General features: G+C 53.0%; 35 protein-coding genes, 1 tRNA gene and 1 pseudogene (1 of these 37 running past the window's edge). 10 read left to right on the top strand and 27 right to left on the bottom strand.

Annotated features, from left to right (window positions below; all coding sequences use genetic code 11):
• Nucleotides 1-80 precede the first annotated feature (80 nt).
• Complete coding sequence (locus MKJ04_RS16980; protein WP_317246726.1) at nt 81-341, top strand: type II toxin-antitoxin system RelE/ParE family toxin; 261 nt, start codon at nt 81-83, stop codon at nt 339-341.
• 94 nt (nt 342-435) lie between these two features.
• Nucleotides 436-633, top strand: a complete 198-nt coding sequence (locus MKJ04_RS16985) for a helix-turn-helix domain-containing protein (RefSeq protein WP_241642857.1) — start codon at nt 436-438, stop codon at nt 631-633.
• 174 nt (nt 634-807) lie between these two features.
• Here MKJ04_RS16985 and MKJ04_RS16990 read toward each other — a convergent pair whose 3' ends face one another.
• The 4 genes from MKJ04_RS16990 to MKJ04_RS17005 form a co-directional block, all read right to left on the bottom strand.
• Nucleotides 808-3,282, bottom strand: a complete 2,475-nt coding sequence (locus MKJ04_RS16990; protein ID WP_241642858.1) for a glycoside hydrolase family 31 protein — start codon at nt 3,280-3,282, stop codon at nt 808-810.
• A gap of 11 nt (nt 3,283-3,293) precedes the next feature.
• Nucleotides 3,294-3,473, bottom strand: a complete 180-nt coding sequence (locus MKJ04_RS16995) for a hypothetical protein (RefSeq protein ID WP_241642859.1) — start codon at nt 3,471-3,473, stop codon at nt 3,294-3,296.
• A gap of 112 nt (nt 3,474-3,585) precedes the next feature.
• The gene (locus MKJ04_RS17000) at nt 3,586-5,085 is read right to left on the bottom strand and encodes a RagB/SusD family nutrient uptake outer membrane protein (protein ID WP_241642860.1); all 1,500 of its coding nucleotides are present in this window, start codon (nt 5,083-5,085) and stop codon (nt 3,586-3,588) included.
• A 21-nt stretch (nt 5,086-5,106) separates the two neighbouring features.
• Nucleotides 5,107-8,298, bottom strand: coding sequence for a SusC/RagA family TonB-linked outer membrane protein (locus MKJ04_RS17005; RefSeq protein ID WP_241642861.1), 3,192 nt, complete (start codon nt 8,296-8,298; stop codon nt 5,107-5,109).
• A 748-nt stretch (nt 8,299-9,046) separates the two neighbouring features.
• Here MKJ04_RS17005 and MKJ04_RS17010 point away from each other — a divergent pair.
• The 3 genes from MKJ04_RS17010 (at nt 9,047) to MKJ04_RS17020 (ending at nt 12,168) form a co-directional block, all read left to right on the top strand.
• The gene (locus tag MKJ04_RS17010) at nt 9,047-10,456 is read left to right on the top strand and encodes a purine-cytosine permease family protein (RefSeq protein ID WP_241642862.1); all 1,410 of its coding nucleotides are present in this window, start codon (nt 9,047-9,049) and stop codon (nt 10,454-10,456) included.
• A 30-nt stretch (nt 10,457-10,486) separates the two neighbouring features.
• Nucleotides 10,487-10,672, top strand: a complete 186-nt coding sequence (locus MKJ04_RS17015) for a hypothetical protein (RefSeq protein ID WP_241642863.1) — start codon at nt 10,487-10,489, stop codon at nt 10,670-10,672.
• A 161-nt stretch (nt 10,673-10,833) separates the two neighbouring features.
• Complete coding sequence (locus MKJ04_RS17020) at nt 10,834-12,168, top strand: FGGY family carbohydrate kinase (RefSeq protein WP_241642864.1); 1,335 nt, start codon at nt 10,834-10,836, stop codon at nt 12,166-12,168.
• Nucleotides 12,169-12,313: 145 nt separating this feature from the next.
• On the opposite strand, the gene MKJ04_RS17025 is transcribed toward MKJ04_RS17020, so the two are convergent.
• Nucleotides 12,314-13,330, bottom strand: coding sequence for a GntR family transcriptional regulator (locus MKJ04_RS17025; RefSeq protein WP_241642865.1), 1,017 nt, complete (start codon nt 13,328-13,330; stop codon nt 12,314-12,316).
• A 1,030-nt stretch (nt 13,331-14,360) separates the two neighbouring features.
• On the opposite strand from MKJ04_RS17025, the gene MKJ04_RS17030 reads away from it, so the two are divergent.
• A complete protein-coding gene (locus tag MKJ04_RS17030; protein WP_241642866.1) occupies nt 14,361-17,081 on the top strand; it encodes a c-type cytochrome in 2,721 nt (906 codons plus the stop codon).
• A 1,360-nt stretch (nt 17,082-18,441) separates the two neighbouring features.
• Here MKJ04_RS17030 and MKJ04_RS17035 read toward each other — a convergent pair.
• The 8 genes and pseudogenes from MKJ04_RS17035 to MKJ04_RS17070 form a co-directional block, all read right to left on the bottom strand.
• Complete coding sequence (locus MKJ04_RS17035; protein ID WP_241642867.1) at nt 18,442-19,704, bottom strand: MFS transporter; 1,263 nt, start codon at nt 19,702-19,704, stop codon at nt 18,442-18,444.
• 478 nt (nt 19,705-20,182) lie between these two features.
• Nucleotides 20,183-20,986 carry an alpha/beta fold hydrolase gene (locus MKJ04_RS17040; RefSeq protein ID WP_241642868.1) on the bottom strand — a complete coding sequence of 268 codons (804 nt, stop codon included), beginning with the start codon at nt 20,984-20,986 and terminating at the stop codon, nt 20,183-20,185.
• A gap of 9 nt (nt 20,987-20,995) precedes the next feature.
• Nucleotides 20,996-21,823: a sugar phosphate isomerase/epimerase family protein gene (locus tag MKJ04_RS17045; protein WP_241642869.1), complete on the bottom strand. Its 828-nt coding sequence runs from the start codon at nt 21,821-21,823 to the stop codon at nt 20,996-20,998.
• A 36-nt stretch (nt 21,824-21,859) separates the two neighbouring features.
• Complete coding sequence (locus MKJ04_RS17050; RefSeq protein ID WP_241642870.1) at nt 21,860-22,741, bottom strand: sugar phosphate isomerase/epimerase family protein; 882 nt, start codon at nt 22,739-22,741, stop codon at nt 21,860-21,862.
• 124 nt (nt 22,742-22,865) lie between these two features.
• Nucleotides 22,866-23,735: a ThuA domain-containing protein gene (locus tag MKJ04_RS17055; protein WP_410896832.1), complete on the bottom strand. Its 870-nt coding sequence runs from the start codon at nt 23,733-23,735 to the stop codon at nt 22,866-22,868.
• A gap of 62 nt (nt 23,736-23,797) precedes the next feature.
• A pseudogene (locus MKJ04_RS17060) lies at nt 23,798-26,869 on the bottom strand (PVC-type heme-binding CxxCH protein); the annotation flags it as partial.
• 386 nt (nt 26,870-27,255) lie between these two features.
• Nucleotides 27,256-28,764 carry a RagB/SusD family nutrient uptake outer membrane protein gene (locus tag MKJ04_RS17065; protein ID WP_241642872.1) on the bottom strand — a complete coding sequence of 503 codons (1,509 nt, stop codon included), beginning with the start codon at nt 28,762-28,764 and terminating at the stop codon, nt 27,256-27,258.
• 25 nt (nt 28,765-28,789) lie between these two features.
• A complete protein-coding gene (locus MKJ04_RS17070; RefSeq protein ID WP_241642873.1) occupies nt 28,790-31,879 on the bottom strand; it encodes a SusC/RagA family TonB-linked outer membrane protein in 3,090 nt (1,029 codons plus the stop codon).
• A 188-nt stretch (nt 31,880-32,067) separates the two neighbouring features.
• Between MKJ04_RS17070 and MKJ04_RS17075 the strand changes: the two genes are divergently transcribed.
• Entirely contained in the window at nt 32,068-32,211 is a 144-nt protein-coding gene (locus MKJ04_RS17075; protein WP_241642874.1) for a hypothetical protein, read from the top strand.
• A 337-nt stretch (nt 32,212-32,548) separates the two neighbouring features.
• Here MKJ04_RS17075 and MKJ04_RS17080 read toward each other — a convergent pair whose 3' ends face one another.
• The 14 genes from MKJ04_RS17080 to MKJ04_RS17145 all read right to left on the bottom strand — a co-directional run bounded on the left by MKJ04_RS17080 (nt 32,549) and on the right by MKJ04_RS17145 (nt 53,767).
• The gene (locus MKJ04_RS17080; RefSeq protein WP_241642875.1) at nt 32,549-33,748 is read right to left on the bottom strand and encodes a Gfo/Idh/MocA family protein; all 1,200 of its coding nucleotides are present in this window, start codon (nt 33,746-33,748) and stop codon (nt 32,549-32,551) included.
• Between the two features lie 20 nt (nt 33,749-33,768).
• Complete coding sequence (locus MKJ04_RS17085) at nt 33,769-34,833, bottom strand: sugar phosphate isomerase/epimerase family protein (protein WP_241642876.1); 1,065 nt, start codon at nt 34,831-34,833, stop codon at nt 33,769-33,771.
• Nucleotides 34,834-34,947: 114 nt separating this feature from the next.
• Nucleotides 34,948-36,174 carry a class I mannose-6-phosphate isomerase gene (locus tag MKJ04_RS17090; protein WP_241642877.1) on the bottom strand — a complete coding sequence of 409 codons (1,227 nt, stop codon included), beginning with the start codon at nt 36,172-36,174 and terminating at the stop codon, nt 34,948-34,950.
• Nucleotides 36,175-36,197: 23 nt separating this feature from the next.
• Nucleotides 36,198-37,256 carry an aldose 1-epimerase family protein gene (locus MKJ04_RS17095; RefSeq protein WP_241642878.1) on the bottom strand — a complete coding sequence of 353 codons (1,059 nt, stop codon included), beginning with the start codon at nt 37,254-37,256 and terminating at the stop codon, nt 36,198-36,200.
• 150 nt (nt 37,257-37,406) lie between these two features.
• On the bottom strand, nt 37,407-38,909 hold the full coding sequence (locus tag MKJ04_RS17100; RefSeq protein WP_241642879.1) for a RagB/SusD family nutrient uptake outer membrane protein: 1,503 nt from the start codon (nt 38,907-38,909) through the stop codon (nt 37,407-37,409).
• A 49-nt stretch (nt 38,910-38,958) separates the two neighbouring features.
• Nucleotides 38,959-41,985 carry a SusC/RagA family TonB-linked outer membrane protein gene (locus tag MKJ04_RS17105; RefSeq protein WP_241642880.1) on the bottom strand — a complete coding sequence of 1,009 codons (3,027 nt, stop codon included), beginning with the start codon at nt 41,983-41,985 and terminating at the stop codon, nt 38,959-38,961.
• A gap of 590 nt (nt 41,986-42,575) precedes the next feature.
• Nucleotides 42,576-43,304, bottom strand: coding sequence for a DUF1080 domain-containing protein (locus MKJ04_RS17110; RefSeq protein ID WP_241642881.1), 729 nt, complete (start codon nt 43,302-43,304; stop codon nt 42,576-42,578).
• A gap of 472 nt (nt 43,305-43,776) precedes the next feature.
• On the bottom strand, nt 43,777-44,799 hold the full coding sequence (locus MKJ04_RS17115; protein ID WP_241642882.1) for a GntR family transcriptional regulator: 1,023 nt from the start codon (nt 44,797-44,799) through the stop codon (nt 43,777-43,779).
• Nucleotides 44,800-45,984: 1,185 nt separating this feature from the next.
• Nucleotides 45,985-46,578: a lactate utilization protein C gene (locus MKJ04_RS17120; protein WP_241642883.1), complete on the bottom strand. Its 594-nt coding sequence runs from the start codon at nt 46,576-46,578 to the stop codon at nt 45,985-45,987.
• Nucleotides 46,571-47,950, bottom strand: coding sequence for a lactate utilization protein B (locus MKJ04_RS17125; protein WP_241642884.1), 1,380 nt, complete (start codon nt 47,948-47,950; stop codon nt 46,571-46,573). The genes MKJ04_RS17120 and MKJ04_RS17125 overlap by 8 nt, the downstream gene beginning before the upstream one ends.
• Nucleotides 47,947-48,687 (bottom strand): (Fe-S)-binding protein, encoded by a 741-nt coding sequence (locus MKJ04_RS17130; RefSeq protein WP_241642885.1) that lies wholly within the window; start codon nt 48,685-48,687, stop codon nt 47,947-47,949. Before MKJ04_RS17130 ends, MKJ04_RS17125 begins: the two co-directional genes overlap by 4 nt.
• Entirely contained in the window at nt 48,684-50,078 is a 1,395-nt protein-coding gene (locus MKJ04_RS17135) for an FGGY-family carbohydrate kinase (protein ID WP_241642886.1), read from the bottom strand. The genes MKJ04_RS17130 and MKJ04_RS17135 overlap by 4 nt, the downstream gene beginning before the upstream one ends.
• 2 nt (nt 50,079-50,080) lie before the next feature.
• Nucleotides 50,081-51,355: a TIM barrel protein gene (locus MKJ04_RS17140; protein ID WP_241642887.1), complete on the bottom strand. Its 1,275-nt coding sequence runs from the start codon at nt 51,353-51,355 to the stop codon at nt 50,081-50,083.
• Nucleotides 51,356-51,640: 285 nt separating this feature from the next.
• Entirely contained in the window at nt 51,641-53,767 is a 2,127-nt protein-coding gene (locus MKJ04_RS17145; RefSeq protein ID WP_241642888.1) for a bifunctional aldolase/short-chain dehydrogenase, read from the bottom strand.
• Nucleotides 53,768-54,312: 545 nt separating this feature from the next.
• Between MKJ04_RS17145 and MKJ04_RS17150 the strand changes: the two genes are divergently transcribed.
• The 3 genes from MKJ04_RS17150 to MKJ04_RS17160 form a co-directional block, all read left to right on the top strand.
• A tRNA-Pro gene (locus MKJ04_RS17150) sits at nt 54,313-54,386 on the top strand.
• A 607-nt stretch (nt 54,387-54,993) separates the two neighbouring features.
• A complete protein-coding gene (locus MKJ04_RS17155) occupies nt 54,994-55,533 on the top strand; it encodes a hypothetical protein (RefSeq protein ID WP_241642889.1) in 540 nt (179 codons plus the stop codon).
• Between the two features lie 386 nt (nt 55,534-55,919).
• Nucleotides 55,920-57,671, top strand: the 5' portion of a protein-coding gene (locus MKJ04_RS17160; protein ID WP_241642890.1) for an FAD-binding and (Fe-S)-binding domain-containing protein. 1,194 nt of this gene lie beyond the right edge of the window; only the first 1,752 of its 2,946 coding nucleotides appear in the window; its start codon is at nt 55,920-55,922; the stop codon falls past the right edge of the window.

Consider the following 57,671-nt stretch of genomic DNA (forward strand, 5'->3'; position numbering starts at 1 on the left):
CTTAAGATAGCCTTTTTCTAATGCTTAAAAAAATAAGAAAAGCACCAATCTTCGAATAGCACCGTGCAACGGTCTCGAATGTGTTGGAATTGATCAAGCAGGTTGAAAGGGTACCAGTAAAGTTCCTTGCCCCGATGAGCGGGTACGAAGGACTTTACGAAGTTAAGGTGGAGTATCAGTCGAACATTTATAGAATTTTCTGCTGCTTCGACGAAGGAAGGCTGGTAGTGCTTTTCAACGGCTTCCAAAAGAAGACACAGAAAACGCCCAAGGAACAAGTAGAGAAGGCAATGCGACTAAAGATTGAGTATTTTAGACTTAAAAAGAACAGCCATGACTGATTATAAAGGAATCAAAACATTTGACGAGCTGATTGAAAGGGAGCATGGTAAAATTGGGACAGAAACCCGCAATAAATATGAATGAAGTGCCCATATGTTTATCGTGAGCGAGATGTTGAAAGATGCCAGGAAAGAGGCAAAAATGACCCAAGAGCAACTGGCTGAAAAAGCAGGCACCAAGAAGAGCTATATCTCGAGGATCGAAAACGCGAGAGGCGACATCCAACTATCCACGTTGATCAGAATATTTGAAAAGGGGCTGAATAAGAAAATCGGCCTGACCTTCCTTTAAAATTACATTTACCAACGCGGCAATGAGGACAAAGCCTGAGCAAATGAAAAAACAGGTCCGCCAACAAGGCGCTTAAGTCATACGCAGCCGACGACCTTTTTACTCCATAAAATAGACCACGGCATAGTTTTCCCCCAATTTTTACCCGACGCTATCCCCTAGCTTCGGCCATAGCTACAGCGTTACCGCCAAGTTTATATCGTCTTTATTCGAGCGTTTGGTCTTGATCCAGAGCAGCTTGCTCGGCGCATCGAAATACCAGCCCGCCCCGTTTTCTAAATCTGCCGCGTTGGCCGCCGCTTTCACTTTCTTGCCGTTTTCGGTGATGGTGGCCGGCGCTGCGGCATCGCCCCAATGCACTTTAGCGAGGTAGTCGTGTGGGGGCACGCGATACTTGCCCTCCGGCTTCCGGATCTTTAGGTCGAAACCTTTCCCGGACAGGCTTGACTGGATTTCGGTGATGGCAAATTGCCCCTCCTGGTACTGCAGGCTTTTCCCATCATCCTCATACAGCTTAAACGTGGAGGTGCCCTCCGGAAAAACGTCCAGCGTGATCGTGCTCACCGGTTTCTCGCCGTAATACTTCATTTCCGGCTGCATCGGTATAATCGCTCCGCCCTTGGCAAAGATGGGGATGGTATCGAGCGGGGTGAGCACGTGCACATACTGCTTTCCGTCATACTTCCTGCCCGTCCAGTAATCGAACCAGGTGCCCTCCGGCAGATAGACAGTGCGGGTCTTCGCTCCCTTCGTCGTGACGGGGTTGATGAGCAGGTTGTTGCCGAACAGGTACTGATCGGTAATGTCGTACACGTTCGGGTCGTTCTGGTATTCCAGCACCAGCGCGCGCATCAGCGGCACCCCGGTGGTATGGTTGGTATAGGCGTTGCTGTACATATAAGGGATCAGGCGGTAGCGCAGCAAGTCGTAGTTTTTGAAGTTGCGGAGCGCATCCTCTCCGTAGTTCCAGGGCTCTTTGTAGCTTGGGTGCTCCATCCCCAGGAAGTGCGCAATGGGGCTGAACATACCGAACTGCACCCACCGGATGTATAGCTCCGGGTCTGCTACGTGCTCGAAGCCGCCCATGTTGTGCGACCAGTAGCTGACGCCCGACAGCCCGATGTTCAGCCCGGCCTTGATAACCGGGGCAAAGTACTGCCACTCGCTCGGCCAGTCGCCAGCCCAGATAAAGGGGTAGCGCTGGATGCCGGCATACCCTTCGCGGGTATGGGCCATACCGCGCATGCCGTTGTGCTCCTGAAACTTCTCAAAGGAAGCCTTTGTGTAGATGAGCGGGAAAATGTTGTGTTTCCATTTGATGTCCGCGCCAGTGGGGCCCGTTTTCTCACTCTCGTTGGCCAGCGCCCCGAAGGCGCTACCTTCGTCGGTTTTCAGGAACATGGCTCCCTGGTCGGCGATGCGCTTCACGCCGTGCTCCCACCACCAGTCCACGGCCCGCTGGTCGAAGAAATTGACGAACTCGCCCGGGTTGTTCTCCTCCGGGTACACAAAGCCTTTTTCCTGGGCCATGGCCAGCAGGTTCAGTTCATTGCCATTGTCGAAGCGCGGCCGAAGGTGCAGCCCCACCATCTTAAAATTCATCGCATACAGGCTGTCGAACATGCCTTTCGGGTCCTTGAACGTTGGCCGCCACTCAAAAGACGTCGCGCCCTTTCCGCCCTGTTTGCCAAAAATCCGCCAGGTAGAGTCGAGGTGCAGCAGGTCGGCGGGGATGCCGTAGGTCCTGAACTTTCGCCCCAGCGCAATCACGTATTGGTCGGAGGTTTCGGCCTCGTGCCCCCAGGTGCCGCCGCTGTAGGTGCCCACGTGCAAGCCAAGGGCAAAGGCAGGCAACAGCGGCGATTTGCCGGTGAGGGAGGTATACCTGTCAAGCAGCGCCGGGAAGCCCGGGCCATACATAAAATAGTAGTCCAACTCGCCGCCCTCCGCCTTAAAGCTGTAGCTGTCGGGGTGGCTCATACCCATGTCCCACTCGGTGGGGTAGGCCGTGTGGAAGAAGATGCCGTAGCCGCGGGTGCTCATAAAGAAAGGCACAGGGGCATAATTGGCCTCCAGCACGTTGTAGGCCCCCACATGGTGGGGCAGCCCTTTGCCGCGGCCCACGTTCATGCTGAGTTTCTTGTTGCGCTGGTCCAGGAAATCCATGCGCTCGCCAAAGCCGAAGAAATGCTCATCGGGCTCCATTTTCTTGGTCACCGAGACGCTCTCCCCTGTTTTTACGAGGCCGCCTTCGAGGGCGTCTGTGGTCAGCAGCATGCCTGCCTTGGTATACACGGCCACCCCGAAAGGGGCCTTGCTCACCACCACATCGAGCTGCTGGGTTTGCAGCAGAAAGCGGTCTCCCTGCTCCGACACCTGCACCGCCACCTTGGGCCAGTCATACCGCACCACCATGTAGGGCTCGTTTTCCGGAAACTGCCTGTCCCAGCTTGCCCGCACCCGGAACATGTCGGGGGTGCTGAACTCCAGCCGGACATCGGCCTCGGTGTTAGAGAAAAACACGGTGTTGCCCTCCTGCCGGAAGCCCGTCTGGTAGTTGCCTACGGTTTTTTGCTCCCCGTACGCGGGCAGGCACAGCGCCTGCAGCAAAACCATAACTGCCACTAGCTGCTTGATGTGTTGTATCATCTTGTCTCTTTTTAGTGTTCGGTGGCCATACCCGCTGCCGCCGATGTGCCTGTGCGGCAACGGTATAGGGTATGGCTCATGCCCTTGTTCGGTAACATGATCTGACGAAAAATAGGCATTTGCTGCCGGAAGGCTATCCTGTACTGTCCGGTGCGCATACCCCCGTCAACCCGCCTTTTGCTGTGCGGCATGACACGCTGGCTGCGGTATGGCCATACCTCTGGGGCTGTGCGCCATGCATAAAAAGGAGCAGCACCTGGGGGATGCTGCTCCTTTCGGAAATAAGCGTTCCAATGCGTTCGCTTAGTACCCTGGGTTTTGCTGGTACAGCCCGTCTTTCACTGTCAGTTGTGTAAAGGGTATCGGGTAGATCACGTTGAAAGGCTCGATGGATTCTGGCATGCGGTTGAGCTCGTCTTCCTGTGGCAGCCAGTCATTCATCTTCTGAATAACCGTACCCGTCCGCACCAGGTCATGCCAACGCAGCCCTTCCCCGGCAAACTCCAGTCTCCTTTCCTGCAGCAGCATGTCCAGCGTCACGTTCGAAACCGGGTCCAGCCCTGCCCGTGCGCGCACCATGTTCACGATGTCATCCACCTCCTGCTGCGTGCCTGGGGCGCCCTGCAGAATAGCCTCGGCTTTCATCAGCAGCACATCGGTATAGCGAATGAGCGGGAAGTTGATCGGCCAGTCGAAACGGTCGGCCCCAGGGCTGGTCTCATCCAGAAACTTACGGTAGAAGGACCGAGTCTCGGCAAAACCGTTCGCGTCGGTGAAGCCCTGCTGAATCGTCACTGCCTTCCGCGCGTCATCAGCCTCGTACGCGTTCAGCAGATCGTCTGAAATCTCCCGCATCTCCACGCTCGACTGTGGCAGCGGTATGCCGGGCGTGGCATTGAAGTACGCCGGTGTGCCCATATATCCCGGCAAGGTGGTGCCCAGCCCGTTTCCGCTCTGGAACTGCACATCGAAGATGATGTCGTTGTTATTCTCGTTCTTGTAAGAGAAAATGCTGGCATAATTGCTCACCCAGGCATAGGGGCTGCCGTTGATGATCCCGTTAAGCAAGGTAAGCGCCTGCGCATACTCACTCACCCCTAGCCCGGGGCCATCGGTGTTGTAGTTGGGGCCGGAGCGGGTAAGGTGCACGCGGGCCAGCAAGGCCTGGGCGGCCCAGGAGTTGGCCCGGCCTATGTTTGTGCCGCCATACCGGGTGTCGGGCAACAGCCCGATCGCCTTGGTCAGGTCATCCATGATGAGCGCATACACATCCGGCACGGGGCTACGGGGTATGTCCAGGGCCTCGGCCGGCGACACTACCTTGTCCATGATCGGCAGTTTCCCGAACCAGCGCACCAGGTCGAAGTAGTAGAGCGCCCGCAGGAACCTGGCCTCTCCCTCAAGGCGGCCCCGCAGCACCGGGTCGGGCACCAGGCTGGCGTTCAGTTTGTCCAGCACGGTGTTGGCCCGCATAATGCCGTTGAAGTTGTTGTTCCAAGCCTCGGCCACCAGCGCGTTGTTCGCCAGCGTGATCGCAAAGTCGTTCACCGGGTCCCAGTCGCGCACCCCTGTGGAGGAGGAGCCGTACACGTTGTCCGACCGGGTTTCAGAAAGGTCGTAGTAGCGGTCGGGGAAAGGGCGCAACTGGGCGTATACCCCGTTCACTGCCTGTATAAAATCGTCGGTGTTGCGGTAAAAGTTGGCAGCACTGGCATCAGACAAGGGGGCCTGGTCCAGTTTATCCTGGCAGGAGCCCAGGCTAAGCGCCAGCAGCGCGCATATATATATGGATTTCTTTTTCATCACGATAGGTTTAGCTTGAAATTAAAAGGTGACGTTTAGCCCGGCGGTCATGGATTTGGATAGCGGGAAAGCGCCGTAGTCATCGCCCCCGGTGTTCACTGCCTCCGGGTTAAAGCCGCCGTCATACTTGTCAGACCCAAACCAGTTCTCTGCGCTTACATAGATGCGGGCGCCTTTCACTAGCTTCGCCTTGCTGATCAGGCTGCCCAGGTCATACCCCAGGGTAATGTTCCGGACGCGCACATAGTCAGAGGGGTATAGCCAGGCGTCGCTCTTGAGGAAGCCAAAGCTGGAGTTGGCTTTTCCGCGCAGCCCGGCACCAGGGTCCTCCGGCGATCTCCAACGGTCGCGGTGCAGGCCCAGGGTGTTCTCCACCAGCCCCTGCCCCGGTCGGTCCATCGCGCGGCCAAAGAGCGAGTAAATTTCCCCGCCCCACTGGCCCTGCAGCAGCACGCGCAGGTCGAAGCCTTTGAAGTTGAAGGTGTTGGTAAGCCCCCATACATAATCCGGGTTCGGCTTGCCCACAATCACCCGGTCGTTCTCGTTGATCACCCCGTCTCCGTTGGCGTCCTTATAGCGTGGGTCGCCGACTTGCTGGTTGCCGTAAAGGGCTGCCCCGGCGTCGATGTCCTGCTGAGAGAGGATGCCATCCTGCTCTACCACATATATGCTCCACAGCGGCTGCCCGATGCGCAGCAGCCGATGCCCTACGCCAAACTCGCCGCCTTCTACCGGGGTGTTGTTCGGCCCCAGTTGTCTTACCTCGTTGGTGTTGTGGCTCAAATTTGCCGAAGTAGTCCAGCCGAAGGCACCTGTGGTGTTGTGTGTCGTCAGCTCCAGTTCCCATCCCTTGTTATATACCTCGCCAATGTTGGTGAGTGCGTTGGAGAAGCCGGTGGCCGTTGGCACCGGGATATTGAGCAACAGGTCGGAGTTAAGCTTGGTGTAGTAGTCCGCCGACACGAAGATCCGGTTTCCCAGAAGGCCCATATCTACCCCTACGTCAACTGTTCTGGACTCTTCCCAACCCAGGCCCGGGTTCGGTGCGTTAGCAGGCACCTGGCCGGTTGCCAGGCTGCCGCCCAGGGAGTAACCGGCAGAGTTGAGCAGCGCAATGTGCTCGTAGTTTCCGATGGCGTTGTTTCCGGAGATGCCCCAGCTGGCGCGCAGCTTCAGGTCAGTCACAAAGCCGACATCGGACATGAAGTTCTCCTCAGACACTCTCCAACCCACTGACGCCGAGGGGAAGGTACCCCACTTGGTGGCGTCGCCGAACCGTGAAGAGCCGTCGCGGCGCACTGTGGCGCTAAACAGGTAGCGGTCCAGGAGACTGTACTGCACTCTTCCGAAATATGAGAGAAGGGTGTTTCTGCTTTCGGTGGTGAAGGACCTGTTGGTGCGGTTGTCTATACTTTGGGCCCCGTTGAGGGTGGTGATGTCGTCGGTCACAAAGCCGCCGGAGCTTGCCAGGCGTGAGTTGTTAAAGCTGCCCATGTTATAGGATGCGCCCAGCAAGGCCGACACATTGTGTTTCCCGTCAAACACCTTGTCGTAAGACAGGGTGTTCTCGTTCACGAAGGTTTGCCTGCGGTAGGTGCTGAACGTGCCGCCCGCCTGTCGGTTGCCGCGCTGTCCGCTCACAAAAGATGGCCGGAAGAATTTGTTTGTGGCGTCTGTATGGTCCAGGTTAACCGTTGTCCGGAAGCGGAGATTGCTCAGGATGCTGTATTCGCCATACATGGTGGCAAGCGTCCTGAAAATCTCATTCTCGCCGATAGAGTTCTCGATTACCCGTACCGGGCTGTTTCGGGATACGCCCCACTGGTATGGCAGGAAGTTGCCAGTGTTCACGTCTAACCCCACGGTGTCTTCCACCACCGGGTTAAAGCCCACGGCAATGTGCATCTGCTGGTCTTTGCCTTCCACACCGGGGTCTTTGGCGATGGAGTAGGAAGGGTTCAGGTTGAGGCCGAACTTCAGCTTTTCGCTGGCATTCACCTCCACGTTGGCGCGGCCGGAGTATCGCTCGTAGCCGACGCCCAGGGCAATACCCTCCTGGTTCAGGTAATCCGTCGAGACGAAGTACTTCACGTTGTCGGTGCCGCCCGAAGCCGTCACCTGGTAATTTTGCACCTTGCCTTTCCGGAACATCTCATCCTGCCAGTCCACGATGCGGAGGCCGGGGTAGCCTGGCTGTAGCCAGCGCTCGTCCAGCATCAGGCTGCTGCTGAAGCGCCCGAGTATGGCTTGCCGCTCGGCACTAGTCTGGCTAGCGGTCCTGCCCTCGCCGGAGTTCACCCAGTTGTAGTTGATCATCTCAACCGCTCGGTCGATCCACTCCTCCCCACTGAGCACGTCCAGCTTTTTGGCCGTCTCGTTCCAGCCGGCGTAGGTGTTAAAGCTGATCTGGGGCTTGCCCGACTTGCCGGATTTGGTGGTGATGAGCACCACCCCGTTTGCGCCCCTGGAGCCGTAAATGGCCGCCGCCGAGGCGTCTTTCAGCACCTGGATCGACTCGATGTCGTTGGGGTTGATATTATCCAGCGGGTTGCCCTGTGAGAAGCCCCCGCCTGAGTTTTGCGAGGACACATCCAGCGGAAAGCCGTCGATCACATAGAGCGGCTCAGTGCCCGCACTGATGGAGCCGGAGCCCCGCACCTGTATGCTGAACCCCTGGCCGGGCAAGCCGCTTGTCTGCTGCACCCGCACACCGGCGATCTGCCCCACCAGGGCCTGATCTACCCGCGCAATGGGCCTTTCCTCGATCGCCTTTGCATCCAGTGTGGCTACAGCCCCTGTTATGTCGGCCTTTTTCTGCGTGCCATACCCAATCACCACCACCTCTTCCAGGGCTTCAGTGTCTTCAGACAGGGTGACGTTAATCGATTGCTGCCCGGTGAACTGCCGCTCCACGGACGTAAAGCCGATAAAGCTAAAAGCAAGGGTGCCCGGTGTTTCCGGCACCGACAGTGTAAACCTGCCGTCGGCTCCTGTGGCGGTGGCGTTGGTTGTGCCTTTCAGCAACACCGTGACGCCCGGCAGCGGAGAGCCAGACGCGGAGACCACCCTGCCAGTTACCGTCCATTGAAAGGCAGCGGCAGAGACAACAGAAGCGCTCGCTACAGCCTCCTGCGGAAGGGCGGTTCCCACAAGAGCCAGGGGTATAAGGGCCATACAGCTTCGAAGCTGCCACAGCGTATTTTTACTTCTCATATGTCGGTGATTTAGTAGTTAAATTCGTCATAAAATTTTGGTATATGGAGTCTCCATTTCACTTGTTAAGGCTGCGCTGGCATGTCTCATCCTAATCGCGTTTTAAAACATTGCCATCCCTTCCCTCAAATGCGCTTTTACTCGCTTGTGGCGCTGTGTAGGGCATGCTCGGTTGCCAGAGGGGAATAACTTTAGGTAATGGAGCGGCGTTCTTTCGCCTATATGCAGCGCCACAGCTTTAGTGGTTTTTGATAAAGTTAACTACTGCCTTCCTGAATTCTATCCTGCTCTATCCTGCTTCACTCCTATATTTTTTATTAGCCGACATCATATGTTATGCATGCAGACACATTGTTCTCTGATCTGCCGCAGAGCCTGTATAGCCTTAGGTTTCGCAAAGCAAGAAGGAATAAAGGACTCCGGTAAGCACTGTTCGCACAAGGCATGTTTTAGTTGAGGGCCTGGCTGCGCCTCTATTAAATGCATACTGCCAATTGCTGCTACCCCTTGCCTGAGTTGAGGTAGCAGGCAATACACAGGTTTTTTGCCAACGGGCGCAGGTGCAGGACACTACCGGATAGTTGCAAGAAGAGAATTGCCTACTTTTAGAAAGTCCATTCCTCCAGTTCCAAAGCCTACAGCCAAGGCTGGCACAGGAGAGGGTCATGCACCACAGCAGTCTATCGTGCAGTTTGCGCTGCCCGCTGCGGATGCACCAACAGGAATTTTATCAGCTAAAAAACAGAAAATGAAGCAGACCCTTGCCAAGCAGTTAGACGCCATCAATGAGTATGAAAGAGAGCCAGTGCCGCAGAGCAAGCTGAAAGGCTTGAAGAGCTTCATTGGCATGTATGCCGGAGAGCATACCGCCGGAACGGAGTTTGTCATCGGTCCGTTGTTTGTCGTGCACGGCGTCACCGCGCCCGACCTGTTCCTTGGGCTGCTGGTGGGCAACCTGCTGGCCGTCCTGAGTTGGGCCTTCCTATGTGCCCCTATCGCAGTGAAAACCCGCCTCACGCTCTATTTCCAACTGGAGAAGATATGCGGCAAATACCTCGTTTCGGGGTATAATATTGTCAATGCGCTGATGTTCTGCTTTCTGGCAGGCTCCATGATTGCGGTGGCGGCCACAGCTGTGGGCATCCCGTTCGACATTGCCATGCCCGGCCTGGAAGACATGTACCCGAACAGCGTGGGTTGGATGGTAACCGTGTTCTTTGTCGGGGCCGTGATTACGGTGGTCGCTATCCTGGGGTATGAGCAGATCTCGCGGTTCGCCAATGTCTGCGCCCCCTGGATGATCCTGGTTTTTATAGCTGCGGCCTTTGCCGTGATGCCTCAGTTGGGCATTACCTCCGTTGGCAGTTTCTGGGAGGTTGCCCAATCCCGCATCTGGACCGGGGTTCCGGTGGAGGGCTTCAGTAAGTTCACCTTCTGGCATGTCGCTTTTTTTGCCTGGTTTGCCAACATGGCCATGCACATCGGCATGGGCGATTTGTCCATCCTCAGATACGCCAAGAAATGGCAGTATGGCTTTGCCTCTACCACCGGTATGTTTCTGGGCCACGTCATCGCCTGGATCGCATCAGGCATACTGGTGGCCGCCGCCAGCGGGGCTATCACGCCGGGCCCTATTGCCTATAACAGCGCCGGCATAGCAGGTGCCATTTGTGTGATGATCGCGGGCTGGACCACGGCCAACCCCACCATATACAGGGCGGGCCTGGCGATACAGTCCATCGTACCCACCGTGAAACGGTGGAAGGTTACGCTGGTCGTGGGACTGGTTACCACAGTGGCAGCCCTTTTCCCGGCCCTGGTGATGCGCCTCCTGGACTTCGTTGCCCTGTACGGTTTGGTGCTGATGCCAATGGGAGCCATCATCTTCATTGACTTCTACATCATCCCGAAACTTGGCCTCCGCAGCAACTACGCGAGTGCGGTGAACTCCCGCTTTAACATAGCGGCGGGCGTCACCTGGATCGCCACCCTGCTGATCTGCCTGTCCCTGAATTATTTCCAGGGGATAGAGATCTTCTTCCTGGGCCTGCCGGGCTGGTTTATCGCCGCCACGCTATACATTATGCTGAGCAAAGTCTATCAGCAAAAGCAGACGGCCCCGCACATAATTCGGGAGGTCTCCTCAAGTTCATTTTAACGAATTCTGTCACGTTTTCCCCATCATACGATGCAAACCATACTTAAAATCCTGTCTTTCCTCGGCCTTGCCCTCACCATCGTGCCATCGCTTTTGGTGTTCTCCGGGGTTATTGAGCTCAGCTTCCACAAAACGCTGATGCTGGCTGGCACCTTGCTCTGGTTTTTCACCGCCCCTTTCTGGCTGAACAAAACGAAGCATCCTGAAGCAGTGTAGCAGAGCCGAAACATTGGAGCGCAGGCGTGCGCACTTCTGACTTTGCGCTACCTGAAGCGGCAAACAGAGCCTGAACAGCCTTGTTCCCACTTCGGTAATGAAGGTAGGGCATCCTTTTCCGGTATGCATCCTCTTGTCTAACCATCACCTCAATTCATTCTATGATCCCGTGTATCGCCATTTTTCACATCGGCAAGAAAAGCAAAAGGCTGCTGCTCTTTAACCAATACTACCAGGTTGTGAAGGAAGAGCACGCCTGTCCGGCAGAGACAGTGGATGAGGATGGAGACAAGGGAGAGGACCTTGCCGCACTGACGCACTGGCTGCGCACTGCGTGGGCTGCATTGGAGGCTGACCAGGGGTATGATGTGCTGGCTGTGAACTTCGTGACGTATGGCGCGAGCATGGTGCACCTCAACGAGGATTTCGCACCGGTAACCCCGCTCTACAGTTATTTAAAAGCATACCCGCAGGAGTTGGAAAAGCAATTTTACGACACGTATGGGCCGAAGCTGCAGCTGGCGGAGCAAACGGCATCGCCGCCACTGGGTATGCTCAACGCTGGTTTGCAACTCTACTGGCTAAAGCACCTGAAGCCCGCCACATTCCAACGCATCAGGTACTCCCTGCACCTGCCGCAGTATGTGGCTTACGTGTTTACAGGTCAACTGACCACAGAGTACACGAGCCTGGGCTGCCATACCATGCTTTGGGACTTTCAGGCCCTGGACTACCACGCATGGGTATACGCCGAGCAACTGGACAAGCTTTTCCCTGCGTTGCGGCAGCATTACCGGCCCCTGCAAACCAATTTCAGGTGCAAGCCCATACCCGCTGGCCTGGGCCTGCACGATAGCTCTTCGGCGCTGATCCCGTATTTAAAGCAGTACCGCACCGGCTTTTTGCTACTCTCTGCCGCTACCTGGGGAATCACCTTAAACCCCTTCGCCAAGGAGCCCTTGAGCCAGGATGATCTGCAGCAGGATTGCCTGCAGTACCTCACGTTTCGGGGCGACAAAGTGAAGGCCTCCAGGCAATTTATCCAGAACGCGCATGAAGTGCAGGTGAACCGCCTGGCAGCATACTATAACAAACCGCTGACCTATTACCAGACCGTGAGGTATGATGCCCACCTGACAGAGGAGGCGGTTTTATACGCAGGTTACGCCGATGCGCGCACGCCGATACCGGTGAAAGAGAAGAGAGCGTTGTCCACCCGCTTCGCCTTAGACTTAGCGTTGCTCAGCACTTACGAGGAAGCGTATCACCGCTTACTGGAGCTGATCGTGCAGCAACAGCTTAACTCGCTGTTTGTGGCAGCAGAGGGAGACTTGAGCGGGTTCAGAAGCCTGATTGTGGATGGTGACTTCAGCCGGAATGAGCTTTTTATGGCCATGCTACGCCGAAAGTTGCCAAATCTGAAAGTAAAGTCCGGGCGCTCGGCGCAGGATTCTGCCTTAGGGGCTGCCCTGGCGCTGAATATATGGCCATATTAACCCCATCTAACTCAGGCTGTAGCCTCAAAAAATAAAATTCCTGCGGCTTTGGTTGCCGTGCGAAACAGGACAACGGGGCGGCAGGAATTTTATACATGCTACTATGCGGTGGCTCCGAGAAGACCGATGCTATTGCCGCCTCCTTTTACAGGGAGCATCTCCGGATCAGGGTGAACGGATTGTGGACCTTCTCTTTTAGATTTTGCCGCATCAGATAGGCAGCAGTCTCGCCCATACACTCATGGTCCGTGGACAGCACGGTGATGCCGTTATCCAATATTTCCTTTATAGGCGTGTCGTTGTAGGAAATAACGCCGATGTCTTTCCCCAAGCGCAACCCCATTTCCCGGCTTTGCTTCACCAGGTCGGCCAGATCAGATTCCTCCAGCACGATAAACCCGGTTCCGGGAGAAAGTGGCTCCTGATGGATACAGTTGACCACGGCATGCTCCATGGAAATATCCCTGCAGAACTGCCGGAATCCCTTTACAATTTCAAAGGGGTAAACAATGTCCTTTGGGTATACCAGAACAAACTTTTTGTAATTGCTGATCAAATCTTTCCCCGAATGGAGGGCATTGCGAATGTCGTGCTCAAAATCCTGGTAGACCGCTGCATAGTTGCCCGCAAAGTTCTCGATGTTCTTGTCTAGCACCACCAGTTTTTCGGCAGGGATGTTCTTGATCGCCTCTCTCCCTGCCTCCACATTGGTGGTAAAGTGTGGCATGATCACATAATACTGGTATTTCCCGGCATTTTCCTGCAGCATTTTCTGGCAGATCTTCCCGTCGAAATGATGGATTTGCAGGTCTACGATGGCATCCTCCCCGAGTGATTTGAGGATCGAGTAGTAAACGGTTTTTTTGTAGGCGCTCAGCTTATTGAACAGCAACAATACCCGGATTTTATCGACAGAGAAGTTTTTGCTGATGTAGCAGCCTTTCCCCTTCACAGAACTAATAACCCCTTTTTTCCGCAGCACTTTATAGGCTTTTTCTATGGTATCGCGCGAGAGGTAGTACATCTCGCTTGTCTCGTTGATAGAGGGAACGCGTTCGCCAATCTTCAAAACGCCGGCCTCTATGTCTGCAATCACGGCATTGACAACCTGCAGGTATTTAGGAGTGGCGGATGTAGCATCAATTCTGTCTAGAAGTTCCATAACGATAGAGCTTAATATGTATAAACCATTATTACCAGTTATCAAAGCACTGCCAAAAGACAGTTACCTGTCAATTATACACTTTTTTTCAGCGCAACTAAGCATTTGTGTCCTCTGGTTTATTCCAGAAGACCAAGGCCTGTGAAAGAGTCGACGCTCAGGGTATGCGCAAACGATTGCGCATACCCTCAAAAAATAATGCCTGCTGGCATCATTCAATGTATAGTTCACAAAAAGTGACTGGTCAATCATTCTTTCGAATCTCAAGATAGTCAATTCTTCCAAGTATCAAAAAAATATTAGGCCTCAGCTTTTACTTGGGAAAGCCTTAAACTGTACAACTACGCGAAGAAAACCGTTTGAGCACGCACTCCAAAACGGTCGAACATATAATTTATACGCTATAAATTTCTGATATTACAGTATAAAAAAGTGAGGCACATGAACTCAGGATAGAGCTGGACTACCAGCACAAGCTATGTATACTCACTTATTGCAAGCGTTAAAGGAGGTTGTTCATTGTTGGAAATGCATCACTGACTATCCATATAGTGCAGAATCCAACTGGTATAACAATAATGAGCCACAGGAGAAATGCAGAATAGGTTATTCATACCTGCTAATCATGCTGTAAGCATTAAAGACTGTAAACGTCCGGGCACCGTGCGCGCCTAGCACCAGCGACTTCCCGATGTCGGCGGTCTTGGAGGGGCCGGTTACATTTCAGAATGGGTAATCTTCTCGCTCGCTTTCCCGGTGGCACCTGTTTTGTAAAGGGGGCAGCGCTTCCCCCCACCATTTATCGATTATTTCCTGAGGATCTATCCAGAAACAGCACAGTACAGGACAGATACTTTTTTCAGGATTTTTACATTGAAATTAATTCATGATATAAATTTTCGGCTTATGCATCAATAAGCAACTTCCTTCCCCTCCGCTAAGCGCAAAGGGGAAGTTCCTGATGGCTTTTTCGATCAGAAAACTTCAATAAATTATTAAAGGCATTAACATAACCAAAACTTCAAAAAATATGTATCGCAAATCCCCTACAATCAGAGCGTTGCTGGCTCTCTCTGTCGCTGTCCTGATCGGTTCTTCCTGCAGTAGGCTAGAAAAAGCGGATACAGTTGACGCCGCACCGGTAGACCCCAGGACCGAGAAACTGAAACTACCCACCGGCTTCAAGGCAGACCATATATACAGCCCTTCCGAAAATAAGCACGGCTCCTGGGTATCCATGACTTTTGATCCCAAAGGAAGGTTGATCGCCTCCGACCAGTATGGGGCCTTGTACCGCCTCGAGTTGCCCCCTATCGGTGCTGACTCCGCACAACCCAAAATTGAGAAACTGATCATCGGCGACGGTGCCGTAATCGACTCTGCCAAAACACACGGTGGTATGGGCTACGCGCAGGGTTTGCTCTGGGCATTTAACAGCCTCTACGTGATGGTAAACCATAACAGTAACGAGGAGTTTACGAAGGGCAGCGGGCTTTACCGGCTTCAGGACACAGACGGGGATGATCAGTTTGACAAGGTAACCTTACTGAAGTCTTTGGTAGGTGAGGGAGAGCACGGGCCGCACAGCGTAGTACTGGCACCCGACAAGAAATCGCTTTATGTAGTGGCCGGAAACCATACCGATTTACCGGAGATGGACGCCTACCGGCTCCCCCCGGTATGGAAAGACGATAACCTGTTTCCGCAGATAAAAGACCCGCGCGGGCACGCCAACGACCGCGGCGCACCCGGCGGCTGGATCGCACAGGTTGACTCGTTGGGTGAGCACTGGGAATTGATAAGCGCCGGCTACCGGAACCCTTTCGACATCGCCTTTAATGAGGCAGGCGATTTGTTTACCTATGATTCTGATATGGAGTGGGATTTCGGCATGCCGTGGTACCGCCCCACCCGGATCTGCCATGTTACCAGCGGCAGCGAGTACGGTTGGCGCACAGGCAACGGGAAGTGGTCTCCGGCTTATCCGGATAACCTGCCGCCCGTGTTGAATATCGGCCAGGGGTCTCCTACCAACCTGGTGTATGGGGGGAAAGCAAAATTCCCTGACAAGTACCGCAACGCTTTGTTTGGCTTCGACTGGAGCTTCGGAATCATATATGCGATTCATCTACAGCCGGAGGGTTCTTCTTACAAAGCAACAGCCGAGGAGTTTGTCTCGGGCTCGCCGCTCCCACTCACAGATGGCGTGATTGGCCCGGATGGCGCGCTGTACTTCCTTACCGGCGGACGCAGGCTTGAGTCTGACCTGTACCGGGTATACTACGACGACCATGAAAAGACTGACTCCAAGCTCGCCTCCAATAAGAAAGCGCCTAAGGAAACAGAGGCTCACAAACTCCGAAAGCAGCTGGAGCAATACCATGGCGATGCCAAGGCCGGGGCCGTTGATGTCGCATGGCCTCACCTGAAGCACAGTGACCGATTCGTTCGCTATGCCGCACGCATAGCCGTGGAGCACCAGCCGGTGAGCCAGTGGCAGCAACGGGCCCTGAACGAGACGGATCCGCTGATCAAGACACAGGCTATGATCGCGCTGGCCCGGCACGGCAACAAGTCCCAGAGCAGCCAGATGCTGGAGTCGCTCATGGCAATTGATTATGCAAAACTCCCCGAGCCAAAGCAGGTAGACCTGCTGCGCGCCTTTGAACTGGTTCTGTTCAGACATGGCACGCCGAGCTCTGCGCTGAAGCAAAAGGTAATCGCGTACCTGGACCCCCAATACCCCGCTAAAGCGAACGAACTGAACCGTTCGCTCAGCAAGGTGCTCATCGCGTTGGGCGCACCCCAGGCAGTACCCAAGACACTTGCGCTGCTCGAAACCGCAAAAGACGACCAGTCGCAGACGGCTACCGCGTCATCTGACTTGATTCTTCGGAATCCACAATACGGAATGGACATAGCCGGCATGCTGGCGAGTGTGCCTCCTGCCCAGCAAACGTATTACGCCACCGCGTTGAGCGCAGCCGAAACCGGATGGACGCCTGAGCTCCGGGAAAAATATTTCAAGTGGATGTACGATGCCTTTAAGTACAAGGGGGGCAGAAGCTACGTTGGCTTTGTTGACAAAGCAAGACAAGCAGCCCTGAGCCATGTCCCTAAAAGCCAGTATGAGCATTACAATACCATTTCCGGGGACTCGCTGCTGAGTGGCGGTGGTCTGGAGTTAGCGACCAGCACATCCTACAGACCGAAAGGCCCCGGAAGAACATGGACAGTTGAGGAGGCTTTGCCTCTGGTAGAAAGCGGGCTTACGAACCGGGATCTTGAACAGGGGAAAGCCATCTATGCGGCTACGCTGTGTAAGTCGTGCCATACCATGGGAGGCGAAGGAGGAATCGTGGGGCCAGACCTGACACAGTTAGGAAGCCGGTTCACGCCCAAGGATATTTTAGAGGCCATCATTCACCCGGATAGCGTAATATCAGACCAGTATGCGGCTTCCATTTTTTATCTGAAAGACGGCAGTTCTGTTGTGGGAAGGCTTACAAACGAGGATGAAAACACGTACTACGTTTCGCAGAACCCCTTTGCACCTCAAACCCTTCGGGAAATCCCTAAGAGCAACGTTACGAGAACCAAAACGTCTGACGTCTCGCCGATGGTACCACACCTGATCGACCGCCTGAACCCGGAGGAGCTGAAAGACTTGATGGCATACCTCATATCTGCTGGCAGAAAGGGCCACAAGGTATACACCGCATCAGCCACGGCGGAAGGCAATCCACAGTAAGCAGGCAGTGTTGCTGAAGCACGACAAATCAGATTAAAGTAAACTTTTTTATACAATGTTGTTTATTTGACCTCCACTGCATCTGCAGTGGAGGTCTTTTTTTCGCCGCACAAACAGTACCCATATAGCAGGCCAGGCAAAGAAGGAAAAGGTGGCCTGTGTTCCCTTATGATCGAAAGCAATTACATATGCCGCCGGTAGACTCCTCCTCTTGGTTAATCAGGCGGCGCGGATACAGGCCAGGCAGCAAAACTTTCGCAGTAGATGATCAGCAGCTATCTCATATATACAAACCACAACAACACTGAAAGGTAGTTAGCCCGCCATGATGGCTTCATTCATAACATCAACACCTTCTAATAAAACTTGCACAATGCCTGATTTATACCACTATCAATTATATTTTGCACAGTCAAATTTGACGTTATGCAAGAGAGCCGCGCAGTTCGTAAAAGTCCCCCTTTGAAGGGGGCAGGGGGATGAGAGGCGGCCGAAACAGCCTTTCCTGCTCTTGCTTGATAAGAAACAGCTTCTAAATATCTCACAGGTGATTGCCCGCAGGGAGTGTCATCCCCCAACCCCCTTCAAAGGGGGACAAAAGTAGGTATTGCGTAACAGCAGGTACAAACAATTCACGAAAATACTTCAATACGCAAAATCCATTCGATAATGGTATTATTTATAAAACGGTCTTCAGGCAACGCGACACAATCTTTTGCCGGAAGGGGTGCCGACCCTCTGCTGCCTAACTCAAAGCTATACATACCCGGTAGCCAGCTATGGCTGCGATCGGTAATACTATGCAGGCATCACCTATTGGACTTTCCGAAACTGCCATGAAACCGGAGATCATACCTATATCAATTGGTGAGTGCACACAGCCTTGCCTTTCAAGTAGTGCAATTCCCCTCCCAAGAGGTAGGGCCGTTAAGTTCTAACGAAAATTGTCCCCTTGAGGGGACCGCAGGGGTGTAAAGCCAGCGAAAATAACCTTCCGCAAAGAGCAAACACCCCTCTAACTCCCCTCAAGGGGAGAATCGTTTTTCTGCTATATTAAATCTTTACGTGAAGACATGGTGCAAATTCTTAGAACTTAACGGCCCTACCTCTTGGGAGGAGTTGGGGTGGGTTATTTTGCACTTCCACATGCGCAGAATCTATTTGATATCGGTATCAGATTCAGCAATCGAGCGTTTAAATGAGGGAAAAAAATAAGCCACCCTGATAGAGGCGGCTTATTTTTTTTGAATGAATGCTTATCAGTTTTAATTTCTGCCTTTATAAGGCCCGATGGCATCTGCAAAGGCATACGTAGCGTTTCTTCAAAACGGGCTGTATTGAATCCCGCCCGTTTTGGCTATTAATAGTCTCCGGCTAACTCTGCCGTTCCCGCTTTTTCTGCTTCCGACGTACGCGCTGTCTTCGCATTCTTCTGCCAGAAAAACAAGATGGTAAACAGCACAATCAAGATAACAGGGAACGCTACCATTTTCTGTAACGTGTCCTGGCCAGCGGCCAATTGCAGGGCACTGCCTGTTAGTCCCTGTGCCGTGTACTCTGTCATGGAGCTATCAATCCAGCTTCCTATGAAAGGCTGAAAGATGGAGGAAGAAAACATGCCTACCGCGCCAATAATGGACATACCCAGGGCGCTGCTCAACGGAACCCGCTGTGCCACTGACCCAACCATGACCGGCCAGAAATAGCCATACCCCAGGGCAAAAACAATAGCAGCTACATAGGCCATAGACCCGGTTACGGTACTGAACATATAAATGCCTATGGCTGCAAAGACGGCCCCTCCGAGCAATACACCCGTCTGGCCCAATGTTGCGACCACTGGGCCGGCAAAAAACCTTAACACAGCCACTAACCCAGCGGTCAGGGCAAGGATCAGCATCGGATCTGCTCCGCTGCTACCCAGGATAATCTCTACCCACTGGCCAGGCCCAAACTCGGTGATCGCCGTTAGGGCCATGCAAACAATCAGGAAGATATATAAAGGGCTTATCATTGCTTTCAGGTTTGCTCCAAGCGAGGTAGCTCCTTCCACTTGTGGTCTTGGAAAGGTTTTCCCGAAAAACAAAAAGGCATAGGCAATGGCCGGCACCAGGATGAGCCACATCTGTGCTTGCCACGAAAAACCTAAATCAGTCATGAATTTGGAGATAAGGGCACCCAAAAGAATCCCGCCAGGAAACCACATATGGAATCTGTTCAGCATTTTGTTCATTTTGGTGCCTGAATACATATCTGCAATCATAGGGTTACAGGCAGCTTCGGTACATCCGTTCGCTATACCTATCAAGAGCGTGGAGATAAGCAACGTGGTGTATCCCCCCGCATATATAGTTAGCAGTATTCCCAAAGCGTGGCATATGAAGGCCACTGTCATGATAATCTTAGGGCCAACCGTATGGTAAACCAATCCCCCAATGACCATAGAAATGGGGAAACCCAAAAACCACATGGAGTTAATAAACCCTAGTTGCTCGGCGGACAGACCAAATTGTGCACCAAGCTGGGGGAGAATTCCTGCTCTGATAGAAAAGGTAAAGCCTGTGGTGATGAGTGCAAGGCAACTCCCGTAAAACAAGGCGCTTTTATTAACATTTTCGTTCATTGAATTTAGGTTTAGAGGTTTTAAATGTAGAAGTATGGGTCCAATTCTGTTGAAAGATGCATATAAATTCTTAATGCATCGCTCTCCTGGTTTATGGTTTCATGCTGTTTTTGAGGAGGTCGCGTCAGTCGGTCAATAAAAACCTGCGGAAAGTTGCCGGTGCTGGCAAACCCATCGCCCCGGAAAACCCTTTGCTTCAAAGCTTTATCAGCTTAGCTGCATTCACTGTTTCCTTCTTGTCACTAAGGCCTCACTCATCGCAGTTTAATTTAGGTAAACAGCATGTTAGAAGCAAATAATATGATTCTATTTATCAAACTGAATATATGCTTTTAAAACCAATAGGGCCAAACTTTGCAAAACTTAAAGGCATAACCACCGGCATATATCCGGTATTCCCTTATAGATATCGGCGGGGTTTTCATCCTGAAAAGGCTACTACAGCAGCAACCTCTATCAACTGTCACCGCGCCCTGCCCTAGTGCGCTAAGAGCCAGTCCCTGACACGGGGATTGAAATCCGTCATATTCTCCCAGTGAAAGGCATGCCCGGACCGCTCATACAGATGGAGTTCGGCGTTAGGCATTGCTCCGGCCACTTCCTCGGCCATCCATACCGGTGTAAAAGTGTCGTCCCTGCCGCCTATCACCAAAGCAGGCGCGGCAACCTCCCGAAGCTTCTCCAGCGCATCATGTGTGACACAGGCAGCCGCCTGCCCCTCTAAGCCATGTAGCGGCTGCGGGTGCGACTCCATGGCTGCCTGCCTTCGGCCCTCCTCCAACTCTGAAAACATTTGCTGATCGTCCCAGGAGGATTTGGCGTAGATGAGCAACTGGATATATAAACTGAACTCCTCGGGCCTGAGCCTGGCTTTGCAGTGCATCATGTGCTGAAAAACTCCCCTTGCGGTGTTATCGCACCGGGCCCAGGTGCACATCAGCACCAGTGACGTTACTTTTTCAGGATGACGAATCGCTAGCTGCTGTGCAATGATGCTTCCCATCGAACAACCGACCACCCTTGCCTGCGGTATCTGTAACGCATCCAGTAACCCCGCGTAATCATCAGCCATCTGCGCGGTGGTATAGGGCGCAGCGGGCTTGTCTGAGCGCCCCACCCCACGGTTATCTGCCAGGATGCACCTGAAGTCCTTTTCCCAGTACGCCGCATGCTGCTCCCAGACTGACCCGGGGGCGGTGATGCCCATGATCAGCAACAGCGGGGCTCCAGAGCCGTGCTCTTCGTAGTACAGGTTTATTCCGTTGCTATGTATATGCGGCATGCCCTTGGGTTATTTTACTTGTGGTAACAGCACTTCCCTTATCCACTGCCCGTCATGCAGCGTGACGGCGTCCGGGTCTTCCAGCGCCTCCTTTCCCTCGTCTTCACAAACGATCCAGCCTTTGTAGTCCCTGTCTTTCAGCCACTGGGTGATCGTCGGCAGGTCAACCTTCCCCTTCCCCATCAGGGCAAACTCCGGCGCTCCGTCCCAGTCTTTGTAATGCACATGGTTGATCAGATGGGCATATTGTTTCATCTTTTCCAGCGGGTCCATGCCTCCGTTGATGATATGGCCCACATCGGGTGTCCAGCCGGTAGCCTCGCTGTCCAATGTTTCTAATATGATGCTATAGTCTTCCTCTGTTCGCGTGATAGACGTGTGGGGCGAGTTGGGATGGAAGCTGCACGGCACGCCCCGTTCCATCGCCCTTCTCGATACGCTGTTGACAATGCGCACCAGGCTTTGGCGGCGGGAGGCCAGTTCATGCCTCCCGCTCGGCTTTTGCACGGTGCAGAGGATAGCGCCCGGGAAACGCTGCAACAGACTGATGGCCTGGTCTGCTTCCTCGCGTTCCTTTTCCGACTCCTCCGTTCCGTTCCAGTCCATTGCCAGAGAGAGCGCAGCCAGTTCTATACCCTCTTCCTGCAACTTATTCTCTAAACGGCCAGCGTCCTTCATATCCCCCATCCAGGAATAAATCGGTTGAATGCCGGTAAATCCGGCTTTGGCAATCACTTCAATCATATGCCCTAACTGGCCTTCATACGTTTGCCCATTGTTGTTCATAAACCAGGTATATACCTCAGACCCAAAGCGAAAGGAAAGATGTTGTGTCATGTCAGGAATCTTCTTTAAACTATGTATGAAAAAATATCAAAGCGCGTGCTTGAGGGTTTTCTGCTTATCAAGCCCATGCTTTTGGCACATTTGCCTGATAAGTTTCAAACCGCCTACCGCTATATCCCAGGGATCCGAATATTCTCGCCATACCCCTATGGAATTGGCAAAGTCTGGGTCATTCCTCGAAAAAGCCTCGATCGTGAGCCAGCCAGGGTAGTTTATTTGGGCTAATGCGGAGAAGACCTCGTCGAAATCCACATGTCCGTCTCCGGGTGTGCCGCGGTCGTTCTCGCTGATGTGGACGTGCGCCAGCAGGGGTGCGATGGTTTGAATGGCCGTCGTGAATTTCTTCTCTTCGATGTTGGCGTGATGGGTGTCGAACATCGCCTTTACGTGGGGATGACCGACCGTTTTCACCAACCGGGTAAGTTGCTCCATGGTGTTGCATAAATAGCACTCAAAGCGGTTAAGCGCCTCCAACCCCAGCGTGATATCGGCTTGTGCCGCATACTCCCCGGCGGCATGCAGCACCTCGGCGCTCCAGCCATACTCCCGGTCTTCAGGGGCATGCTGCGCGAAGATGGCGTGCGCCGAATGAAAGGGCCCGCAAATTACCCTGGCCTGCATATCGTGCGCACGGTCTATCGCCCACTTCATGCGGTCCAAGGCCTTTGCCCTTACTGCGGCTATTTCACTGATCGGGTTTTCATCCTTCCCTACCACAAAAACACAGGTTGTTTCCATGCCAATGCTCCGGACATGCTCGCCCACGCGTTTATAGGCAGCTTCATCCGGTGACCCTATCAAGCATTCGATGCCATCGTAACCGATGGCCTTTAATCTGTCGGTGATAGGCATTAGTTCATCCGACACTACTGCCGACCAAGCCAGCACATTGAATCCAATCTTATTCATTGCTTTTCTTTTTCTATAGAATGGAGTTAAAGAAAATTAAAGTACTGCAGCTCCGTTGATGGCATGAAAATACGCGAGCCTTTTTCTCCCCAAGAAGCTGATCCCTATATGCTCACCCTATATTTCAATTATTAGGGGTTCTGTAAGGCACGTTCATTTCTATTGCCCCGTTCCACTTCTTCGGAACAGGCATACCGGCTGCCCAATGAATTGCGTTGATTACCAGGCGCTGAAAAGGCTCCTCATTAAAGTCCTCCGGGTGCCCCAGCGTGGTCATGAACACTTTTCCGCCATAGGAATTCTCGCCCGTCCAGGCTACCGGATGATCGATGGCATCAGCCTTATTCGGATTGACCGAGTGCCCCATCAGCAACAAGTCGGAGCCTCTGGAAGGATAGTCCGGCAGGGTGGTGTATAGCCATGATGTTGCATGAAACTTCTGATCGACCCCGATCAGGATGGGGTTGTTGCTCGCCTCCGGGATCACGGACACATCTGTGCTGGACTCATGGCCATAGTGGGTATGGTTCGCTTTGCCGCCCCAGCCCGGAGGAGAATTGAAGGCCATTTCTCCAAACGCGTTCCACTTTTCCAGTGCATGGCCTTTCGGATAATTGAAGGCATGGGTCGTGGTCCGGAAGCCCACCACGGGTTTGCCGGTCTTCAGATAGTCCTCAATATGCTTCACCTGGTCTGCGGGCAGTCGGCGCCAACGCAGAAAGAACACGGCCAGGTCAGCATCTTTCAATGCCTCCAACCCCGGAATATTCTCTTCTGCGTTATGATCAGGGGAAGATTTCAGTACGATTGTGCGGAACCCGTAATTCTTCTCTAACTCCGCTGCAATGAGCGGCATGGTTGCCTCGCTGCTATACTCATGGTCGCCGGTCACAAAGACCACCAAAGGCTTTTCGGCACTTAACTTTGCTTCGGATTGGGCGCAGGAAGAAAGCGTGCACGTGAGTATAAGGCACACTAAAACCAGGTAGCTCATGCTTTTCAAATATTTCATAGACAGCTCTGTATGTTTATGGTTGATCGATACGATTGTACAAGCTAAGGAAGAAGGGCCTCAGCCGGGTGTTGTTCGAGGAGCTCCTGAGGCGAATAGAACCCGGTTTTGCCTTTTGTGGCCTCCCGTACTTCCTTAACCTTCTGCGGCGTGACAGCGGAAGCTTTATTCCCGAAGGAGTTCCGCACGTAGGTCAACACGGCGGCTACTTCCTCGTCTTTCAGCATCCCTCCGAATGGGGTCATCGGCACTTGCCCGGGGTACTCCTTGCCAAGCACTTCAATCGGGCCATGAAGCCCTTTCAGCACAAGCTTGATGAAGCGTTCATCGCTGCCTACTACCCATTTGGTCCCGGTAAGGGGCGGAAAGCCAGAGTTAGTCAGGCCTTTCCCGTCTGGCTGATGGCAGGTGCCACAAAATCCTTCCCGGGCATATATGGCTTTCCCTTTCACAAACAGGTCTTGTTCCGCCCCCTTCAGATCGGTTTTGGCGATTGCCTGCTCCTGCTTTTCCACTGCTCTGCCATTGAGATGTGCCAGCGCTGTTTCATGGGCATGCACCATCCATTCATCAAGTGGCTTCTTACCGGCCTCATTCACAATGGCCAAGCCCTCTTCCTTGTCCAGCCAGGAGGCAGCGACAATCGCTTCCAGGCGCACACGCCCGTGCTCATCCCTTGCCGCCTGCAGCAGTAGGTCTGCCTGATCGGCCACCTGATGCCCTGTATAGCGCAGCACGCGCACGGCCGCAGCCCGGGTCCGGTAATCTTTCGCCTGCAGTAGCCGACGCAGCAGGCCTTCGTCTACCTGGTTTAAACCCCAACTCACCCACAGGCCTTCCAGCAAGTGGTGCTCATACCGGACATCGTTCTTATCCAGGTTTGCAACCCAGGTCGTAAGCGCTGGCAGCACCTCAGCCTTGTCGCGGCCCCGCAGCTCGCGGCGGGTACGGTAGCGGGTCCTGAACTCCGGCAGCTTCAGGTTATCGAGGAGTTGGGGGACAGTCGCCCCGGCCACTTTGGCTGGTTTAACCAATGGGCGGGAAGGGTAAGTGATGCGGTAAATGCGTCCGTGCACGTGGTCGCGGAGCGGGTCGCGGGCGTTGTGCTGCATGTGGCCGATCAGCACGTTGTGCCAGTCAACGAGGTAAAGCGAGCCATCGGGTGCAAACTCCATGTCCACCGGGCGGAAGTTACGGTCTTCTGCCTGCACAAGGTCCTGGCGGTGCCGGCTCTTATAGCCCGTGCCGTCGTCTACCAGCGTGTGTTGCTTCGTACCCAAAAAGCCGATGGTGTTGTTGATCAGGAAGTCGCCCTGCACCTCGTCCGGAAAGTGCCGGCTCGAAACGAACTCCAGGCCGGAAGTAGGGCGCACCCGGTGCTTCTCTTCAACAAGCTGATTTGATTTGTGGGTGGCAACGCCATATCTTGGCTTCACCGTTCCAGGCATCATCCAGCGCACATCCGGGCTGGAGGTCTCCGCGAAAAAGTTCTGGCCCCATTCATCGAAGGCTATGCCCCACGGGTTCGGGATGGAGAGTTGGGCTGTTCTTTCCAGGTGATGCCGTTGCGGGCTATACCGGTAAAAGCCGCCATTGGTAGCCCGGACCGGACCGTAAGGGGTTTCCACGTTGGTATGCAGAAAAACGCCCTCGCCCATATAGATGGCCCCGGATGGGTCGGCGGTATAGGCGCTGTGTGCGTGGTGCGTGTCGTGGTCATCAAACCCGCTCAAGAGGATTTGCTTCGTATCGGCCTTGTCGTCGCCGTTTGTGTCGGTGTAGAGCATCAGGTTCGTGCCCTGCGATATATATACCCCTTCCGGTGCGAGCTCAAACCCTACCGGCAGGTGCAGGCCATCCGCAAAGGTCGTCTGCTTGTCAGCTTTACCGTCACTGTTGGTGTCTTCCAGTATGATGATCTTATCGTTCGGCTTTTGATCCCCCGGTTTGTAATGCGGGTAGCTTGGCATGGTGGCCACCCAAAGGCGCCCTTTGTTATCGAAGGACAACTGCACGGGGTTGGCTAAATCGGCGAATTCTTTCTCCGAGGCAAAAAGCTCGATCTTATATCCCGGGGCCACTTTAATTTTATCAAGCGCCTCCTGCCCGTACAGGTATTCCGTGCTCCCGTTTTCCTCAGGGTCGTAGTTGGTTTTTACCTCCGGCAGCGGCGTGGTGTTTTTATCGGCGGCAGCCACATCCATTTTCTCGCCTTTCACCGCACGCCAGATCGCCTCGTCCCGGATGGCGGTCATCTCACGGATCTTGGCAATTTCAGCAGGATAGTTGTCGGGCCCAAAGGGATTGTAACGCCGGCCGTAGGCATGCACGCCGTTCGGGATTTTGAAGTCATTGTGCCACATCCAGTTCTTCTCGCGTACGGCGGCGCGGACCAGTTCGCGGTGTGCCTCGGCTTTCGCGTCAGCCTTCCCGAACACCTTATCAGCGAGCAGTGTCGAGAATCTCTTATAGCCATCCTCATTCAGCTGGAAACCATCGATTGTGAGAGGCTCGAGATCCATATCAAACCACGCTTTTGTAGGTGCGTATGCATCTACAAAGTGGACGTTGTTTCTGGCAGCGACCTCTTCCATGGCTTTGGCATACAAGATTAAGTTGGCATTCTCCTGCTTGCCATCCGGCAGGTCATATTTCCCGGAAAGATCTTCGAAGGCGATGGGCGATACAATTGCCAGCTGAGGAGGCGACTCCCCGTTGTACTGCTGGCTTAAGGTGTGCTTGATGAAGGCCTCAAGCTCTGCTTTGTAATTCTCCAGGCCTTCTTCTCCCTGAAAAGACTCGTTGTACCCGAAGAACGCGATGATTATATCTGCCTTCAGTTGCGTGAGCCATTCGTCCGGTGTCGGGAAATGGCCTTCGCTCCCCGAGTTGGTGGCAAGCTCGGTCTGGAACTTTTCAGCCCCCGGAAAGGCCCACGGCGACACACGGCTGGCATGCGGCCTGAACCCGGGTGTGTTACCACCGTCACTCATGTTCCGGATGTACAACAGGCTGTCCGGGTAGCGAAGGTGCATTTCGGTCTCAAAATGACCAAAGTTCATCATCCTGGAGCCCAAGTTATTCCCTATCAGGACGATGTGAGAACCTTTTTCAAGCTCTAAAGCAGCTTCTTCCGATTCGAAGCTTGTCCCCGGCACGTTACAGCCTGTCAGGGACAAGATGCACAAAGAGAGATAAATTATATAACGCATATGATTGACAATTAAGAAGGCAAATGGATATACCCTATCATGGATTTTCTGTTTGAGACAAAGTTAGCTGCCCGGCACATATTCGGCCCTTGCAGCCAGTGCTTTGCGCGGCTAATCATTTTCATGGTTAATCTCATCCCTGAACGGTCAAGCAAAAGCAAACCATAATGTACATAATTAAACCCTATTAATTTAATACATTTCTGCTATTCTTAGCACCTGGAATGAATAAGCGACTCCAGCCTTATTTAGTATCAGCAACACCAATGCAGCTTTATCTTGATACCAGCTTAATAGCCTGGATTTTGAGTGAGCTTCTCGTTATTCCTGATCTCTGCCGTCGGAATTGGGAAGAGTAATTCTCTCTCTTGCAATGTCGGGCCATACGAAAATTGATGGCCTACGAAATCCTCAAAGTTTCCGCTAGTTACATTGAATGCTTTCCGAAGCCGGGCCATGTCGAACCAGGTTTTGTTCTCATAGCTCAGTTCATGCCATTTTTCTCTCCAAACGGCTTCTCTGAATTGTTGCTGGCTTAGGCCTGCTAACTCAGGGAGTTCGGCCCTTCTCCTGATCTTATTGACAGCTTCATATGCTTCCGGAGTTGGACCAGACACTTCATTTATAGCCTCCGCGTAAATCAACAGAACCTCTGCATAACGCATCAGAGTCCAGTTAAGTCCGCTACTTGTAGTCTGGAGGTGAGCCAAAGGATCAAAGTGCTTGTATATAAAATGGCCTCCCAGTTTCACAGTCTTAGTGCGGTCGCTACTCAAAGAATATTCCGTATAGTAAAACTCCTTTTCCTTTGTCCGCTTGTCCCCAGGCTCATAAGATTCTACAAAGTCCGTGTTGGCATATATGGCCCCCGTCTCGTCAGAATATTCAGAGATGCCCTTGTTATAAGGTATGATCGACGTTTGCCAATTAGAGGGCATGATAAATGGCTCGAATTGCACCATCAGAATATTTTCCCCTATGTTCTCTTTGGCCTCGCTGTGCAGGTCATCATAAGAAGTAAACAACTCATATTCGCCTGACTCAATCACCTCTTCCGCCTTGTCTGCCGCCTTCTGATAATAGGCAGTACCTTTTTGCAAAGGATACCCCGCCATGGTGAGGTAAACGCTGGACAACAAAGATTTTACCGCACCCAAAGAAACCCGTCCCGTCTCGTCTGTAAAAGGAAGTCCTGATGCCTCCGCCATAGTCAGATCTTCTACAATCACGCTATAAATATCTTCCTCGGAAGCTTCTGACGGATAAAGTTCAGGAGAATTCAGATCTACAGGTTCGGTGAGCAAGGGAATCTCTCCGAAGATTCTGACCAGGTTATAATAGTAATAAGCCCGTAGGAATCTTGCCTCACCCAGCAACCTCATTTTCCGGCTTTCATTCATTGTAATACCCGGTATTTTAGCAATCGCGAGGTTCGCATTTGCTATCCCGCGGTAGCTGCTCGTCCAGTAGGCACTGCCATAGTCATTGTCTGAGTTGTTTACAAGATTGCGGATGTTAATGCTGTTTTGGGCTTGGCCCAAATCAGTGTTCGCAAGCCCGGTAGCGAACTCAAGCATCATCCAGGGAGCACCACCAAAACCACCTCCCGTGGTCGACCTTAAATTCTCATAAATAGCATTCACGACGCTTTCAGCGTGCTCTGGCTTTGTGAAATAATTTTCTAAGGTGAAGTTAGATCGATCCGGCTCCACCAGGAAATCATCACATCCTGATCCTACAAGCACAAGTGCAACCCAAACCAGTGCGTGGCGGACGGCTTTTTTTATATTTATTTTCATAATAGCTGTTTTTAGACTTGAGAAATTAAAAACCAACATTCAGGCCTACCATAAACACCCTTGGCTTTGGATAGTCGTATAACGCCACTCCCTGGTCGAACGGAGAACCGGAGGTAGACACTTCAGGGTCATAGCCTTCGTATGCTGTAAGCAGGAAGAAATTCTGCATGGAGGCATAAAGCCTTAATCTGTTTAAGTGCAGCGATTCTGTGATTCCTGAAGAAAAGGTATATCCCAGCAGCAGGTTTCTTCCCCTGATGAAATCTGCATCCTTCACCCGATGGCTATCATTGAAGGTGTCATACCCCGCTGGTATCGGCCTCCATTGCGCGATGGAGGTGTTCTGGTTTTCCGGGGTCCAGGCATTCAGGACGGTCGCAAAACTATTGGCGATTCCCTGGCGGTCTTCAGCAGAGTGCATACTCCTGAACAACACGTCATTGCCGTACATGAATTGCATATCGAAGGTCAGGTCAAAGTTTTTGTAGTTGAAGGTGTTGATCAGGGATCCAAATCCATCTGGTATACCTTTCCCGATAATAACCCGGTCCCGATCGTTGATCTGCCCGTCATTGTTTACATCCTTATACTTGATGTCGCCCGGGAGCCTTAAGTACTTTACTGCTTCATCTGCTTCATCAGTGTTCCAGGTTCCGAGATGAACATATCCAAAAAAGGAACCCACAGGCTCTCCCTCCCGAATCACAGTTGACCCAGAAAATATGTCAGCCCCTCCTGTTAATGACTTGACTTTGTTTTTATTGACTGAGATATTAAAGTTAGTGCTCCATTTAAAATCACCTGAGCCGATGTTCACCGTGTTCAGCGCAAACTCAACACCGCGGTTCTCCATGCTGCCAACGTTTCTGGTAACAGTTGTGTAACCGCTGCTGGAGGGCACAGGAGCGCTCAGCAGCATGTCGGTCGTTAATTTTCGATAAACGTCCACCTCCATGGAAACCCTGTTATTATACAGCCCTACTTCAAGGCCAGCATCTATCTGGTGCGTCTTTTCCCATCGCAAATCCGGGTTGGCCAGCCTGCTGATACCCACACCAATCGTTCTTGCCCCGTCAAAAATAACCGAGTAGTTCCCTAGCCCGGCCAGGGCCTGGTAGGCAGTAATTTCAGAGTTGCCGGTTGCACCATAGCTGGTGCGCACTTTCAGATTAGAAATAACGGGGATGTTTTTAATAAAGTCTTCTTCTGACATCCTCCATGCCAAGGCAGCAGAAGGGAAAAACGCGTATCTGTTCTCCGATCCGAATTTGGATGAGCCATCGGCCCGACCCGTGAGCGTTAATAAATACTTCTCTTGTAAGTTGTAGTTTATTCTGCCGAAGTAAGAGTTAAGCCCATAAGCACTGGTGCCGGAAGACGGTGCCACCGGGTTAGCCCCGGCACCCAGGTTGTTGAACTGGAAATAATCATCCTGGAACCGCTGAGCCCTCGCCAGGGCACTAAAACGGTCTACATGCTGCCATGACAGACCTAACAAGCCTGTAAAAGAATGATCATCAGATATCTTTTTATTATAGGTAAGGTAATTCTCAAACTGCCAGGAGTTATGCCGCTGGTTCTCAACTGACGCGTCCCCACCCTGGTTTCGGGATATATAGTTTAGCGTACGGCCACCATAGTAGTCGATCCGCTGGTTGATGATATTCGTTCCAAGGGTTGTTCTTAATTCTAACCCCTCGGCAAACCTGATGCTGGAATACAGATTGCCGAGCATTGTCTGGGTCCTTAACAGGTAAAGGCGATCCGTTGCAACATTCACAGGGTTGCCGCCCCCTTCCATACCTGGGTAATCCTCATTACCGGCCCAACTTCCATCCTCATATTTTACTGGTATAATCGGCAGCGCTTCCAGAACCTGCCGCATGGTAGTTATTCCGCCGGCACCTAATGGATCTATCTGCTTCTCGTTCTGGTCGTTATAACTAAGCGTGCCGCCTACCTTCAACCAACTTTTGATCTCACTGTCGAATACAAAACGGCCAGAATAACGCTTCAGCCATGATTCTTTGATCAAGCCTTCTTCGTTCCGATACCCTAGATAAGCCCCGTAGCTATCCTTTGCATTTCCACCGGTAAAAGATAGTTGATGGCTTTGGGTGATCGCATTTTGAGTCGCTTCCTCCTGCCAGTCGGTATCATATAAAGGATTGCCGTTCGCATCGAAAAGCAAGGGGTTCGTTCTTTTCGTTCTGGGGTCCACGTATTTTCCTGCAGCCCAACCCTCCGGGTCATATTTCTCAGCATTCTGATAGGCAACTTCCTCCACGTGCAAAAACTCCTCGGAATTTAACAGATCAATCTTCCTGGCAAGGGTCCCTACGCTAACATATGTGTCATAATTAACGCGCCCTCCATCCTGGCTGCCGCGCTTGGTCGTCACCAGGATCACACCGTTTGCCCCCCTTGCTCCATATATGGCAGTGGCAGAAGCGTCTTTCAGGACTTCGATCGAAGCGATATCATTCGGGTTGAGATAATCTATTGGGGTGCTGCCATTGGCCAAATCCGTGACATTCAGGATAACCCCATCAATTACGTAAAGCGGGTTATTCGTCACGCTTACAGACGTATTGCCCCGTATTCTGATGTTAGCCCTTCCTCCCGGCCTGCCAGAGTTCACGGACACGTTAGCTCCGGGTACTCTTCCTGCCAAAGCCTGCGTCAGAGAAGCTGCAGGGCGCTCCTGTAGTTCTTCGGATTTTACAGATGTAACAGCGCCAGTCAGGTCAGACTTCTTCTGTGTACCATACCCTACCACAACCACTTCATCTAAAGCCTTCGTGTCTGTAGCTAATGTTATATTGATAGAACTCCTGTTTTCGATAGGTACATCCTGTGTTTTGAAGCCTATGTAAGACAAGGTTAATGTCCCGTTTCCATCCGGTACATTCAAAGAATAATTACCGGATACGTCAGTAGCAGTACCATTAGTTGTGCCTTTCAACAGTACAGTTACGCCGGGCAAACCTACCCCATTCTCATCCGTAACTTTTCCCGTAACTGAAGTACCCTGGCCCCGTGCTCCCACAGCGGAGATTAAAATGAGATGCAGTATAAGGATATACCTCATCTTCTGAATTAAATAGTTCTTCATGTTTTTTTAATTTGAGTGGAAAACTGAATGAAATCAAGCTGCGCGACTTGCTGTAATAGTGATTAACTGACCACCATTAATCCAATCTACTACATCTAAACCAGTTCACTCTCCTGCACTGTACTGAATTATAGTGAGATAATTCAATAAAAAACGGGTAGTGGATTTGCTTAACTTAGCAAATTAAGATGGAAGAGAAACCAGTAACTGTTGGTCGTCGCAAGTACGATGCGGCTTGCAAGGAGGAGGTGCTGCAGATGGTGCTCAACGGCCGCCCGGAAAGCGAGGTGATCCGCCCCCATCAACATCCCAGTTGCGCAAGGTCCCTATAATTGCCGGCTTTGGATATGGATTGCGCCATCCAAGGCTCATCTGATCCCGGGTGTTCGTGACAGCGACTCGCCTTAGTGAACCAGCCGACTGACGCAAAGCTTTCGGCAGCGACAAACTGCTTTCTTTATTCAACAGATCCCGTTTTCACTGGCTGAATGATAGACTCTGGGAAAAGGGAAAACAGCAGAAGCTAAAAAGCGGAGTGAAAAAATATTATAGCCAAACAAGGGGTATAAACTGGAAGCGACGGCTAAAAATAAAAGCTGTTGAGATATGGATTATCCTGAGAGGATAATCCATATCTCAACAGCTTCATGACACTGGGCATATGTTTACCTACGCTTCCCCTAACACGGGCACTTTTCCATTCTCTTGCTTTTCAACCCACTGCACCTCTGTATTCTTCCAGCTCCTTGAAGCAGCGGAGTCAAGCACTGCCTCGCAAACCTTCTGCGTTTCCAGCGCTTCCCTGAACGTAGGGAAGCACGGTTCCCCTGTCTCCAGGCTCTTCAGGAAGTCAGCGACATGGTGCAGGAAAGTGTGTTCGTAGCCAATGCTTGTGCCGGGTATCCACCACCTGTTCATATAGGGCTGATCGCTGTCGGAGACATGGATGGAGCGCCAGCCGCGCACAATGGACTCATCCGAATGGTCAAAATACTCAAGGCGGTTCATGTCATGCAGGTCCCAGCGAATGGAAGCGTGCTCGCCGTTGATCTCAAAGGTATATAACGCCTTGTGGCCGCGGGCGTAGCGCGTAGCCTCAAAGAGGCCCAAAGCCCCGTTATCAAAATGGCAGTGGAAAATGCAGGCGTCGTCGATGCCCACTTTCTGTACCTTGCCTGTTTCCTGATGCATACGCTCTTTGATGAAGGTCTCTGTTACCGCCGACACATCCTTTATACCCCCGTTCATCCACATGGCCGTGTCGATACAATGGGCAAGCAGGTCGCCGGTCACACCGGAGCCTGCTGCGGCTGCGTCCAAACGCCAGGTTGCGGTACCGCCTTGCGGCACATTGGCGTTGATTGTCCAGTCCTGTAAGAAATTTGCCCGGTAGTGGAAGATACGCCCGAGTTTGCCCGAGTCAATTATCTGTTTCGCCAACGTTACAGCCGGCACGCGTCGGTAGTTATACCATACCGTGTTGTGAACCCCTGCCTTTTCAATGGCAGCCACCATCTGCTGCGCCTCGCCCAGTGTTCGGGCTAGCGGCTTCTCGCAGAGAATCATTTTGCCGGCGGCGGCAGCTGCGATGGCAATCTCCGCATGCATGTTGTTCGGGGTGCAAATGTCCACTGCGTCAATATCCTCACGGGCGATGATCGCTTTCCAATCCGTCTCTATTGACTCATACCCCCACTGCTCGGCAAACGCCTTTACCGTTTCCTCGCTGCGGGCGCAAACCGCTTTCAGCACCGGGCGGTACTCCAACTCAGGAAAGAAGTCATTCGCGCGCTTGTAGCCATTGGTATGGATGCGGCCCATCAGGCCACATCCGATTAACCCAATTCTCAGTTCTTTGCTTTTTCTCATTTTTTCTGCTGGTTAAGAGATTATTGAACAGTATCGCCTACAAGCTTTTTCTCAGGCTCGTACCAACCGTGCTGCTGGCGCACTTTTACCATGGTGGCCAGGATGTCGTTCCAGGTCTGCTGCTTCATCATCACCTCGTTGGAGAACATGCATCCGTCCCAGCATATATGCTTGAAAGCCTTCGTAAGCTCCCCGTCTTCGTCGCGCAGCCAGTAACCGGCATCGTGGGCCACATCCAGTTTACCGTTAGGGTCCGTAGCCAGGCAGTGGCGCCCTGTTTTATCATGTGAGCCTGTTCCGTGCACGGTGCCGTCGTTCTGCGCCACATGGAAATCTATTGTCCAGGGGCGGAGGGCGTTGGTTAAGGTTATAAGCCCCTGATGCAGCGTTTCGCGGTCATTCCAGTCGAAGTCTTTGGGCAGGATGCGGTCTTCCGGACTGTTATAGCCCAGCAGGTACAGCAAGGTGTGCGACATATCGGCCTGGAAACCGATGTTAGGTCGGTCTACAGCCTCTAATGTCTCGAGCATGGTGCGCCAGCTATGCATGCCGCCCCAGCAGATCTCGCCTTCTGCGGCCAGCTTCTCGCCGTAGTCGGCAGCTACATCGCAGGCCTCCCGGAAAGTCTGGGCGATCAGTTTTGTGTTATTCGCCGGGTCCTTTGCCCAGCTTTCAGGCGTACTGGCAGAGTCGATGCGAATGACGCCGTGGGGACGCACGCCAAGCTCGCGCAGCTTGCTGCCATATATGCAGGATTTGCGCACCTGCTCTATAAACTGGGCGCGCTCCTCTTTACTGCCCATGGCGGGGCCGCCCCAGATCGGCGCGACCAGCGATCCAATCTCAAGGTTAAGGGAAGACACTTTATCCACCAGCCTTTTGATTCCATCTCCCGTGTCATCGATGGTAATGTGCGGCTCTAAAAGACCGATGTCGACCCCGTCGAATCTCACCCCGTCCACTTCTGCGGCAGCGGTCATCTCCAGCATCGTGTCAAACGGGATCGTTGGTTCCGAGTCAGGGCCTTTTCCCACGATACCGGGCCATGTTGCATTATGTAGTTTTGGAAAGTTGTTCTCGTTCATAAGCCAATAGTTTTATCAGGATTAAAAACAGGTTATATATCGGGTTCTATACTATCAGCTGACCATATGCCGGTGAACGCCATATGGTCAGCTGACTTGTGTATGGATTATCTGTCACGACAGCACCAGGTCAGGATTGCCGGGGCCAAAGTGCTTCAGCATCACGATGGGGTCGGTGGTTGAATGATTGACGATCGTAACCCCTTCCATGGCGGCTTTCTCACTCACGAAGAATTCGTCGTTGGTTAACTGGCCGTAACGGATCAAAGCAGGCGTTTCTATGGCCCACTCACCCATTTTGCCATGTCCCTGCATCATGATCAAGCCATAGGCAGCACTGTCTTTGATGGTTACTGTTGCGCCCGGGAATACCGTGAGCTCTTTTGCGCTGAACGCGTCTGATTTATAGCACACCCAATTCTCTACATATCCTTCGGCCTCCATTTCGGTTACAGCTTTTACAGGCTTGGGTGCCATAAACCTGTTTTCCATCATGTTAGGGTCAACGTTCAGTTCCCAGTCCAGCACCTCCAGCAACTGGTCATAGTCTCCCATTCTGTCCTCCGGCGTGCCGTTCCAGAGCAGTTCCTCCGGTATGATGGCTTCGTTCACCAGCGACTGGTACATCGCAAAAACATCAGAGGCTTTCTGAGGCTCGTAGGTGCACATGCTTCCCGGGGCATGGAGCAGCCCCGGCGGAACATCCCAGCCGGTGCCCGGCTCCAGGTGGAAGGCCTGCGAGTAGTTCGTGATTTTGTTGTCGCCTTTGGTGAAGTTTTCGAGGCATTCGCGGATCTTCTCTTTTGGCGTTCCCGGCGAAATGCCGAAGAAGGTATAGGGGAAATCGCCCCCGTGGTTATTTAGCTGCGGCGGGAAATAATATGCTTCCGGCTTACCCATCTGCCCAATCAACCTGGCGTGCTCGTCGTTGTGATGCACGTGGTGAGGCAAAGGGCCCATGTTATCGAAAAACTTAGAGTACATGGGCCAGCTGCCGTGCTCGTCCCACAGACGGTCGCCGATCAACGCGCCCTTCAGTTCTTCAACGGCATCCTTCAGCAAGACTTTCTCCTCCTTATCGCCATCCTTAAAAACGATAGCGCTCAGGCCCTCGTTTTCTCCGGTTAGCGGACCATTTTGGGCTGGTGTGGTGGAAGAAAGCCAGCGTTCGTCGATGCCGCCGCGCTGCCCCCCCAGTACATAGTAGTCATCAGGATGTAACTTTATTCTTCTGCCCGGCACACAAAACGAGCGTGGCACCCAGGTTGGAGCCAAACGCAGAATGCCTTTCCCTTGCGCTAAAGCCTTTGCAGCTAAACTTACTTTTTCAACTGTTTCCATTCTTCTTTTCTGTTACTGTTAGCTTAATTTACTTTTAATAATGTTCTGATCCTTGCTTCATCGCTTAAAACTTCAAGCTCCAGGCGGTATGCTCTGCTTTCTGCCGGCTGCAGGAATATGAGCTCATCCTGCGCCCGCGCCTTCCCCTGCCCGATGGGTAGGTTCGTGCCCGGCTCCAGCCCCATTACATACTCGCCTTTCCCCCAATGCTGCCAGTTGGTGAGCCAGGGCAGCTGTTCTTTTTGGAAACGTACTGCTACGGCCACACCGATATTCGGATTATATACCCCACAGGTACATTGCCCCGAGCGATCTGGTGTCGGGTTGATGAAAGCAGCCTCCTCCCCTCCTCCGCTGTGCTCGTATAAAGGGGCGAGGCACTTGCGGAAGTTGTTGCCTTCCCGGAAAATCTTGTTGTCAGGCGCTCCATCGCGCGGTTGCCACGAACCGTCCCATAGAATATCGGCACCTTCATCTACCAGCGGCCAGCCAAAATTCAGATGATACAGCAGCATGTGCGGCGCGGCAGTGTTGCCCCGGTTGATTACCTCATCCTGAATCCTGATGGCAGCCTGTCCGATCGTTCCGGATATAGTGCGCCTCAGCTCCAGGTTAGGCCCGAAAACCTGTGTCTGCCTGATTCTCCCCGTGATGCTCATCTCCATTTTACCGGCCATGGGGTCTGGCTGAATAATGGATTCGATTTCAGCGGGCGTGTTGCTGATCTGCCCGTGCAGGCCGCGCTCACCATATGTGTCTGCCTCGGGTCCACCCACATGGGTTAAGCCACACGTGGTCAGCAAGCCGCCGCCAAATGTCCGGAGCCACGCGATGCCTCTGTCTGAAAACGGTTCGGGAGAGGTAATGCCGGAGTGGCTCAGCCAGGCAAGGCTGTGCTGGTTGTAAAACGCATCCGCAATGTCCATGGCCCGGTCAATGACGACCTTATAGCGCAGGCCCGTGCCGGTATTGATCCAGGCAATACGGGTTCCGCGACCAAGGCCATTGTCTAGTACAGCGGTTTCTATACCACCTAACTGTGCGGGGTTGCAGATTTTATTTTCCCAGGTTGAGTGCGCCAATGTGTTTGTGTATGATGATTATACAATGCTTTCAGAAATATGCTCTTTTAAACTACCCAAACACCAACGGATAGAGTCTTTGCCCTTTTCTGTTGGTGCGTATACAATCAGTCGCCTTTATGACGACCCGGCAGTTCTTTTCCTGAAGTATTAAAAATAAGGGCTCAAAGCAGCCTCGTCAGCCGGAAGTGCATAGTATAAGCTTATGTTGCTGAACACATGGCTACGCGGGGCTGAGCCCTCAGGATAATAATACGCCTGTGGATTTGCTTTTACTCTTTCCCCGTATGCAGTAATTACATCTATGGCCCTGCCTGTTCTTACCAAATCGAACCAGCGCTTATTCTCGAAGGCTAATTCTACTCTTCTTTCGTGATATATAGCTTCCAGTAAATCTCCTCCTGAATAATCGTCCAGGCTGGCACGGTTGCGCACCATGTCCAGGTAGTCTGCTGCTTCGCCTTCTTTGCCTTGCTCGGCCAATGCTTCTGCCAGAAACAACAGGACTTCCGAGTAGCGGTATATAGGCCAGTTCATTCCGTGGTTGTTGTGCAAGGCATGGGGCTTGGCATATTTCTTTATATATGGATACACTTTATCTTCCCGGGCACTTCCGCTCAAAGTGATATACCCTATGGAAGCCGCTTCTCTTTCGTCCCCTTCTTCGTAGGCGGCAATGATATCGGGCGTAGGAATATTATTTCCCTCCCCATCAATCGGCTGCGGATTGGAGGTGCCGGTGATGGTCACAAGTTCCCCAGGGCTAATAGGGCGGGGCATAAACTGGTATAGAAAGTTTCCGTTAAGCCCTGCGGAGCCTTCCAGGAACTGCACCTCAAACACCGACTCGATGTTGTTCTTGTTTCCGGTGGAATTCGAGAAGGCTTCGGCATATTCAGGTATCAGGGCATATTCGCCGCTGTTCACAACTTCCCTCAGCAGCGTTTCGGCCTCTGCCCACTTTTTCTGCACGATATACACGTTGGCCAGTAAGGTTCTTGCCGCACCCGATGTGGCCCTTCCTTCTTCCTGTTTCGATTTCGGTGGCAACAAAGAGGCGGCCTCTCTGGCGTCTGCAATAATCTGGGTATAAAGCCCTTCTTCCGACGTCAGGGGCAAAGCGGCTTCCTCCCGGTTGGGCACAGGAGTTAAGTGCAAGGGCACACTCCCAAAGTAACGCACCAGCTCGAAATAGGCGTAGGCCCTGAGGAACTTGGCTTGTCCGATTATATTGTCTTTCATCGCCTTATCACTAAATTCCACCTGATCGATGGACGCCAGTATCTGGTTAGTGCGGGCGATGATCTGATAATCCAGCCGGTACTGGTTAAGCACATGCGTATTGGACGTGACGCCATTGGCAGTCGGGATAGCGAAATCGGCTATGTCCTCCTGTTGTTCCGTAGCCCCAAAAAGCGGGTTTCTGGCATAGTAGGTATTATCGGAGTGCATTTCCCCTAAAAGCCAGGCCCGGTCGTTTACAATGCTCCGGAGCGGCACATACGCCGCATTGACGGCCTGTTGGAAATCGGCCGGCTTTTTAAAAAAGGTCGCCGAACTCAACGATGTTTCCGGCACAACCTCCAGAAAGTTATCCTTACAGCCTGTCAGCGTGGCGCCCACAAGCAAGATTAGTATGATTCCTTTTTTCATTATATATAGAAATAACGATGTCAGAATAAATTTTAAATACAGGTATCTGCTAGAAGTTCAGATTTACACCGAGGGTATAGGTGCGCGGTACCGGGTAGTTGGAAAGGTCAATTCCCTGGCTCAGGTTACCGCCGTCGCCATTACCTGCCCTATTACCGCTTGTCTCCGGGTTAGGGCCGCCCGTATAGTTGGTGAACACATAGGCCTGCTGAACAGACGCGTAGAGTCTGGCTGACTTGATAAACTTGGTGATCGCGCCGACATCGTACCCGAGTGTGATGTTTTTGATCGTAAAATAAGACGCATCCTGAATAAAGTGGCTGCTCATCCAGTCTCTTTCAATACCTGTCACGTTACCCCCGCCCACTGTTGTACCAAAAACGCCGTCGCCCGGGTTGTCCACTGACCTGAAGCGGTTTTTAACACCTTCCACCATATTGAAAACACCGTCCAGGTTGGCTGTGCTATACAGGTGGCGAACCAGGAGCTGGTTGCCATACGAGCCGGAGCCTACGATGCTGAGATCAAACTTGCCGTATTGGAAGTTGTTGGTGATGCCGTAAATAAAATCGGGGAAAGGGTTGCCGATAATGGTTCGGTCGTCGTTGTCTCCTCCGTTGGTGATTATCCCGTCACCGTTTAAATCCCTCAGCTTAATACTACCCACCGTTGAGCGGCCCGGGACCTGCGGGGAACTGTTGAGGTCTTCTTCATTCATATACAGACCTTCCTTTACCAGACCATAAAACTGGCCAAAGGGCTGCCCCACCTGGGTTATATGGAAGGTACCGTAAACCCTGTCTATCCCTTCGGCCAGGGCAACCACCTTGTTCCGGTTGAATGAAATGTTGGCATTGGTTGTCCAGTTAAACTTGCCTTCGGTATTCCGGGTAATGAGCGCAAACTCATGCCCCCAGAAGTCGATCTCGCCAATGTTGTCGTTGAAGTTAGTGAAGCCAGACTCCTGCGGTACCTGCACGCTATAAAGCAGGTTGGTGGTTGTCTTTTTATAGAAATCATATATAAACTGTACCCTGTCGTTGAACAGGCCCAGGTCCAAACCAACATCGAATTGCTTGGTGGTCTCCCATCCCAGGTTGTTGTTGGCCAGAGAGGTCACTACCGCCCCAGGGGCAACCGTATTACCAAAAGCCGCATTCACCGTATTGTTCACCAGGGCGTACTGGGTATAGTTACCAATGTTGTTGTTGCCTGTAACGCCGTAGCTGGCCCGCACTTTTGCAAACGATACCTGGCTGACATCCTGCAGGAAGGGCTCATCAGACATGATCCAGCCGACGGAAGCAGAGGGGAAAACGCCCCACCGGTTCTCCTCTCCGAAGCGGGAAGAACCGTCGCTGCGAACAGCGGCGCTAAACAGGTATTTGCCCTTGTAATTGTAAGTGAGCCTTGACAGGAAAGAGGTCAGACTCCACTCTTCCACACCGCTGTAGGTACCGCTCCTGTTTATGTTAAGTCCTGCCTGCACAGTAGGCAGCCGGTCGTCGGCATACGTGTCGGCCTGAATGCGGGCTCTGTCATACCGGAACCGCTGGTTTGTAAAACCACCCAACAGCTCAAAATTATGATCGTTGAATCTCTTGCTATAGGTAGCCAGGTTCTCGTTCAGCCAGGTAAGGGACTTGGAGTTATCTCTGATGGAAACTGCTGTGGTTGGAATAGGTGTGTTGATGCTACTCGTAGCTGTGGAAGGGTTGAAAAAGAAGAACTCCGAGTTCGCCGTCTCCACATTGAATGTAGACTTCAGCACCAGTCCTTCAATCGGCTCATACTGCACATATGCGTTCGAAATCAGGCTTATCGTCTCGGTTTCGTTTACCAGTTCTTCCGCTGCCCGCACCCAGTTGGGATAGGCGAAAATATTACCGGTTTCTGCAGGGAACCTGTTGAACAAGGTCAATTCCCCGTTTTCGTCATATATAGGCATGACCGGCCAGGTGTGCAGCGCGTTGAAAAGAATACCTGTTCCCCTGTCTCCGTCTGTTCTTGGCGTGTTGTCAAAGATATAGGAAGGGGCCAGGTTCAAACCTATTGTCACCTTATCAGACACCTCGTAATTGGAGTTGAGACGTGCCGAGTATCTTTTGTACTCGTTATTCAGAACAACCCCTTCCTGATCAAAGACGCCGAGTACTAAGGCCGTGTTTAACTTGTCTTTGTTGGAGGTGATGGATAAATCGTAACTCTGGATAGGGGCCGTTCGCAGCAAAGCACCATACCAGTCGTTGTTTTTGCCTTCATACCGCGAAGGATCCTGAAAAACCTCCGGCACAGGCTTCCCTGCATCCTCATAGTATTCTTTTTTGAACTGGGCAAATTCAACGGCATCCAGCATTTTTATTCTACCCCGCTCGGGCACTTTCTGTATACCGCGGTAGGCGCTGAAACTAACGTTTGTCTGGCCTGCCGTTCCCTTTTTAGTCGTAATCAGCACGACTCCGTTCGCTGCCCTAGAGCCATATAAAGAGGTGGAAGCCGCATCCTTCAGTATCGTGATGTCCTGAATCTCGTTCGGGTTGATCGCACCTATACCGCCTGTGATAGGGAAACCATCCACCACGTACAACGGGTCGCTCCCGCCTGTTACAGACAACTGCCCCCGAATCCTGACTGACATACCCTGCCCGGGCTTGCCGGTGGCCTGGTTTATCTGGACGCCGGCTAACTTGCCCTGCAGCTTTTGCGTTACCTGCGAAACCGGGATGTCTTTTATCTCCTTGGTACTGATGGTCTGTACAGACCCTGTCACCTCCTCCTTCAGCTGGCTGCCGTACCCTACCACCACTACTTCCTGCAATGCTTTTGTGTCGTCTCCCAGTTGCACGTTTACAGTGGAGCGGTTATTTATCGCCACTTCCTTATTCTCGAATCCTATGTAAGAAAAGACCAGGGTGCCCCTTCCATCGGACACATTAATAGAGTAAGTACCGTCTGCACCAGTGGGGGCAGCGGTAGAGGTTCCCTTCAGAACAACCGTCACGCCAGGCAAGGCAACACCGCTTTTGTCCGTGACTTTACCCGTCACTGCGGTGCCCTGCCCAAGCACGTTCGTCATAGAAAAAATCAGAAGATAAAGCACCAACACGTACCGCCTCTCTTTTAGTAAATAATTCTTCATCGCTTCTTAATTATGGTTAAACCTTCATTTTTAGAGATTATCAGGACTTTCGCATCTAATCGCAACACGGAGCGAATGCAGCCTGCCGTTATTATGTGTTCTCACCAACAACTTGTTGGGCAAAAGACGCAACAAGGGCAGCTTTGCGAAAGTCCTGATTATAAGACCATCGCATGGTATCGGAATAGCAACTATTTTTAACTATAATATTATATTTTATTAAAATATAAAGCAGCCTTCGGCCTGACTTGTGTAACAGAAATATCTGTAACAGAAGCATATAGGTACTATATATAAATTAATATATTATATATAAATAATGATTGCCAGATTGCATTTTCCCCATAAACAGAAAAGGAAAGGTATTGCTGCAGTAGTGTATAAACGCTCATTTTTACAGCTGATAGATGAGCGTGCTATACTGACTTTATCTAATGTTAATTTAGCGATTATTACTTGTCCAGCTGTCCTGAACTGTGCTGTACTGGGGTTGATTTTGTATGTAGCACAGTTGGGCCTTTATTCAGCTACAGTTGCTTTAACCGCAGGTTCCGGTACTCTACCTTCATGGGCGGGCCAACATGCACCTGCACCCCCAGGGCCCCTTTTAGTTGCCGGTTTAAAGTATCGTTATCTGTCACATCGCTCATCAACACCCCATTAACGTAGTGCTGCAACCTGTTGCCCTTCACTACCAAATGAAAATCATTCCAGTCCTCGCTCTTGATCAAAGCCAGTAATGAATCCGGCTCCCCTAACGAACCGGTGATGTTTCTCCCGAGCCAGGCATTATTCTTAATGTTATCCCTCAGCGTGCCCGTTGGGTTCTCCTGCGGGTTTATCAAAACTTCCTCGCCGCGGTAGGCCAAAGTAGTTCTCCCACGCTCTTCGTAATTTTGCCCGGTATAGCGTTTTTTCCCATCTATATCGGCCTGGTAGCCCTTCAGGGCGAAAGGAATACTGTCTAACTCAATGCTTCGGTAGTTAACCCCCGTGTTCCCGTCTGCAGTAATCCGGAATTCTCCTTTCAGCTCAAAATCAGCGGGTTGGCCGCCTTGCCAGATCAGAAAAGTATTGCGCTTCAGCAGCTTGTCGGGCGTAACCTCCCCTACCAGGTTCCCGTTTTCTATCCTCCAATAGGCCGTGTCTCCCTTCCATCCCTCCAAAGTCTCCCCGTTGAGTAACTGCACGTAGCCAGCCTCTTCCCCTGCTGTGTTCTCTTCGAGTGCGGTCCCTCCTTCTTCCGGATTATCCATACCAGGCGAATTGCAACCGCTTATCATAACTGCGGCGAGCATTATTCCCACCTGAACTGGTTTGAAACGGAGTAGCATCTTTCTCATGCGTTATATAGTATATGACAGACCTTAGTTAGCAAGGAGCTAGGGCAGCTCTAGTACTTTTTAGCCTAGCTCATATCCCCTTGTTTAGTTAAATCTAATGTGTTTCCCTTAGACAACTGTCATGTACTGTGCTGAGGACAGGCATTCTCTATTGGTTTTGGAGAGAAGCCGGATAGAAATTTTCCGAAAAGAAATCTCCTTTTATGTAGCCGGGGTGGCTACAATTATGAGCAAGTTTACATTTCGTTTTTTGGAAGCGAAATGTAAACTTGCTTTAACTTACGCACAGACCTGCGCTACAACAAGCCGCACTTTTTATATACCTACTGGCAAAATAGGTATGGGCAAGACAAGGCACAAAGTAAGATACCGGTGAGGTAAAGTGCTACAGGGAGCCGCGCCGGATCACCTGAAAGGGATTCTTCACTTTCAGGTGCTTGCGCTCCAGCAGTAAAGTGGCTGCCATAAACCCCATCATCTCAAAATCAGTAGTGACAACAGTAATGTCCAGAAGCTCTTTGGAGGTGGTTTCGTTGAAAGATATAATCCCGATGTCCTGCCCTAAGGTCAGGTCCAGCCCCCGGCTCTTTTTGATGATATCCGCCAGGCCCGTTTCTTCCACAATCAGATACGCTGTACCCGGGGCCGGAACTTCATCGAAGGTGTTTTCCAGGATACCGAAATCCTTGTTATAGCAGTTGCAGAACAGCCGGAATCCCTGCATGATCTCCATAGGGTAATGCTCGCCAAAGGGAAATATCAAAACGAGCTTCTGGTATTTAGCCAATAAGTCTACGACTGACTCAAGTGCTTTGAATATATCCTTGCTGAAATCCTGGTATACGGACAGGTATTTGCCTTCCAGCCCGGGCAGGTCTTTATCCAGGATAACCAGTTCTTCCTTTGGGATGCGCTTTATGGTGGGCATGTATTCCCCTTTATCAGCACTATGGAAGAAATGCGGCATGATCACATAATGGTTGTATTTGCCTAAGTTCTTGTTGATGATCTCTTCGAACAGGTGCGCATCGTAGTGGTGAATTTGTAAATCAACTGTCGCTTTTTCGCCCAAGCCCTTCAGGAAGGCATAGTAAATAATCTTCTTATAAGAGCTCAGCTTGTTGAAGACTAAAAGAACTTTGATCTTTTTTATATCATTAGAAGCAACAAAATACCCTTTCCCGTGCACAGAGATAATGTATCCCTGCTCCTTGAGCTCCCGGTAAGCTCTTTCCACGGTGTCACGCGCAAGCAGGTGCTCCTCACTTAGCTCATTGATCGAAGGCAGCTGCTCATCTACTTTTAGTATTCCTCTTTCTATATCATTTATAATCGACTGTATAATCTGCTTGTATTTGGGGGTCTTACAGGAGGGGCTAAGCTTGGTCTGGTACATTATCTTTTGCATTTAGTTTGTAAGAAAAAATAAAAGTGGCACCCCCAGCAATAAGAGGTTTTGAGCTATGAAGATCCCGGGTGTTCTTTCTACAGCTTATGAAGAAAACCATAGCGTATGGTTGGCCAAACAGGCGATTCCTTTCTGTAGCTATAAAAGAAGTATCGGTTCTATGAAAGCTGGAACACGCCCCTCAGGCTGCACGCTTGTTAGTGCAGTTTATAGGAGTGTGTTAACGAACACAAAGATTCCACGATAAGAAATGAGCATTGTCTGTAGCCTCTACAATTGTAAAGATAATTTCATGAGTGACCAAACACTTTTACTTAAATTTTAGTAGCAGATGCTATAAAACACGCTGAAGAACAGAGAGATGAGATATGGCGGAAACAACACCTTAGGTTAAACATCAAGATACTTCGCCGTACCAGCAGAAATCGGCACTGCATGAACGAGCAGCATGTAGATATTCATGGCAGAATCCCCCCTTGCCTGCGAAAGCACACCGATCCAATATAACCTATTCTATATAGTTTATACCAATATCAATTGATAAGCACGCATCACACGCACGCTTAAGCAAGTGTAATTCCTCTTCTATGGCGCAAGCGTCCGCTTGTGCCTTACAATGAATCCTAACAATAGCGGCACAAGCGGACGCTTGCGCCAGAGTTTGTAGATCCAAATTCACGAACTTCCTGAACACTGCGGTATACCCTTGCTTTTCTGGCAGAGCAGTCAGGAGAAAGGAAGCTGTTGGTGGAGTAGATTGGGGAGAACCTGATGGGGCGGGCAGGCTTTGAGGTATACAGGACTTTCGCATCTAATCGAAACACGGAGCGAAAGCAGTCTGCAGCCTGCCGTTGTTGTGTTCTCACCAACAACTTGTTGGTCAAAAGACGCAACAACGGCAATTTTTATTGTAATATTGTTTAATGCACAAGGTTTTATTATCTGGAATCAATGATCACCACAGGGTATAATTCTTTTGCTCCACTCAACATGGCCGCATGTATTTCCTGTGCCAGCGCTACAGCGCGCGTTGGAGAAACTAAACCCCGCATGCCAACCTGTTTGCTACCCTCGCCGCCTGATAAAAAGATACCCGCGCAGGGGCTAAAACACTTTACTGAAACATGCTAAAACCGGCCTCTGACATTAAAATCAATACTCTTGCTGGCTGAAGTAGGCCTCAGGCTATTCCTCCTCTAAAATAAACACAGACAGCGTTCTCGCCCCGTGCGCGCCCAGCACCAGCGACTGCTCGATGTCGGCGGTTTTGGAGGGGCCGGCGATGAAGGTGCCGAAGCCGTACGCCTGCCCTCCTATGGCCGCGTAGGCCTGGTGCATGAGCGGCACAATGTTTTGCTGCGGAATCACCAGCGCCAGGTGCTGGCAGATAAAGGGCAGCACACGCACCGGCAGTTGCGCATCCGTTACCCACAGGGCACTGTTCTCCGCCACGCCGAACTGGGCGGGCAGAATGGCCAGGTCCACGTCCGCCAGGGTATGCGGGTCTGCATCCGCCGCCACGGAAACCTCGCCCAGGTCCTTTAACTCCGGAAAGGCAGTGATGACTCTTTTCGCGATGCTGTGCTCCTGCAACAGGATCCGCTTCACCTCGTCCATACCCTTTACCGGAAAAACCCTGCTTCCGATGCTCACGGCCACGTTTGTGAACTTCTCTACCAGGTCTGCATCCGCTGAAACAAAGGCAGGAACCTCCGGCATAGGCAAACGGTCCGGTTGGTTTCTGGCCACGGCCGCCAGTATAGTGTCTCTGCTAGGCATGTTTTTCTCTGTTTTTGTGGTACCACTCCCCAAAAGACTCTTTCGGGGGTATGGGCATTTCGCGCTGCTTGTACCAGGGGTTCATCTGATTGCTCACCACAAACGGTACATGCCGCATAAACCAGCGTCCCGCCTTGCCCGCCAGCCGGAAAGCGGTCGGTGAGGCAAATGCCTGCGTCATGGCCTTCATGCCGAGGGTTTTCTTTCTGTCCGCGTAGCCTTCCTTCACAATCACCTGCCGCCATTTGTAGAGCTGCTCGTGGATGTCGATCTTCACGGGGCACACGTTGGAGCAGGAGCCGCACAGGGTAGAGGCAAAGGGCAGGTCGGCGTGCTTCTTCATGTCAAGGTTCGGGGCCAGGATGGAGCCGATCGGGCCGGCCACGGCCGTGTGGTAGCTGTGGCCGCCACTACGCCGGTATACCGGGCAGGTGTTCATGCAGGCGCCGCAGCGAATGCACTTCAGCGAGTTGCGGAAATCCTCGCGGCCCAGCTGCACGCTCCGCCCGTTGTCCACCAGCACCAGGTGCAGCTCGTGGCCCGGCCTCGGCTCTCTGAAGTGGCTGGAGTACGTGGTGATCGGCTGCCCCGTGGCGCTCCGGGCAAGCAGCCGCAGGAACACGCCCAGGTGCTCCCTTTTCGGGATCAGCTTCTCGATGCCCATGCTGGCGATGTGCACATCGGCCAGGTGCGCACCCATGTCGGCGTTGCCCTCGTTGGTGCAGATCACGAACTCACCTGTCTCGGCCACCGCGAAGTTCACGCCCGTTAGGGCGGCGCGGCGCGTCAGGAAGGTTTCCCGCAGGTGCTGCCGTGCTGCCTCTGTCAGCACCTGCGGGTCGGCCATACCGGCGGGTGTGCCGAGGTGCTCATGGAAAAGCTCCCCGATCTCCTCTTTCTTCTTGTGAATGCAGGGTAGCACGATGTGGCTTGGCGGCTCCTTGGCCAGCTGCACAATGCGCTCGCCCAGATCCGAGTCAATCACCTCGATGCCCTGCTCGGCCAGGTACTCGTTCAGGTGGCACTCCTCCGTCAGCATCGACTTGCTTTTCACCATGCGGTCTATCTGGTGCTGCAGCAGGATGCCGTGCACGATGCGGTTGTGCTCGGCGGCATCCGCGGCCCAATGAACGATGATGCCGTTGGCTTTGGCGTTGGCCTCAAACTGCTGCAGGTAATCGCTCAGGTTCGACAGCACGTGCTGTTTTATCTGGGAGGCTGTCTCGCGGAGCAGTTCCCAATCGGGTATGGTATGGGCTGCCTTGTCCCGCTTCTGCCGGATGAACCACAGCGTTTCGTCGTGCCAGTCTACCCGTGGCTCATCGGCGTTGAACACCTCGGCAAGTGCGGCGTGGTCTTTTGTCTGGCTCATAGCGCTTGGGAGTTAAGGATTTCGGCGATGTGCAGCACCTTTACGTTGCTTTTCTGCCTTCGGAGAATGCCCTCCATGTGCATCAGGCAGCTCATGTCAGCCGCCGTGATATACTCGGCCCCGTGCTGCAGGTGGTCTGCCACGCGGTCCTTGCCCATCTTCACCGACACAGCCTCCTCCGCCACGCAGAAAGTACCCCCGAAACCGCAGCATTCGTCTTTCCGGGCAAGCTCGACCAGCTCCAGCCCCTCCACCATATTCAGCAACTGTTCCGGTTTGGAGAAAGGCGGCGCGACGAGCTCAGACATCTGGGCCAGCTTCAGGCCCCGCTGCCCGTGGCAGCTCTGGTGCAGGCCCACCCGGTATGGGAAGCGCGCCTGCAGATTGTCCACTTGCAGCACATCCGTCAGGAACTCGATCAGTTCATATATCCTTCCCCGGATGGCCGCAGCCTCGGCCGGGTGCTTGTCGGAGTGCAGGTGGTCTTTCAGGTGCAGCACGCAACTGCCGGATGGGGCCACGATGTAGTCAAAACCGCTGAAGTTTTGGATAAACAGGTCGTTGCTGCCTTTGGTCAGGTGCTCGAAGCCGGAGTTGGCCATGGGCTGTCCGCAGCATGTTTGCCTGGGTGGGTATACCACCTGCACGCCCTGCTTTTCGAGCAGTTCGAGGGTGGCGACGGCGGCATTGGGGTAAAACTGGTCAACGTAACAAGGGATGAAAAGGCCTACTGTCATAATTTGGCGTCGTGCGTTACCGCATAGTATTTTAACTCGATGATGTCGTTGGGGAGCGGTTTGGTGTTCCAGTGCCGGTGGATGGCCAGGGCAGTGCCGATGGCCGTGGCCTGTGCCATGGAGGCCGCGAAGACCTCTTTGTCCGGATAGGCGGCGGCCAGTAGGTTCATATAGATAGCATTTTTGCTAAAGCCCCCATCCACAAAAATCCGCTTCACATCCGAGCCCTCCAAAACAAGTTGCGTGGAGGCAACCTGCTGTGTCACCAGGTCCAGGATAAACTGGTGGTAAGCCTCCGTGTCGGAAGCGAAAGAGGCCAGATCCCGCTGCGCAAAAACAGACTCCTGTAGCCGGCTTTTAGGGGCCGTAGTGCCCGACACCAGCGCTTGCTCCCGCTGTAGCCTGTTGATGATCTCGGGGTCGAACGCGACTGTTTTATAGTGGGCGGCATTTTGGTTAAAATGCGCCGCGATACGCTTTACCTGCTGTTCGTGCTCATACCCCCCAAAGAACCTGGATGCCTTTACCGGCTTGCCTTTATACTGCATAAACCTCAGGCAATCCTTCTGCAGGTCCTCCTTTGTGAGCGGTGTTGCATTGAAGGGGTTCAGGCTGATGCACCAGGTTCCGGTGGAGAGCAGCACAAAGGGCTCCTGAAAGTTCACCAGGTATGGAATCAGGGCCGCTGAGCTGTCGTGCAGGCCAACCCCGACCACATAGCTGCTACCCGGAAACGTCGCGGGCACCACGCTATCTGACGGCACCAAAGGCGCCAGCTTCTCCAGCAGCCCCTCCTGCTTTACCCACGCATGGTAGTTTCCTTTCTGGAAATCCCACAGATTGGTATGGCAGCCGATACTCGTGATATCGGAATACGCTTCCCCCGAGATAAGATAGCTCAAATACTGGGGCAGGTGGAGGGCATACTTGACCTGTTTGAAAAGGTCTGGCTTCTCGTGTTTCATGCGGTAAAGCTGCATGCCGGAGTTCAGGCTCCCGAGCACCGGCGAGGCTGTCACTTTCGTGAACTCTTCCTCGCCCCCGTAGGTGTCGTAAAACTGCCTTTGCAGTTCCTCGGGGTATGGCTTCAGGTAACTGTACAAAGGGCAAACCGGCTTGCCCTCCTCATCGATGCAAACAAAGCTTGCCCCGTATGCGGAGAAGTTGATGGCCTTCACCTCGAACTCCTGCCGTCGGAACACGTCCCGCAGCGAGTTGTAAACCGACAGCTGCAGGCTCTCCAGGTTTTCGCACGGGAAGCCATCCTCATCCACGATCTCAGTAAAGCGCGCCGACTTCTCGTACACGATTTTATAGTGCTCGTCGAAGAGAAACAGTTTCTTGTTTGTCTTCCCTACATCAAAAATGGCGACTACAGGTATCTTTTGCATGCTTACAGGCCAGTTGCGACAGTCTTCCGTCCACGTTCTTTCACAAGGTTCTCCCGCACTTTCACCTCGCGGAACAGCTGCAGCGGGCGCAGCGCAGCGCCAGCGCGAAGCCGCGCCTCCGCCACCACTGGGCGCACGTCGGTGCGGTAAGCCTCCTGCAGGATCTCCTGGCAGCGCGCCACGTCGTTTTCCTGCTGGGCCTCCCGCAGCGCCTGCTGGTCTACCAGCAGCGCCTGGGTATACGCGATCATGATGGCCTCCACCGACTGCAGCAAATCCTCCAGCGGGTCTTTCACGTTGTGCGAGGCGTCGATCATCCAGGCCAGGCTCGTGGCGTGGTCCATGCTGCGGGCATCCATCCCGTCAATCAGGCTGCTGAAGATCAGGAACAGCTGGTAAGGCTTGATGCTGCCCGTGGTCAGGTCGTCGTCGCCGTACTTGGAGTCGTTGAAGTGGAAGCCGCCCAGCTTGCCCTCCATCAGCAGCAGCGACACGATCTGTTCGATGTTGGCGTTGGGCAGGTGATGCCCCAGGTCCACGAGGGTATAGGCTTTCGGGCCGAGCTTGTTGGCCAGCAGCAGCGACTGCCCCCAGTCGCCCACCGTCATGGAGTAAAAGTTCGGTTCGAAGGCCTTGTACTCCACAAACACTTTCCAGTCGTCGGGCAGGGCCGCGTATACCTCCTGCAGGCTCTCCAGCGTGTTTTCGAAGGCCTTGCGGAAGCTGAGCTGCCCCGGAAAGCTGGACCCGTCCGAGAGCCATACCGTCAGTGCGTCAGAGCCCAGTTCCATCCCGTGCCGGATCACCTCGATGTTGTGCTCCACCGCCTGCCGGCGCACCGCCTTGTCTACGTGCTGCATGGAGCCAAACTTGTAGCTCAGCGACTGGTCCGCCTGGTCCTGAAAGGTGTTGGAGTTCACGGCATCGAACCTGAGCCCGTGCTGGGCCGCCAGGGCTTTGATGGCTTTGTAGTCGCTGGGGATGTCCCAGGGGATGTGGAGCGAGATGGACCCGCTGGACTGGTTCAGGGCGTGCAGCAGGCCCACGTCCTCGATCTTCTCTTCCAGGCTGCGCGGCTCGCCGCCGCCCGGGAAGCGGCCGAAGCGGGTCCCGCCCGTGCCCAGCGCCCAGCTCGGGATTCCGATCTGGAAATCAACCAGCCGCTGCAGCACGTCGTCCACATTGGCAAGGGAGGAAGCCGCAAACTCATACCTGCGGGTGTGCTCCTGCGCATGCCGCTGGTTGAACTCGTCTATCTTATATTGTTCTATTTGCATACGTTCGTGTTCTTTAATGAAAAGCGTCCAGTGAATTGAAACAACCCATATGGTTTCATCTATACTGTCGTTTTATGTTGTGTCCCCCTTCGATGGGGGTTGGGGGATGATTACACCTGCGGACAATTTTGTTCAGAATATAGTCTGCAGCTACTTACAATTAAGTCAAAGCTTTTAAATGCTCCTATCGTTTCTCATCCCCCTACCCCCTTCTTTGTCGAGGGCCCCTACCCCCAAGGGGGACTTGTCCATATGGTGTACTTTTTGAAAGCTTTACTTTTATAGTTACCGCACAAAGGCCATGGCCACGCCGCCGTCCACGTTCAGCACGTTGCCGGTGGACTTGCTGAGCAGCCCGCCCACGAAGGCGAAGCAGGCGTTGGCAATATCCTCGGGCAGGATAATCTCGTTGAGCAGCGTGCGCTTGGCATAGTATGCAGGCAGCTCCTCCACTTTCACACCATATGCTTTGGCGCGGCCCTCGGCCCAGCCACCGGCCCAGATGTTGCTGTCGCTGATCACGGCGTCGGGGTTCACCACGTTCACGCGGATGCTGTCCCCGCCGAGCTCTGCTGCATTCAAGCGGCTCAGGTGCAACTGCGCGGCTTTGGCTGAGCCATAGCCCGCGTTGTTCGGGCCCGACACCAGCGCGTTCTTGCTCACGATGTTGAGCACGTCGCCGCCGATGTCCTGCTTGCGCATTACCTCCACGCCCGCTTGCGTCACCAGAAACTGCCCCTTCACCAGCACGTCGTAGAGCAGGTCCCAGTCTTTTTCGGAGTGGTCCTCAATGGACTTGGAGATGGAAAGGCCGGCGTTGTTCACCACGATGTCCACTCCCCCGAAGGCGAGGGCGGCCGCTTCAAATGCCTCTTGTATCTGGCCACCCCTGGTCACGTCCAGTTCGGCAGTGGCATAGCTGTCTTTGCCGTATTGCGCTCTAAACTCCTCGCTGGCATGCTGGAGGCGCTCCTGGTTCATGTCGTTGAGCACCACCACGGCGCCTTCCTCCACAAACCTTTTGGCGATGGCCTTTCCGATGCCACCGGCACTGCCCGTGATGAGCGCGATTCTGCCGGATAGGGCTTTGGGCTTGGGCATGCGCTGCAGCTTTGCTTCCTCCAGCAGCCAATACTCAATGTCAAAGGCCTCCTGGCGCGGCAGCGAGGTATACTCCGAAATCGCCTCGGCCCCTTTCATCACGTTGATGGCGTTGGTATAAAACTCGGAGGCCACCCGTGTCGTCTGCTTGTCTTTGGAGAAGGAGAACATGCCCACACCCGGATACAGTATAATCACGGGGTTTTTGTCTCGAACAGCCGGGCTGTTGGGGTGCTTGTGGTTCTCGTAGTAGTCGGCGTATAGCTGGCGGTATGCCGCGAAGGCAGGGGCCAGTCGCTCTTTCAGCGCCTGCACATCCGACAGGTCCTCGTCCGGCTTCAGGTCGAGCACCAGCGGGCTGATCTTCGTGCGCAGGAAGTGGTCGGGGCAGCTGGTGCCCATCGGGGCCAGCCTGTCCAGGTCGTTGGAGTTGATGAACTCGAGCACGCGGTCATCGTCGGTGAAGTGGCCGACCATGTGGCGCTCGCTGGAGCAGAAGCCGCGCAGCACCGGGGCCAGCGCGGCAGCCTGCTTTTTGCGAGCCGCCTCGTCCAGGCTCTGTATCCGGGCACCGCCGAAAACAGGGCCTTTCTTGCCGTAGTGTTGCTCCAGGTACTCGGCGCAGCGCTCGATCACCTCCAGGGTATTGATATAGCTTTCGTAGGCCGTGTCGCCCCAGGTGAACAGGCCGTGCGAGCCCAGCATGATGCCCCGGATGCCCGGGTTCTCGTCGAGGCACTGGCGCAGCTGCAGCCCCAGGTCGAAGCCCGGGCGCTGCCAGTCTACCCACCCGATGGTTCCGTCAAAGAGCTCCTCGGTTATCTTCTTGCCGTCTTTGGCGGCGGCAATGGCGATGGCCGCGTCCGGGTGCAGGTGGTCGATGTGCCTGAAGGGCAGGAAACCGTGCAGCGGCGTGTCGATGGAGGGTGCCTTGGAGCTCAGGTCAAAGATGCTGTGGTTGAAGAGTTCCACCATCTCATCCTCGTGCGCTATGCCCCGGTACACGTTCTTCAGGCTCCGCAGCCGGTCCACGTACAAAGCGGCCAGACCGCTGCGCTTGAGCGTTCCTAAGTCGCCGCCCGAGCCCTTCACCCACATCACCTCCGTCTCCTGGCCGGTGAGCGGGTCTTTGGCCATGGCCTTGCAGGAGGTGTTGCCCCCGCCGTAGTTAGTCAGCCGCAGGTCGGCCCCCAGCAGGTTCGATCGGTAGATCAGCAGCCCCACCTCATCGCCGGCAAACTTTGCGGCTTCTTCTTCCTCCCACAAATAGCTTACATGCTTGAATTCTGTTTTCGTCGTCGATTCTAACATATGTTCAGAAATTATAATTGCTTTTTTTAATGGATGAAATTTACAACGCGCTATAGCCAAGCGCTAAAGACTGTATGTTGGGGCTTGCCATACCCCTCAGCAGCACCGGGCATATACTATCGGCCTGTCTTTCTGTGAGCACTTCTAATTATTTTCTTTGACTCCACGAAAGCCTGCAAAAACGCAGGCCACGTACTCCATTGCAGCCACACCGCCTATCCGGAGAAAATGCCAGCGCGTATGCTCAGCTTTATCCGGTGGTGTGATTGATAGCCCTAAATTAAGAAGGAGAAAGCCAAATACTGTCCTGCACTGTCATGCTCAGCCAGGCATCGCTTCGCCGCTTAAAGCATGCTTGCATTTGATGTGTTGGGCTGCAAATTGTCCGTAATGGGACCTGACTCCGCATATTCCGCTTCTAAAAACGAAATTAACCATACGCCTCGGTGGGCAGGGGTATGGATGGCCCAACAAAAGTATTTTGTCGCCGCCCTGCCCTAAAAGCTTGCATATATTCTGCGCGGGGCTTAATTTGCCGTCAGTTTCGGGGTGTAGCGTAGCCTGGTATCGCGCCAGCATGGGGTGCTGGAGGTCGCAGGTTCGAATCCTGCCACTCCGACAACAGCAAAGGCCTTTCGCAGTTAGCGGAAGGCCTTTTTGTTTGAATTGGCTGGACGTGTTGCCATACCCTGGTGTATCTGTTGTTATATTCATCCTGGAGAATTTCTTCAAGAAGATTTTCTGGTTTTTTTATACAGCACCCGCTATAGCCTCTTTTACGACCTTGCCATTTCTTAACGCAGCGCATCTGAATTTTTAAAAGGAAACAGGCGAATCACCGCTGACGCAGCTTTAAGATCAAACTGCCACTTCAGGAACTCCCCTACGTTCTGACTTGGATGATGAAAGGGGTATGGACAGGAAGAAGTCCTCGGAGCTTACTGCCCTCTTCCTGTGCTTATACATGCTCCATAGCACCTGTTTACTACTTAACAAGCTTAAAGCCCGCCACATCGCTGTATTAGGCTTTTTTTATAGGCATCATAACCTTTTAGAGGATTTAGCATACAAGTAATATACGCTAACAAAATGCAGCAACACGCAATAAAATCCTCTGCTACAACCAAATAAAAAACGCACCAAACGGTATAACAAAGGATTGAAAGCTGCTGCTTTGGTATGGCTGAAAACGATAATACAGACAGCTAACTATAAACGCTAAAGCAATGATAAACCCCGTATTGACTTACCTGCACCAGTACTACGGCGACGATAAGTTTCATGCCCTGACTCCTCTGATGAAACAGAACCCGTCAGTGATCACGGAAACCTATATACAGAACCTCCACCTTGAGGGATTCATAGAACTGAAGGAGAAAACGGCTTTCGACAAGCCCAAGAACCAGGAGGGCATTCAGCCGATTTCGGGCAGAATGACCAAAAAGGGCATGTATTATATGGAGGGCAACCGAAAGATCGCCACCATCATCGAAGCCATCGAGAACCAGACGATCCTGAACCTGCTGCTCAACGATGGAAAAGGCCATGAGGAGCAGGTGGCGCTAGCGCCCTACGTGTATGGCAAAGACTCTGATGAGCAGTCCTGGGTGTGGGGCACCGTGCGCGACGGAGAGCACAAGCACCGCCGCTTCCTGCTGGATGATATCACGATCACAGAAACCGCAGGCGGCACGTTTGAGGTGGACCACGAAATGAAACTAAGTCAGCCGCGCGACATTGAGGTGGTGGCCCAGGTAAACTACTAAACCCTGCTGCGGCAACCAGAAAGCATGGCGCTGGCCGATTCCTGTTGCTTTGGCATACGCCAGCAAAACCTCCCTGCCGGTATACCTATCGGCAGGGAGGTTTTTTTGTGCCGGTTTATACCTCCTGCTGGCCTGAGGCACCCTGGCAGTCCCCTGCCAGCGCCTCTCTCCCCTATTCCCCGCTTTGAGATTAACGATTCGCTGCTTACCTTCGGGAAAAGAAACTTTAACAATTAGGCAACGCTTCGGCCCTTTTGCCTGCAATGCTGCTAAAAAACAGCCAAAACCATTGCTAAAGCTTTTATGCAACGTTCTACATTCGTCTTGTTACCCGCAGGAACTGCTTTATACCCCCTGTTCTCCGCAGGTACAGCGCTCTTTTATATATGAATCCAGAAAAACTAAAGCATCTTTCCGGGCAGCTGGAGGGGGAGTTTTATTTCGATAGCACCATGCGTACCCTGTACGCCACCGATGCCTCGGCCTACCGCGAGATGCCCCAGGCGGTCGCGTTTCCAAAATCCGTGGCCGACATCAAAAAGCTGATTGCCTTTGCAAGGCAGGAAGGCACCTCACTGATTCCGCGCACGGCCGGCACCTCGCTTGCCGGGCAGGTAGTGGGCCATGGCATTGTGGTGGATGTGTCGCGCACCTTTACAGAAATACTGGAAGTGAACCCGGCCGAAAGCTGGGTGCGGGTGCAGCCGGGCGTGATCCGCGACGAGCTCAACCTGTTCCTGAAGCCCTACGGACTTTACTTCGGCCCCGAAACCTCCACCGCCAACCGCGCTATGATCGGGGGTATGGTGGGCAACAACTCCTGCGGCTCCAACTCGGTGGTATACGGCAGCACCCGCGAGCATACCATCTCGGTAAAAGCCATTCTGAGCGATGGCACGGAGGCCGAGTTCGGTGAGTTGAGCCAGGAGGAATTTAATGCCAGGTGCCAGGGTATAAACACTTCCAGCGAGCTGGAAACGCGCATTTACCAGGCCACCCGGGCCATGCTCTCGCATACCCAAACGCAGGAGAATATCCGAAGGGAGTTTCCGAAGCCCAGCATCCAGCGCCGCAACACCGGCTACGCCATCGACTTGCTGCTGGAGTCGGAGCCTTTTACGGAGGGGAAAGAACCGTTTAACTTTTGCAAGCTGATGGCCGGATCGGAGGGCACGCTGGCGTTCCTGACCGAGATCAAGCTGCACCTAAACCCGCTTCCGCCTAAGGAAACGGGCTTGCTGTGCATCCATTGCCACAGCATCGACGAGTCGTTGCGCGCAAACTTGGTGGCCCTGCATTACAAACCAAGCGCCAGCGAGTTGATGGACCACTACATCCTGGAGTGCACCAAAACCAACATCGAGCAGAGCCAGAACCGCTTCTTCGTGAAAGGCGACCCCGGCGCGATCCTGGTGGTAGAGCTTAGTGACGATACGCCGGAGAAAGTCAGCGAACGGGCCGCGGCGCTCGTGCGTGACCTGGAGAAGAACAAACTGGGCTACCACTACCCGCTCGTAACCGGCCCTGACACCAAGAAGGTATGGACGTTGCGCAAGGCGGGCCTCGGGCTGCTCTCCAACATACCGGGCGATGCCAAGCCGGTGGCCGTGATCGAGGACACCGCCGTGGACGTGGCCGACCTGCCGGAGTTTATCCGCGAGTTTAACCTCACGCTGGAGCAGTACAACCTGTTTTGCGTGCACTATGCCCACGCGGGCAGCGGCGAGCTGCACCTGCGCCCCATCATCGACCTGAAAACCGAGGAAGGCAACAAGCTTTTCCGCGACATCGCCACCGAGATCGCGCACCTCGTGAAAAAGTACCGCGGCTCCCTCAGCGGCGAGCACGGCGACGGCCGCCTGCGGGGCGAGTTTATACCCTTTATGATCGGGGAGGAGAACTACAAGCTGGTGGAGGAAGTGAAGCGGGTATGGGATCCGGGCAACATCTTCAACCCGGGAAAGATCGTGAACACGCCCTCCATGAATACCTTTCTGCGCTACGAGCCTGGTCAGGAAACGCCGGTGTTCGACACCGTTTTCCGCTTTAGCCAGGTAGGTGGCGTGCTGCGGGCGGCAGAGCTTTGCAACGGCTCCGGCGACTGCCGCAAAACGCACCTGACGGGTGGCACCATGTGC

Origin of the sequence: Pontibacter sp. E15-1, assembly GCF_022601975.1 — a bacterium.
In the GTDB taxonomy this organism is placed as follows: domain Bacteria; phylum Bacteroidota; class Bacteroidia; order Cytophagales; family Hymenobacteraceae; genus Pontibacter.

Bases quoted from the DNA above. Each gene is read 5' to 3' on its own strand.
- MKJ04_RS16985 (WP_241642857.1), top strand. From the start codon at position 436: ATGTTTATCGTGAGCGAGATGTTGAAAGATGCCAGGAAAGAGGCAAAA.
- MKJ04_RS16990 (WP_241642858.1), bottom strand. From the start codon at position 3,282: ATGATACAACACATCAAGCAGCTAGTGGCAGTTATGGTTTTGCTGCAG.
- MKJ04_RS16995 (WP_241642859.1), bottom strand. From the start codon at position 3,473: ATGCCGCACAGCAAAAGGCGGGTTGACGGGGGTATGCGCACCGGACAG.
- MKJ04_RS17000 (WP_241642860.1), bottom strand. From the start codon at position 5,085: ATGAAAAAGAAATCCATATATATATGCGCGCTGCTGGCGCTTAGCCTG.
- MKJ04_RS17005 (WP_241642861.1), bottom strand. From the start codon at position 8,298: ATGAGAAGTAAAAATACGCTGTGGCAGCTTCGAAGCTGTATGGCCCTT.
- MKJ04_RS17010 (WP_241642862.1), top strand. From the start codon at position 9,047: ATGAAGCAGACCCTTGCCAAGCAGTTAGACGCCATCAATGAGTATGAA.
- MKJ04_RS17015 (WP_241642863.1), top strand. From the start codon at position 10,487: ATGCAAACCATACTTAAAATCCTGTCTTTCCTCGGCCTTGCCCTCACC.
- MKJ04_RS17020 (WP_241642864.1), top strand. From the start codon at position 10,834: ATGATCCCGTGTATCGCCATTTTTCACATCGGCAAGAAAAGCAAAAGG.
- MKJ04_RS17025 (WP_241642865.1), bottom strand. From the start codon at position 13,330: ATGGAACTTCTAGACAGAATTGATGCTACATCCGCCACTCCTAAATAC.
- MKJ04_RS17030 (WP_241642866.1), top strand. From the start codon at position 14,361: ATGTATCGCAAATCCCCTACAATCAGAGCGTTGCTGGCTCTCTCTGTC.
- MKJ04_RS17035 (WP_241642867.1), bottom strand. From the start codon at position 19,704: ATGAACGAAAATGTTAATAAAAGCGCCTTGTTTTACGGGAGTTGCCTT.
- MKJ04_RS17040 (WP_241642868.1), bottom strand. From the start codon at position 20,986: ATGCCGCATATACATAGCAACGGAATAAACCTGTACTACGAAGAGCAC.
- MKJ04_RS17045 (WP_241642869.1), bottom strand. From the start codon at position 21,823: ATGACACAACATCTTTCCTTTCGCTTTGGGTCTGAGGTATATACCTGG.
- MKJ04_RS17050 (WP_241642870.1), bottom strand. From the start codon at position 22,741: ATGAATAAGATTGGATTCAATGTGCTGGCTTGGTCGGCAGTAGTGTCG.
- MKJ04_RS17055 (WP_410896832.1), bottom strand. From the start codon at position 23,735: ATGAGCTACCTGGTTTTAGTGTGCCTTATACTCACGTGCACGCTTTCT.
- MKJ04_RS17065 (WP_241642872.1), bottom strand. From the start codon at position 28,764: ATGAAAATAAATATAAAAAAAGCCGTCCGCCACGCACTGGTTTGGGTT.
- MKJ04_RS17070 (WP_241642873.1), bottom strand. From the start codon at position 31,879: ATGAAGAACTATTTAATTCAGAAGATGAGGTATATCCTTATACTGCAT.
- MKJ04_RS17075 (WP_241642874.1), top strand. From the start codon at position 32,068: ATGGAAGAGAAACCAGTAACTGTTGGTCGTCGCAAGTACGATGCGGCT.
- MKJ04_RS17080 (WP_241642875.1), bottom strand. From the start codon at position 33,748: ATGAGAAAAAGCAAAGAACTGAGAATTGGGTTAATCGGATGTGGCCTG.
- MKJ04_RS17085 (WP_241642876.1), bottom strand. From the start codon at position 34,833: ATGAACGAGAACAACTTTCCAAAACTACATAATGCAACATGGCCCGGT.
- MKJ04_RS17090 (WP_241642877.1), bottom strand. From the start codon at position 36,174: ATGGAAACAGTTGAAAAAGTAAGTTTAGCTGCAAAGGCTTTAGCGCAA.
- MKJ04_RS17100 (WP_241642879.1), bottom strand. From the start codon at position 38,909: ATGAAAAAAGGAATCATACTAATCTTGCTTGTGGGCGCCACGCTGACA.
- MKJ04_RS17105 (WP_241642880.1), bottom strand. From the start codon at position 41,985: ATGACGAACGTGCTTGGGCAGGGCACCGCAGTGACGGGTAAAGTCACG.
- MKJ04_RS17110 (WP_241642881.1), bottom strand. From the start codon at position 43,304: ATGGATAATCCGGAAGAAGGAGGGACCGCACTCGAAGAGAACACAGCA.
- MKJ04_RS17115 (WP_241642882.1), bottom strand. From the start codon at position 44,799: ATGCAAAAGATAATGTACCAGACCAAGCTTAGCCCCTCCTGTAAGACC.
- MKJ04_RS17120 (WP_241642883.1), bottom strand. From the start codon at position 46,578: ATGCCTAGCAGAGACACTATACTGGCGGCCGTGGCCAGAAACCAACCG.
- MKJ04_RS17125 (WP_241642884.1), bottom strand. From the start codon at position 47,950: ATGAGCCAGACAAAAGACCACGCCGCACTTGCCGAGGTGTTCAACGCC.
- MKJ04_RS17130 (WP_241642885.1), bottom strand. From the start codon at position 48,687: ATGACAGTAGGCCTTTTCATCCCTTGTTACGTTGACCAGTTTTACCCC.
- MKJ04_RS17135 (WP_241642886.1), bottom strand. From the start codon at position 50,078: ATGCAAAAGATACCTGTAGTCGCCATTTTTGATGTAGGGAAGACAAAC.
- MKJ04_RS17140 (WP_241642887.1), bottom strand. From the start codon at position 51,355: ATGCAAATAGAACAATATAAGATAGACGAGTTCAACCAGCGGCATGCG.
- MKJ04_RS17145 (WP_241642888.1), bottom strand. From the start codon at position 53,767: ATGTTAGAATCGACGACGAAAACAGAATTCAAGCATGTAAGCTATTTG.
- MKJ04_RS17155 (WP_241642889.1), top strand. From the start codon at position 54,994: ATGATAAACCCCGTATTGACTTACCTGCACCAGTACTACGGCGACGAT.